Annotated in this window: 48 protein-coding genes and 1 tRNA gene; 19 read left to right on the top strand and 30 right to left on the bottom strand. The window is 46.0% G+C overall.

All coding sequences use genetic code 11. The features are described from left to right. Positions 1-54 precede the first annotated feature (54 nt). Entirely contained in the window at positions 55-831 is a 777-nt protein-coding gene (locus tag QUA02_RS25175; protein ID WP_333031767.1) for an extracellular solute-binding protein, read from the bottom strand. 131 nt (positions 832-962) lie between these two features. Between QUA02_RS25175 and QUA02_RS25170 the strand changes: the two genes are divergently transcribed. Then, on the top strand, positions 963-1178 hold the full coding sequence (locus tag QUA02_RS25170) for an ATP-binding cassette domain-containing protein (protein WP_333031766.1): 216 nt from the start codon (positions 963-965) through the stop codon (positions 1176-1178). A 446-nt stretch (positions 1179-1624) separates the two neighbouring features. Here QUA02_RS25170 and QUA02_RS25165 read toward each other — a convergent pair whose 3' ends face one another. After that, positions 1625-2497 (bottom strand): alpha/beta fold hydrolase, encoded by an 873-nt coding sequence (locus QUA02_RS25165; RefSeq protein WP_333031765.1) that lies wholly within the window; start codon positions 2495-2497, stop codon positions 1625-1627. A gap of 399 nt (positions 2498-2896) precedes the next feature. On the opposite strand from QUA02_RS25165, the gene QUA02_RS25160 reads away from it, so the two are divergent. Continuing rightward, positions 2897-3391 (top strand): GAF domain-containing protein, encoded by a 495-nt coding sequence (locus tag QUA02_RS25160; protein ID WP_333031764.1) that lies wholly within the window; start codon positions 2897-2899, stop codon positions 3389-3391. A gap of 91 nt (positions 3392-3482) precedes the next feature. On the opposite strand, the gene QUA02_RS25155 is transcribed toward QUA02_RS25160, so the two are convergent. The 3 genes from QUA02_RS25155 to QUA02_RS25145 form a co-directional block, all read right to left on the bottom strand. After that, a complete protein-coding gene (locus QUA02_RS25155) occupies positions 3483-3860 on the bottom strand; it encodes a helix-turn-helix domain-containing protein (protein ID WP_333031763.1) in 378 nt (125 codons plus the stop codon). Between the two features lie 18 nt (positions 3861-3878). Continuing rightward, the gene (locus QUA02_RS25150; RefSeq protein ID WP_333031762.1) at positions 3879-4172 is read right to left on the bottom strand and encodes a type II toxin-antitoxin system HigB family toxin; all 294 of its coding nucleotides are present in this window, start codon (positions 4170-4172) and stop codon (positions 3879-3881) included. A gap of 118 nt (positions 4173-4290) precedes the next feature. Then, positions 4291-4452 (bottom strand): element excision factor XisI family protein, encoded by a 162-nt coding sequence (locus QUA02_RS25145; protein ID WP_333031761.1) that lies wholly within the window; start codon positions 4450-4452, stop codon positions 4291-4293. 255 nt (positions 4453-4707) lie between these two features. Here QUA02_RS25145 and QUA02_RS25140 point away from each other — a divergent pair, with 255 nt between their 5' ends. Both QUA02_RS25140 and QUA02_RS25135 read left to right on the top strand, forming a co-directional pair. Further along, on the top strand, positions 4708-4926 hold the full coding sequence (locus tag QUA02_RS25140) for a hypothetical protein (RefSeq protein WP_333031760.1): 219 nt from the start codon (positions 4708-4710) through the stop codon (positions 4924-4926). Beyond that, entirely contained in the window at positions 4919-5338 is a 420-nt protein-coding gene (locus QUA02_RS25135; protein WP_333031759.1) for a pepsin/retropepsin-like aspartic protease family protein, read from the top strand. Before QUA02_RS25140 ends, QUA02_RS25135 begins: the two co-directional genes overlap by 8 nt. Before the next feature lie 58 nt (positions 5339-5396). Here the strand turns inward: QUA02_RS25135 and QUA02_RS25130 are convergent, their stop codons facing one another. The 7 genes from QUA02_RS25130 to QUA02_RS25100 all read right to left on the bottom strand — a co-directional run bounded on the left by QUA02_RS25130 (position 5397) and on the right by QUA02_RS25100 (position 12610). Next, positions 5397-5765, bottom strand: a complete 369-nt coding sequence (locus QUA02_RS25130) for a hypothetical protein (protein ID WP_333031758.1) — start codon at positions 5763-5765, stop codon at positions 5397-5399. An 82-nt stretch (positions 5766-5847) separates the two neighbouring features. Next, positions 5848-6669 carry a hypothetical protein gene (locus QUA02_RS25125; protein ID WP_333031757.1) on the bottom strand — a complete coding sequence of 274 codons (822 nt, stop codon included), beginning with the start codon at positions 6667-6669 and terminating at the stop codon, positions 5848-5850. Positions 6670-7018: 349 nt separating this feature from the next. After that, a complete protein-coding gene (gene uvrA / locus QUA02_RS25120; protein ID WP_333031756.1) occupies positions 7019-9979 on the bottom strand; it encodes an excinuclease ABC subunit UvrA in 2961 nt (986 codons plus the stop codon). Between the two features lie 73 nt (positions 9980-10052). After that, positions 10053-10496, bottom strand: coding sequence for a retroviral-like aspartic protease family protein (locus QUA02_RS25115; protein WP_333031755.1), 444 nt, complete (start codon positions 10494-10496; stop codon positions 10053-10055). 30 nt (positions 10497-10526) lie between these two features. Beyond that, on the bottom strand, positions 10527-10970 hold the full coding sequence (locus QUA02_RS25110; RefSeq protein WP_333031754.1) for an aspartyl protease: 444 nt from the start codon (positions 10968-10970) through the stop codon (positions 10527-10529). 121 nt (positions 10971-11091) lie between these two features. Next, on the bottom strand, positions 11092-11724 hold the full coding sequence (locus QUA02_RS25105; protein WP_333031753.1) for a 7-carboxy-7-deazaguanine synthase QueE: 633 nt from the start codon (positions 11722-11724) through the stop codon (positions 11092-11094). A gap of 187 nt (positions 11725-11911) precedes the next feature. Next, positions 11912-12610: a class I SAM-dependent methyltransferase gene (locus tag QUA02_RS25100; RefSeq protein WP_333031752.1), complete on the bottom strand. Its 699-nt coding sequence runs from the start codon at positions 12608-12610 to the stop codon at positions 11912-11914. A gap of 957 nt (positions 12611-13567) precedes the next feature. On the opposite strand from QUA02_RS25100, the gene QUA02_RS25095 reads away from it, so the two are divergent. Then, positions 13568-14338 carry a hypothetical protein gene (locus tag QUA02_RS25095; RefSeq protein WP_333031751.1) on the top strand — a complete coding sequence of 257 codons (771 nt, stop codon included), beginning with the start codon at positions 13568-13570 and terminating at the stop codon, positions 14336-14338. Positions 14339-14572: 234 nt separating this feature from the next. Here the strand turns inward: QUA02_RS25095 and QUA02_RS25090 are convergent, their stop codons facing one another. Continuing rightward, positions 14573-14728 carry a hypothetical protein gene (locus tag QUA02_RS25090; protein WP_333031750.1) on the bottom strand — a complete coding sequence of 52 codons (156 nt, stop codon included), beginning with the start codon at positions 14726-14728 and terminating at the stop codon, positions 14573-14575. Positions 14729-14782: 54 nt separating this feature from the next. Between QUA02_RS25090 and QUA02_RS25085 the strand changes: the two genes are divergently transcribed. Beyond that, the gene (locus QUA02_RS25085) at positions 14783-15229 is read left to right on the top strand and encodes a hypothetical protein (RefSeq protein ID WP_333031749.1); all 447 of its coding nucleotides are present in this window, start codon (positions 14783-14785) and stop codon (positions 15227-15229) included. Positions 15230-15408: 179 nt separating this feature from the next. Here QUA02_RS25085 and QUA02_RS25080 read toward each other — a convergent pair whose 3' ends face one another. Genes QUA02_RS25080 through QUA02_RS25070 form a run of 3 tightly spaced genes read right to left on the bottom strand, consistent with a single transcriptional unit; the run spans position 15409 to position 17279 of the window. Then, positions 15409-15963, bottom strand: a complete 555-nt coding sequence (locus QUA02_RS25080) for a cyclic nucleotide-binding domain-containing protein (RefSeq protein ID WP_333031748.1) — start codon at positions 15961-15963, stop codon at positions 15409-15411. Positions 15964-15989: 26 nt separating this feature from the next. After that, positions 15990-16286 (bottom strand): hypothetical protein, encoded by a 297-nt coding sequence (locus QUA02_RS25075; protein WP_333031747.1) that lies wholly within the window; start codon positions 16284-16286, stop codon positions 15990-15992. 9 nt (positions 16287-16295) lie between these two features. After that, on the bottom strand, positions 16296-17279 hold the full coding sequence (locus tag QUA02_RS25070; protein WP_333031746.1) for a DUF1517 domain-containing protein: 984 nt from the start codon (positions 17277-17279) through the stop codon (positions 16296-16298). A gap of 300 nt (positions 17280-17579) precedes the next feature. On the opposite strand from QUA02_RS25070, the gene hemB reads away from it, so the two are divergent. Then, complete coding sequence (gene hemB / locus QUA02_RS25065) at positions 17580-18563, top strand: porphobilinogen synthase (protein ID WP_333031745.1); 984 nt, start codon at positions 17580-17582, stop codon at positions 18561-18563. A gap of 872 nt (positions 18564-19435) precedes the next feature. Beyond that, positions 19436-19924 (top strand): GNAT family N-acetyltransferase, encoded by a 489-nt coding sequence (locus QUA02_RS25060; protein WP_333031744.1) that lies wholly within the window; start codon positions 19436-19438, stop codon positions 19922-19924. Between the two features lie 272 nt (positions 19925-20196). Here QUA02_RS25060 and QUA02_RS25055 read toward each other — a convergent pair whose 3' ends face one another. The 6 genes from QUA02_RS25055 to QUA02_RS25030 all read right to left on the bottom strand — a co-directional run bounded on the left by QUA02_RS25055 (position 20197) and on the right by QUA02_RS25030 (position 24841). Further along, entirely contained in the window at positions 20197-21132 is a 936-nt protein-coding gene (locus QUA02_RS25055) for a sensor histidine kinase (RefSeq protein ID WP_333031743.1), read from the bottom strand. A gap of 25 nt (positions 21133-21157) precedes the next feature. Continuing rightward, positions 21158-21751, bottom strand: a complete 594-nt coding sequence (locus QUA02_RS25050; RefSeq protein ID WP_333031742.1) for an L-threonylcarbamoyladenylate synthase — start codon at positions 21749-21751, stop codon at positions 21158-21160. Positions 21752-21818: 67 nt separating this feature from the next. Then, positions 21819-22799: a N5-glutamine methyltransferase family protein gene (locus QUA02_RS25045; RefSeq protein ID WP_333031741.1), complete on the bottom strand. Its 981-nt coding sequence runs from the start codon at positions 22797-22799 to the stop codon at positions 21819-21821. A gap of 161 nt (positions 22800-22960) precedes the next feature. After that, a complete protein-coding gene (locus QUA02_RS25040) occupies positions 22961-23812 on the bottom strand; it encodes a Tic22 family protein (protein ID WP_333031740.1) in 852 nt (283 codons plus the stop codon). 153 nt (positions 23813-23965) lie between these two features. Then, positions 23966-24039: transfer RNA gene (locus QUA02_RS25035), tRNA-Pro, on the bottom strand. A 247-nt stretch (positions 24040-24286) separates the two neighbouring features. Further along, a complete protein-coding gene (locus QUA02_RS25030) occupies positions 24287-24841 on the bottom strand; it encodes a GNAT family N-acetyltransferase (protein ID WP_333031768.1) in 555 nt (184 codons plus the stop codon). A gap of 509 nt (positions 24842-25350) precedes the next feature. On the opposite strand from QUA02_RS25030, the gene QUA02_RS25025 reads away from it, so the two are divergent. From QUA02_RS25025 to QUA02_RS24980, 10 genes are all read left to right on the top strand, one after another. Then, entirely contained in the window at positions 25351-26076 is a 726-nt protein-coding gene (locus tag QUA02_RS25025; RefSeq protein WP_332983869.1) for a hypothetical protein, read from the top strand. Between the two features lie 552 nt (positions 26077-26628). Then, the gene (locus QUA02_RS25020) at positions 26629-26910 is read left to right on the top strand and encodes a DUF4347 domain-containing protein (RefSeq protein WP_333031739.1); all 282 of its coding nucleotides are present in this window, start codon (positions 26629-26631) and stop codon (positions 26908-26910) included. Further along, positions 26879-27115 (top strand): hypothetical protein, encoded by a 237-nt coding sequence (locus tag QUA02_RS25015; protein ID WP_333031769.1) that lies wholly within the window; start codon positions 26879-26881, stop codon positions 27113-27115. The genes QUA02_RS25020 and QUA02_RS25015 overlap by 32 nt, the downstream gene beginning before the upstream one ends. Before the next feature lie 242 nt (positions 27116-27357). After that, on the top strand, positions 27358-28221 hold the full coding sequence (locus tag QUA02_RS25010; RefSeq protein WP_333031738.1) for an alpha/beta fold hydrolase: 864 nt from the start codon (positions 27358-27360) through the stop codon (positions 28219-28221). 190 nt (positions 28222-28411) lie between these two features. Continuing rightward, on the top strand, positions 28412-29554 hold the full coding sequence (gene hrcA, locus QUA02_RS25005; protein ID WP_445305206.1) for a heat-inducible transcriptional repressor HrcA: 1143 nt from the start codon (positions 28412-28414) through the stop codon (positions 29552-29554). Next, complete coding sequence (locus QUA02_RS25000) at positions 29544-29813, top strand: hypothetical protein (protein ID WP_333031736.1); 270 nt, start codon at positions 29544-29546, stop codon at positions 29811-29813. Before hrcA ends, QUA02_RS25000 begins: the two co-directional genes overlap by 11 nt. A 244-nt stretch (positions 29814-30057) precedes the next feature. After that, positions 30058-31665 carry a methionine--tRNA ligase gene (gene metG, locus QUA02_RS24995; RefSeq protein WP_333031735.1) on the top strand — a complete coding sequence of 536 codons (1608 nt, stop codon included), beginning with the start codon at positions 30058-30060 and terminating at the stop codon, positions 31663-31665. A gap of 89 nt (positions 31666-31754) precedes the next feature. Beyond that, on the top strand, positions 31755-32360 hold the full coding sequence (locus QUA02_RS24990; RefSeq protein ID WP_096831201.1) for a LabA-like NYN domain-containing protein: 606 nt from the start codon (positions 31755-31757) through the stop codon (positions 32358-32360). Positions 32361-32548: 188 nt separating this feature from the next. Continuing rightward, the gene (gene lptC, locus QUA02_RS24985) at positions 32549-33745 is read left to right on the top strand and encodes an LPS export ABC transporter periplasmic protein LptC (RefSeq protein WP_333031734.1); all 1197 of its coding nucleotides are present in this window, start codon (positions 32549-32551) and stop codon (positions 33743-33745) included. 359 nt (positions 33746-34104) lie between these two features. Further along, positions 34105-34452 (top strand): PDDEXK family nuclease, encoded by a 348-nt coding sequence (locus QUA02_RS24980; protein ID WP_333031733.1) that lies wholly within the window; start codon positions 34105-34107, stop codon positions 34450-34452. Between the two features lie 122 nt (positions 34453-34574). Here QUA02_RS24980 and QUA02_RS24975 read toward each other — a convergent pair whose 3' ends face one another. The 7 genes from QUA02_RS24975 to QUA02_RS24945 all read right to left on the bottom strand — a co-directional run bounded on the left by QUA02_RS24975 (position 34575) and on the right by QUA02_RS24945 (position 39810). After that, positions 34575-35183 (bottom strand): Uma2 family endonuclease, encoded by a 609-nt coding sequence (locus QUA02_RS24975; protein ID WP_333031732.1) that lies wholly within the window; start codon positions 35181-35183, stop codon positions 34575-34577. An 18-nt stretch (positions 35184-35201) separates the two neighbouring features. After that, positions 35202-35810 carry a Uma2 family endonuclease gene (locus QUA02_RS24970; protein WP_333031731.1) on the bottom strand — a complete coding sequence of 203 codons (609 nt, stop codon included), beginning with the start codon at positions 35808-35810 and terminating at the stop codon, positions 35202-35204. 18 nt (positions 35811-35828) lie between these two features. Then, positions 35829-36437 carry a Uma2 family endonuclease gene (locus QUA02_RS24965; protein WP_333031730.1) on the bottom strand — a complete coding sequence of 203 codons (609 nt, stop codon included), beginning with the start codon at positions 36435-36437 and terminating at the stop codon, positions 35829-35831. 168 nt (positions 36438-36605) lie between these two features. After that, a complete protein-coding gene (gene ffh, locus QUA02_RS24960; protein ID WP_333031729.1) occupies positions 36606-38054 on the bottom strand; it encodes a signal recognition particle protein in 1449 nt (482 codons plus the stop codon). A gap of 312 nt (positions 38055-38366) precedes the next feature. Then, positions 38367-38591 carry a hypothetical protein gene (locus tag QUA02_RS24955; protein ID WP_333031728.1) on the bottom strand — a complete coding sequence of 75 codons (225 nt, stop codon included), beginning with the start codon at positions 38589-38591 and terminating at the stop codon, positions 38367-38369. A gap of 82 nt (positions 38592-38673) precedes the next feature. Further along, positions 38674-38892 (bottom strand): hypothetical protein, encoded by a 219-nt coding sequence (locus QUA02_RS24950; RefSeq protein WP_333031727.1) that lies wholly within the window; start codon positions 38890-38892, stop codon positions 38674-38676. A gap of 69 nt (positions 38893-38961) precedes the next feature. After that, on the bottom strand, positions 38962-39810 hold the full coding sequence (locus tag QUA02_RS24945) for a helix-turn-helix domain-containing protein (protein ID WP_333031726.1): 849 nt from the start codon (positions 39808-39810) through the stop codon (positions 38962-38964). Between the two features lie 709 nt (positions 39811-40519). On the opposite strand from QUA02_RS24945, the gene QUA02_RS24940 reads away from it, so the two are divergent. Beyond that, a complete protein-coding gene (locus QUA02_RS24940; protein WP_333031725.1) occupies positions 40520-41299 on the top strand; it encodes a Tat pathway signal protein in 780 nt (259 codons plus the stop codon). 139 nt (positions 41300-41438) lie between these two features. On the opposite strand, the gene QUA02_RS24935 is transcribed toward QUA02_RS24940, so the two are convergent. Next, positions 41439-42805: tetratricopeptide repeat protein (locus QUA02_RS24935; protein WP_333031724.1), on the bottom strand; the 1367-nt coding region annotated here is incomplete at its 5' end.

The following is a 42805-nucleotide window of genomic DNA, read 5'->3' as shown; positions in this document are numbered from 1 at the left end:
TATTTGCCCAAATGGAATTATCGAGCCGTACCCCAACCTGAGTAATTCATTAAGTTATTTATTTTTCATTCCTAAGTCGCTGGCTTCCCGCGCATCTTTCGTTAGGGTGGGAATTTTTTTATAGATTTTTCCCACAAAATCAAGGGCTTGTTCAGACTCTCCTCCTTCTTGGGTGACTGACCCCCACAGGCCTAAAAATTGCCAAACACCAATACCAGAGGTTTGAGGATTCGCTGTAATGACATTTACATCTTCTTTGGCTAAATCTGCCCAAGTTTTAATATCTTTGGGGTTGCCTTCTCGGGTGACAATTGCCGCTACCGATTGACTAACTACTCCCCTTCTAGGAACTCTGTCTTGCCAGCCAGAATTAATTAAACCAGCTTCTTCGATGCGAACGACATCCAATGGGAGGGCAAGATGCACTACATCGGCTTCTTGTTTGCCGGCAATGATCTCGTCGGTTTGCGCTAAAGACCCGCCATAACTGCGTTCAAAAATGACGTTTTGGTTGTGTTCTTTCTGCCACTTTTCAACAAATTTAGGGACGATTTGGTCGTGGGCCGCTTTCGTCACTGAGAAGGAAACTAGGTTGAGCTTGATATCGCCTTGATTAGCCCTACTCGTTCCAGAGCAAGCAGCAATTGATATACTTAGAATTACACTTAGTAAAAACAAGACGATGTACGCTTTTCCTGAGCGTCCTAGATGCTGAGCTCTTTTGAGAAATTGCCCTGAAAATCGCAGCAATTGGGAACTGGCTGCGATCGCAAATTTTAGAGACTGAACGATCGAAGTCACTGAATTTTGCCAAACTTGTTGTTGATTCACCGATACTTTTTCTTTAACTACGGTATTTTTATCGAGATTTCGTAGTTACTTTGAGGAGTATAGAGTCATCAAATTAGAGTCTTCAGTTTTCTTAATATTTTCTTAATAATTGCTTTTAACCTAGCGCTACCATGACAAAGAGTCCAAACTCACACCCGCCCGCCGCGGCCGCTAAACACTTAGAACTGACTAACTTAAGTGACTCCCGCATTGGCGATGCCCAGAAAACAGTGATTATTGCCTCTGGAAGTGGGTGCGGTAAAAGTACGCTGTTGCGGATTATTGCTGGCTTGGAATATCCGACGGTGGGGGAAGTATTTATTGACCCGAATGTCCCATCGCCGTAGAAGTGTTTGAAGGCAATATCAATGATGCTTCAACCTTAAGTCCACTGCTGGAAAAAGTTGGCCAAAAGAGTTAGACAAAATTGTCACGCTTGACAACCGCTCGAATCGTCCACTTCGAGGAGCTGAAAAAATTGGGGTGAGAGTGGGAAAGGTCATCAATCGCTATCAGGTAGCAAAGCATTTTCATCTGTTGATTACCGACAACAGCTTCTGCTACGAACGAAACAGCGAGAAGATTGAGATGGAAGCGCATTTAGATGAAATTTATGTGCATTCGTACCTCGGTCTGTGCTTCTGGGTTAGATGAGAGAGAAACAGTGAAGGCGTATCAGAGTATATTCGATCGGACGCACCTTGCACCATCTCCGGTAGGGTGCGTCAGAAACAAAAACTTTCGAGTTGATGCAAAAAATTCGACTGACGCACCTTACACTATTTGTATCAATTCAAACAGCTTTGCTTGCCAAAAAATCTCTCATGTACCGATTCACTAACTGCGGCTGTTCCTGCTGCACCCAGTGACTGCAATTGGGAATGTAATGAATCTGAAAATCCCGCACGTAATCTGCGGTTCCATAGGTTAACTCTTTGCCGAGGGCGGCATCATTTTCTCCCCAAATCATCAGTGTGGGAACTTGCAGCACGCTCCAATTCGGGCGATCGAGAAATCCGCTAGCCATATTGCGGTAATAATTGATAGTAGCAGTTAGAGCGCCCCGTTTGGCAGCCGCATCTTTGTAAGCTTCGATATCTGAGGGGGTAAAAGTGTTTTTGTCAACTGCCATACCTTCCAAAGCTGCAGAAATTGCCTGATAGTCGCCCAACTGAATTAACAACTCCGGCAAAACAGGCAACTGAAATAAAAAGATGTACCAACTTTTCAGCAATTGTTGGGGAGTGCGTAACCCTTCAGCAAACTTTGCCGGATGCGGTAGATTCATCACAATTAATTTATCCAGCATTTGGGGATAAGCATAAGCAAAATTCCAGGCGATCGCGCCTCCCCAGTCGTGACCAACTAAGACGCAACTTTCGTATCCCAAACCCTGAATAATTCCCTTGACATCTTGCACAAACTCTGCCATCACGTAAGCAGATTGATCGTGAGGTTTGTCGCTGTCGTTGTAACCCCTGAGATCCACAGCGACAACTTTATAATCTGATGCAAATTCCGGGATTTGATGCCGCCAAGAATACCAGAATTCAGGAAACCCGTGCAGCATCAGCATCAGCGGCCCAGAACCTTGAGTGACATAGTGCAGTTTGATGCCGTTCGTAGCGATAAATTCGTGTTTCCAAGCAGCTTCTAGCACAGACATATTTGATGCTTCCTCTAGCTATCGAGATAGCCTAGCAGTTCCTTTCTTTAAGAAAAACCAACTTTAGGCATATCTAGCAATTCTCCCAGCACTTGTAAACTCTTCCTTTTCTCTTCCTTTGTGGAACAGGCCTCCCGCCTGTGGTTCTTCTCGAAAGCGGTTCGTAAAAAAAAGCCGTAGCTTGCGGGGCGGGACGCTATAGCCTGTTTCCCAAAAAGATTGCTATCTCTGTCAAAATAATAGTATAATGTTGCTGGCATCCAGACAACTGTTAAGCCAAAAATTACTCATTTTCGAGCGCGCGAAAATCCCGAAGCGCAGCAATTTTAGGTGTTGTGAGGGTGCAATTTAAATAATTCAGAGCTGGCGAGTGTACGAAGAATTAAAGGAGTTAATATCATGTCTGGCGATCGCCTGCAAAAAATTGTTGACAGCTTGACAAATCGTCTCAAGCGTGATGTATTAGTAGAAAAATCCCTATACGACATTCGAGAAGTTTTGCAGAGCGATCGCGCGGTACTGTATTATTTCTACAGGCAGTGGCAGGGTCAAGTTACTTGCGAGATGTTGAGTGCGATCGAACTATCAATTTTAGGTTCCACCGGGCCTGACGAGTGTTTTAACGGCGAATACGCTGCTTTGTACGAAGCGGGTAGAGTCAGAGCAATTGCAGATATTGAACTAGAACCAATTCACGAATGTCACCGAGAGTTTCTCCGCAGCCTGAAAGTTCGCGCTAATTTAGCCGTGCCAATTTTAACAAAAAAAGGACTTTGGGGGCTGTTAATTGCTCATCAGTGCAGCGGGCCCCGCACTTGGTCGCGATCGGACATTGAATTTATGCAGCAACAAGCACAAAATATGGCAATGTCTCCCACAATTCAAGATAGTTAATCTTTCATCCAAAATCCTGCTTTGTGACTGTTCGGGTGCATTGTCTGTGCGATCGAAAATTACCAACCAACCAAAATATGATGTTCTATTGTTAGGTGGAGGTTTGTAACGACTCATAGGGCTGGATGAGAATCTCAGCGGGAATTCCTAACTCTTGATTCAGCTTCCGAATCATTTCCAGAGTCAAGGATCGTTTGCGAGATAATATCTCAGAAACTTTAACTCGACTGCCAATACATTGTTCCAAATCGCTACCAGACCATCCGCGAGCCTCCATGTAGTATTGAATGGCTGCAATGGGATCGGGTATTGCGATCGGAAAGTGTGCCTTCTCGTAAGCTTCTACTAGGGTACTGAGCACATCTAGGCGATCGGACTCAGGTGTATTAGGAGCTGCATTAAACAGCAACTCAACCTCTCGAAGGGCTTCCTGATAGTCAGTTTGGGTTCTAATTGGACGTATTTCCATATATCGATCTTTGTTTATTTAAATCGTTTCTGCATCTACCTTGTCATACTCGGCATGAGTGCCAATAAAGCGGATAAAAATAATGCCGATGTCATAACGAATGGCAACAATCAGCCGATAGGAATTGCCTTTGATGTTAAACACAACACGATTATTCGCAATGATGCTGGCATTACGATGAGCGGACTTAACATCGACTGGACTCGGCCAATCGGCGTGAGACGCTTCGTAGTACCAATTTTTTAGTGCTTCTGAGGCATCTGGATGAGTTTCCCAGAAGTTTCGCAAGGTGCTGCGGGACAAAATACGCATAGAACTTTGTGACTGGAACTCCCGCCGAAACACGAGACAATTGAAATATCGGTTCTGCCATTCTCATAGGGCAAAGAATAACGTCCTATCTCATCATTTTATCACAGAATCTTTGTCTCTAGGAATAGTTGGTGGCAAGGAGTTTTCGGATGCTGGGGGAGCGAAACCCAAGAATGATATCTTGAGGAGACACGCCACGTTGAATCAGTTCTCGATCGATATAGATTTCGGTACTGTTGTGTTGAATCCAGATTTGATTTTCGATGATATCGAGCTGCATGGCACAGCCATAGATGCGATATTCGTCGCGCCATTCGTTCGTTGTGCATAACGAGGTATCGATCGCGGGCGAAATCGAATATTAGCTGAGCATTTGCGTCATTTTTAGAAAAGTATTCGAGAAAGTCACAAACAATTTTGCGGTATTCGTTTAGTCTATCCATTGGTCGATCGCCTCACGAGTTGGATTGTAAATAAGCAGATGTAAACTTAATGCCCTACAATATACACATCTATAACTTATCCTAAAAGCCTTATGCCTTTTACTGAACTTGTTCCTCTTCTTAAAGAATTATCTCACGCCGAGAAGCTATTGCTACTCCATTTCCTGGTAGCTGAATTGCTGAACGAATCGGGTCTGGTACCATTGAGCGATGGAGGAACACCCGATAGTCAAGGGTTGCATGATTCTTTTGAGGCTGCTTCTGTACTAGCAAGAGCGTTGGCAGAAGAGAAGGTTGCAACGCATGGTTGAGCGAGTGAGATTTGCCTTCACGGAGGTCGATCCAAGTCTTGGTGCATTAAGTACGCTTCCTTACCTGCCAATAGTTCTAACGTATCAAAATCAATCTCTGAGGGTATCGGGTTTATTAGACACAGGCTCTAGCGTAAACGTATTACCTTATGAGATAGGTTTAAGGTTGGGTGCTGTTTGGGAACGACAGAGGCTTTCAGTGCCGTTGGGGGGAAATTTGTCTAAGTTTGAAGCAAGAGCGGTGGTGATGACAGCAAATATCGAGCAATTTCCGCCTGTGGATTTGGCTTTTGCTTGGACACAAGATCGAAATGCTCCATTGATTTTGGGACACATGAATTTCTTTCTAGCTTTTGATGTATGCTTTTATCGCTCTGAGTTAGCATTTGAAGTTAGCCCCAAAAGAGCCTGACCAAAAGATTCAGAAGTTCAAAATGAAAGCTGCGATTAAAGATGATTTATCGCTATCGCTAATTATTCTTCACTTCCTCCCAGCCTTTGATTGCTCCAGTAATAAACGCTCCTGCTGGATTATCGATAGCTTTTTCAAGTGCTGCTAGACTACCTTCTTTAACAGCATTTATAATTTTTTGTTTCATTGTTGGGTTGGTCTCAATGTGTTTAACCACTTCCGTTGCCACTACCATATTTCTTGCGGGTATATCGCTAGGATAACTTGTTTCGAGCTGTTTGAGTAATGCTTGAATTTCGCTTGCTGCTTGTACTAAGCTTTGAGGCTGTCCTGCGACGTAGTAATTTCCCTGAATGTAACTACCTTGAATATGTCTGTTGAAATTACCGCCACCTGTGTTAACAGTCCAATTTTCATTGTTACTCATCTTGATATCTCCTTAAGTTGTTATTACAATTGAAATTTTAAACCTGATGATTGATTAGTGAGCTACAGCCGCACACTTCTATCTACCAATTACTAAATCTTGCTTCGTCTATCTTCTCTTTCGCTTCATCGATTGCCCAGTCTTTGCCAGAACAACATTTACCACTTTCATTACACAGAGGGCCATTTATCTTGTAATACCACCAAAAATCATCTTTGTCTGATTCCAGATAAATTGTATGTCTTTCATAGTTAATGTTTTCTCCATGATTTTCTTCTTCATAGCCTGTTGTTTGATTGAATGAATGGTTTCTAATTAAAAGTCTCACAAATGTTTCATAAACTTCACTGTCAGCAGCATTTTCGTCAATATGAAACTTACCTTTAACGTAGGGCTTCTTTCGAGTCTCTTTGGCTAACTCTTCAGCCATTTGAGTTACTGCTTGCTCTGTACTATATCCTTGACTTTTCATCTCATTCAGAATAGCTCGAAAATCATCAAGAATGGAAGTAATATCTTTGCTCATATCTACACGATTGTCCTGTATGTTTATATAATCACCTTGTATGTAATTGCCTTCAACTACTCGATTATAGTTTCCGCCACCTGTTTTGATGTCATGATTTATAGTTGAATTATTTTTATCTTCCAAATCGTATGATTTCTGATTATCTTTAACACCTCCTTTTCGCTTTAAATATAGATAAATACCAAGTGCAAGGATTATCATGCCTATAATAATACCAAACGTATATTGGTTCTCAACTACTAATTTAAAAACTAATTCACCAATTTTAACAATTAATGATGCAGCTAAAATTAGGCATATACCCTTTTGAGTATTAGACAGCTTATATTTGAAGTGATGAAAAAGTTTTACTGAAATTTTTCTTAGATAGCTCATACTACCGAAATAGTATTTGTAATTTTAGTAACTAATCAATTATACTAATTTCCCCTAGAAATAGATGTAGTATAAATCATTGCTTGTCTGTGATTAATATCACTGATGTCAATCACTAAGCGTGCTGTGCAACGTAAAAACAAGGTCTTGCCATCACCATATCACCTTCCCCATGTTCAATAAATCAACCGTTCCCTCAGTTAGATACAATATCTCAGCAATTTCCTGATTATTTTTGCATTCACCAATCAGTCTTAATACCTCTCATTCGCGCTTACTCAACTTAGAGCGATAACTTCAACTAAAGGCGTGGCACTCTCTTGCGGGAATCCCACGCAATAATTTACTATTAACTAACAGCTACAGCCTCCCCCAAAGGATGCTGCTGTAAAACAGCTTGCAAATACTTCCCAGTATAAGACCTCTGATTTGCCGCCACATCCTCCGGCGTCCCCGCCACAATAATCTCGCCGCCCTTATCTCCCCCTTCCGGGCCCAAATCGATCGCCCAATCGCAGCACCGAATCACATCCAAATTGTGTTCGATGACCAAAATTGAATTCCCCTTATCCACCAATCTTTGCAGCACATTTAACAAATGGTGAACGTCGTAAAACGACAAACCAGTTGTCGGTTCATCGATCAAATAAAGCGTCTTCCCAGTAGCGCGGCGCGACAGTTCCGTTGCCAGTTTCACCCGCTGCGCTTCCCCTCCCGAAAGCGTCGGTGCGGGCTGTCCCAACTGAATGTAACCCAAACCGACATCTACCAAAGTTTGCAGTCGGGCGCCCGCCCTGGGAATATTTTTAAACATCTCCAAAGATTCCTCTACGGTCATGTTCAAAACATCAGAAATCGACTTGCCTTTGTACTTAACTTGCAGCGTTTCCCGGTTGTACCGTGCACCCTTGCAAACCTCACACTGCACGTAAACATCCGGCAGAAAATTCATCGAAATCACGTTCACGCCTTGGCCGCCGCAAGCTTCGCACCTTCCCCCTTTCACATTAAAAGAAAACTGCCCCGCTTTGTAACCTCTGGCCTTCGCTTCAATGCTTTCGGAAAACAAATCGCGAATCACGTCAAAGACTCCCGTGTAAGTAGCGGGATTAGAACGCGGAGTGCGGCCGATGGGAGATTGGTCAATTACAATTACCTTATCAATCACATCCTCTAGAGAGCGTTCGCCTTTAGTTTTGAGGGCGTCCATATCGGGTGGTAAAGGCACTTTTTTTGTGATATAGTGTTGCAGCGACGGGTAGAGCAATTCATTGATTAAAGTTGATTTTCCCGAACCGGAAACCCCCGTCACGCAGACGAGTTTTCCCAGCGGAATTTCCACATCAATATTTTTTAAATTGTTGCGCCTCGCATTTGTGATTGAAAGAGCTTTGCCGTTGCCTTTTCTCCTTTCATTAGGGGTTTCAATTACTCGCTTTCCCGACAAATAAGCACCGGTCAAAGATTCCTCTGCCGTTAGCAAATTTTCTAAACTTCCTTGCGATATAATTTTACCACCATGAACGCCGGCACCGGGCCCGATATCGACAATGTGGTCGGCCGCTCGCATGGTTTCTTCATCGTGTTCTACGACAATCAAAGTATTGCCTAAATCGCGCAATTTTGTTAAGGTTTGCAGCAGGCGAAAATTGTCTCTTTGGTGCAGTCCGATGCTCGGTTCGTCCAAAACGTAGAGCACTCCTGTCAAACCAGAACCGATTTGAGTCGCCAGCCGAATTCGCTGGGCTTCTCCGCCAGAAAGCGTCATTGCTGCGCGGTCTAAAGTCAGGTAATCTAACCCGACATCGAGCAAAAATTGCAGCCTTGCTTTGATTTCTCTCAGGGCTAAATCGGATATTTGGAATTGCCGATCGCTCAATCCCAAATTATTTACTCGTTCGCGGCATTCGCGAATCGAAATACTGGTTAAATCCACAATGCCGTACTGTCCCAACCGCACAGAAAGCGCCTCGGGTTTCAAGCGTTTGCCGTGACAAACCTCGCAAGAGCGATCGACCCGATACTGTTCCAACTTCTGCTTGATCAAATCGGAACCAGTATCGTCGTACTGGCGCTGCAACATGGAAATTACGCCATTAAAATCTCTCCTCAAATCAGTGCTGCCGTCGCGCTTTTTACTTTCTGCGGTGCGCTTTTGCTCATTGCCGTACAAAATTACCCGCTGGTGTTCGGGCTTTAATCGATACCAAGGAGTGTCGATATCAAACCCGCAAGTATCAGCAATACTGCAAAGCAAAGAGAGATAATAGGAATTGTCTTTGTCTGACCAAGGCGCGATCGCACAATAAAGAGGCGCTTTCTCGTCGGGAACTACTAACTCCGGCGCAAAAGTCCGCAAACTCCCCAAACCGTGGCAGTTTTGGCACGCGCCGTAGGGCGAATTAAAAGAAAATAACCTGGGTGAAAGTTCTTCCATTACCGCGCCGTGTTCGGGACAAGCAAAGTTTTCGGAAAATACCATCGGCCCCTGTGGTTCGGAATTTTCATCCGCCGGTAACTCTTCAATTATTGCAATTCCCTCTGAATGGCGCAAACAAGTTGCCAGAGAATCAACTAAACGTTCTTCTAAACCGGGTTTTTTAATTAACCGATCGACAACTATCTCGATATTGTGCGTATGATTTTTATCTAATTCGATATTTTCCGAAAGTTCTAAAATTTCTCCGTTAACTTTGACGCGAATAAATCCTTCCGCAGCTAAACTCGACAATAATTTGCGGTGAGTGCCTTTTTTTCCCCGCACAACTGGTGCCAGAAGGTGAAAGCGAGTGCCGTCGGGAAGTGCCATGACTCGATCGCACATTTCATCAATTGTCTGCGGCGCAATGCAGCGATCGCAAATCGGACAGTGCGGTTCGCCAGCTCTGCCGTAGAGCAATCTGAGATAATCGTAAATTTCTGTAACAGTGCCGACAGTCGATCGCGGGTTGTGAGAAGTTGACTTTTGGTCGATCGAAATAGCCGGACTCAAGCCTTCGATCGCGTCCACATCGGGTTTGTCCAACTGTCCCAAAAACTGGCGCGCGTAGGCGCTGAGAGACTCCACGTAGCGGCGCTGTCCCTCGGCAAAAATTGTATCGAAAGCGAGGGAAGACTTACCAGAACCGGAGACACCCGTAAAAACTATCAGTCGATCGCGCGGCAGTTCCAGATCGATATTTTTCAGGTTGTGCTGTCTCGCACCGCGAACCCGAATCGTATTTTGGTTGTTGGAGTTAGAATTCGTCACATTATGCCCGTTGCGGGATGCACTTGGCTGGCTGTTTGAGGTTTCGGCGCGTTGGGACATGGGAGTAGTGCAAAACAGTGCTTAACCATCTTAGCGCTGCAGATCGAATTGCTGGCATCCAAACTCAAGAATATCAAAGAATTGTCAAATAAGTTTCCGTCGGCCCGTCGGGCAAAACCTTCAAACTTTGATGCTTCAAATCCACTTCAATTCCCAGCGCTTCCATCGGAATCACGCCCAAAAGTGGAGTTTTCCCCTCTGGCAATTCCAAACACTCAAAAGTCCCTTCGCGCCCGCACAGAGAAATCGAAGCATCTCGAAAAATCCTCGCTTCACTAATGCCCGTGGCTGTTTCCACAACCACTTGCTTGAGAATTATCAAACCCAGTCTAGCAATGACATCTTTCGGCAAACATAAAGTTGTCGCGCCCGTATCCACTAAAACATTTTCTAGCGTTACAGACCTGATTTGCTCAATTGGAATCATGCCCCGTTCGGCATCAGCCCGATCTATCCGATTTTCGATCGCTAACGTTGTTGTAACTTTTCCCATTGGGGTTTCCGTAGTTGACTGCATAATTTTACTTACCCTCAATTGATATTAACCTTAAAGAATTGTCAAATAGGTTTCCGTCGGCCCGTCGGGCAAAACTTTCAATCTTTGATTTCTCAAATCCACTTCAATTCCCAGCGCTTCCATCGGAATCTTGCCCAAAAGCGCAGTTTTACCTTCTGGGAGTTCCAGACACTCAAAAGTGCCTTCGCGCCCGCACAGAGAGATCGAGGCATCTTGAAAAATCCTCGCCTCACTAATGCCCGTGGCAGTTTCCACAGCCACTTGCTTGAGAATTCTCAAACCAAGTCTAGCAATAACATCTTTCGGCAAACATAAAGTTGTCGCACCCCTATTCACTAAAACCTTTTCCATAGTGACAGACCTGACTTGCTCAATTGGAATCAGACCGTCTTCGGCTTTCCCTTCATCCAGCCGATTCGTAATTACTAGGGTTGTGATAACTTTTCCCATTAGGGTTTCCGTAGTTGTTTCCATTACGTTCAGATTATCATAAACTGCTGCTTTAATTTTAGCACATAGTTCCACAGATTATAGGACGATGCACTCCCCACTTTACACCGCCCACCTGACGAATAGCTCTGCCTAAACAATCAAATTATTGCACGCCTATAAACTTGTGAATTTGCAAAGATAACTTGTAACTAGGATTTTGTTTCAGTAGTTCCATAATAAGGGAAATGCCTAAATCTTTCGAGTTCCATTCCGGTTGCAAAAAAACCGGAATATTCACATTACTTGCCAAATGCTTGTGATAAAATTCAACTTCTTCGCCAGTGCTAACCACCAATTTAATTTCATTAGCTCTAGTCCAAAATATCTTTTGCACCGGATATTTAGGATTGACGTGTTCTTTAGGAGAAAGAGTAATCCAAGCTAGCGGGGAAACATCCTGCCAGCAAGCGCCGGAAGTTTCAATACTCACCTGCTTGTCAGCAGCTAACAAAGCTTCAACTAACTCAGGCAAATTCTGGTGGATGAAAGGTTCGCCGCCAGTAATTACCACTCTCGGAGACTGCAATTGAGCTAGCAATTGTGCGATCGACTGCGGCACAGACGGCAAACCTTGGCCCCCATTTGCGTAACCCGTGTCGCACCAAGGACACCGCACAGGGCAACCGGCCAATCTAATAAAATCTACTAAAGTCCCCGTCCAGTAACCTTCGCCTTGAACGGTACACTGAAAAGTTTCGTGAATCGGTAATTTTACCTGCAAATTTGAACCCAGCATTTGCGCCTCTAATTAACTAAAAAATACATCATTCTGTAGGTGCGCATTGCGAACCTTACTCTATACTTTTGAGTTTACACGATCCGCAATGCGCACCTTACTCTTTATATAAAACTGATTGGTATATTCTTGAATAATTAGCAGTTTGTGGCAATTTAAAAATGAACCACAAACCGCAAATAACTCTTTAATTATTCTGTTCGGGTTCCATCATAGTAGCCCAGCGACGTTTCAATGCCAAAGTCAGCCCGTCACCAATGGGGACAACACTGAGAGTAACTCTGGGATCGTTGCGTAACTTGTCGTTAAAAGTACGAATGGCGGTGGTACTTTCGTCTTGTACTTGAGGATCGGCAACTCGTCCAGACCACAGAACATTGTCAATTACAACTAAACCGCCATTGCGTACAAGTTGCAGCGATCGCTCAAAATAAGCCTCATAATTTTCTTTATCGGCGTCGATGAAGGCAAAATCAAAGGTTCCTGCTTGTCCTTCAGCTATTAACTTGTCGAGAGTATTTATTGCTGGGCCCAAGTGCAAAGAAATCTTGTTGGCGACACCCGCAGCTTCCCAATAGCGTCGCGCGATCGCAGTATATTCCTCGCTGACATCGCAAGCAATAATCTGACCGTTTGAAGGCAGCGCTAAAGCTACGCACAGCGAGCTATAACCAGTAAAAACGCCAATTTCTATGGTTTTGGTCGCTCCCATAAGCTGCACCAGCATCTCCATAAACTGACCTTGTTCGGGAGCAATCTGCATCGTACCCATAGGATGCTTAGCAGTTTCTTCCCGTAGTGAAGCGAGAATATCTGGCTCCCGCAGAGAAATAGATAACAGATAATCGTAAAGTTGATTTTCTAGGCCAAGAGTTGAGTTCGGCATCGGTTTGTCCTTCCTGCTGACTTTTTATTTGAGATTGTAGACGCGCAGTTAATGGAAATCGGAGACTGTAGAGTTAAATTTGGCACCTATTTTGCTGTGGATGATGACAGGTTGCAGTAGCAGTGTCTCGGTTATGGAGAGGCAACTTGCAAAACGCGCGATCTAGTTCCAAACCAGTTTATCTCAGCCACAGGTTATTTAGCAGCTCTGGAAAAGAAAAATCGATAGAGGGGAGCGTTTTGAGATGGCGGCGTTCCTAGCACTAGCACCGTGTAACGCCGTTAGTGATACCAGTTCAAAAGATGAATGCAACTGTGGACAAGCTGCAAACCCATACATAATCTGCCATTGCTCATCTCAAATCTCAAATCTCAAATGCTATGAGTTGGGTAGAATGTGACTTCATCCCGATCGCTAAGTAGATGAACTGCGAAAAGCATAAGTAGTCAAAAGCGAGTGAAATGAAGCAATCGCAGAGGTTGTGATTAATTTACATTTTGTTACATTGTCAAGTTTTTGCGTGTCGCTCTACTTAATTTTCAATGACTAATTATTGAGAAGTTACGCACTCTCAAAAAACAAACCGTTTCATTTAACTCTTATTGATGGGTTAAAGCCGGTGTATTTTCCTGGAACAAAGCAGGGGCCTGGAAACCCTGGTGTCGCGGAATATAACTAATCACTAATAAACTGGGTTTAATAGGACGATTGCTTAACTGTCACAGCTTATTCCTGCACACCTAAACAACCTACCCACAATCAGCACAACATTCCACGATTTAGGTATAGCAAGTATTTGTGGGAAAGTTTTAGGTTTGTATCAACCCTTTATCCGCACTATTACTCATAACGAATAAACTGGGTTTAATAGGACGATTACTTAACTGTCACAGTTTATTCCTCCATACCTAAACAACCTACCCACAATCAAAACAACATTCTACCAAGGCGATCGCTATGTATTACACTTTTGCGGGTTTCGGTGCGGGCACGGGTCTATTTTTATTGTTAGTTTTTGCCATTCTGCAATGGCTGCACGTCTCCGCCGGCAGTTTTATTGATTGGGTAATTGCCATTGCTATTTTTGAATGGCTGTTGCTGATAGTTACAGTTCCCTGGAATATCCATTTTGAAGCTAAAGAAGTTTTAGCGCAAGCCGCAGAATCTACTAAAAAAAACATTGCTGTAGATCCCGAACAACTCAAATATGTTACTGCATTAGTTAGCCGATCGCTCTTTGTGGCGATCGCACTTCACCTGTTTAGTGCGATCGCACTTTACGCCCTAGCCGCCGCCGGAATTAGTGCTATTGGCTATCTCAGTTCCGGTGCTGCACTGCTTTTAACTGTACTGCGTCCAGCTATCCGAGGTTATCAGTATTTAGCCCAGCGGCTGACAAGTATCCGCCGCCAATTTTTGCACCCCCGCGAAGATATTGTCGAACTCCGCAGCCGCTTTGCAGAATTAGAATCTACAGTTAGAGATTTGAGCAATCAATTAAGTTCAGACAATCCGAATTCGTGGGTGGCTGTCCAAAATCGGGAGCAACAGGCCATCAAAATACAATTAACTAATTTATCCGCATCTCTGCAATCTTTGCAAGCGACAAATCAGGCAGAACACACTAAACTCAGAAGAGATGCAGAAAGTGCGATCGCCCAACTCACCGATGACGGACAATTTCTCAACCACGTCCGCGAAATCATCCGCTTCTATAAAGAAGCATAAAGTCAGTTGACAGTTGACTGTTGACAGTTGACTGTTGACAGTTGACTGTTGTCATTAGTTACCAATGCCCGATGCCCGATGCCCGATGCCCAATTCCCAATTCCCTAGCTTTAGATAGATGTCAAATACTCGCAGACTGTGAAATCTGCAATGAAGAGAGAATTTTATCAGTCTTGAGGAAGGCTCAATAAATGTATTTTTCATATAGCAACCGCCCTGACGGTTAGCACGTTCTTAATTCCTGAAACCCTTGCCGAAGATTGCTTCTTCCTTTTCTCCTAGATAACTAAAACCTTTTTGCTTCTTCCTTGTTCCTTCAACATCTGCTATAAAAGCAAGTTCTCGAAAACTATAACCAAAGATAGTTTGTGAATGAGCTAGCTTGGCCATAATATTTAAACATAACCCAAACATCTTTTTGAAAAGAGAACTCAGGAAAAAATCATGACTAATCGCCAACCAACACCGTCCGAAGAAGAAATTAGCAAATCAACAGCCGCCGACGAACAAATCGAAGCTAATATGGAAGCCCCCCACTACGACAGGGGCATTACTCCTGCGGAGACAGCAGCGCGGCAAGAACGCGAAGGCGCTAACTTCATGCACACAACCACCGAAGGGAAGCAGAAAAGTGCAAAAACTGATGACCAAACCGATGACGAAAGCATTCACACCACAGATGGTTATACAGTAGACAAAGAAGGTCTGGTTAACAATTACGCGATCGAACCCGAAATGTACATCAACGAACCGGGCGATTTGAGAGCAAAAGAGGAAGCCGAAGCCGCCGAACGCGCTCGAATTCTCGCAGAAGTCAAAGATAAAAAAGGCGAGGAAGGAAAACTGACAACGGAAGCAGACACCCGCGGCAAAGGGCCAGGAATTATCTAGGTTGTCTGGTTGGTAGTTGGCGGTCAGCGCGGGAGGTTGCAACTGCAAAGCAAAGGGGGGGTTTTTCTAGTTCCGGCAGTTGTCGATCGATATTCCCGGTAAAACCCGCCCCTATTTTGCTTTCGGCTTCTGTTTTGAGAGTTGACAGTTTACATCAGTGGCGATCGCCTTAAAATTAATCAAGCCCTAACATTTTCCATCAGCCAATTGAACTTAGCCTGAGCAAGCGCCAAATTTTCCAGGACGTTCGGATTAATATCCTCCCGATCTAATTCCCGTTGCTCCAATTCAATATTACGGCCGTATTCTATATGTCTGATCGTACCGCGCATCCTGTCTGCCAGACACAGCGAAATTCCATAATAAAACCGGGAAGCAAAGCCCATATCGTGTTGAAGTTTGATTACTAACTGTCGCCTAGGAATTGCCAGCAAGTGAGTTTCTTCCATCGCCTTCACCGTTGCCAAAGGAGGGCGAGTGTCAATGAAAGAAACTTCTCCCACAAGTTCTCCGCTGGCTATTTTAGCGAGTTCTTTAGTCTGCTCAGCCTCGATTAAAACGCTCAAACTACCCTTCAAAACAATGTATAGCGCATCGATCTGTCTCCCTTCATGGATCAAAATCGCGCCCGGATCGAGAACTTCCTTTTTGCCTTTTTGGACGATCCAGTCAATATCGTCGTTATTTAACTGGCTCAAAATAAAAAGTGCTTTTTTTCTGCTGCTGTCGGCCATAAGTTTAGCTCCCGATCGCTTCTTATTTATATAAAATTTAGAGGGCGCGCGGTTACAGCTTCTTCCGAAGCAGTCAGTCCTCGCTCAAAACAGTTTTTTTTATCCTGCCTAACTTGTTCGCAAAACGCTTCTAGGGCAGGTTTTGCCAGTAGCAGATGAATCAGACTGAATAATGATCTCTCAATACTAGCATTTGTTGAACAATCTTTTTTAACTCGATCGGCATCCACAAAATCCTGGGAAATGCCCGTCTCAAAAATAATCGGGTTCGCCCGCACAGCTTTGCTGCGGGATGGGCGCGGCAGACCATGCTCCGCGCCCACTCTTGCTCGCTAAATCGATCGCAAATCAGGATAGCCGGCCAACATATCGTCAGCACTCAGAGTGTCCCCGTTCGCTTGAGGAGTCCACAGGACCTCAACCGCCAGCAACTGCTCGCTCGATACTCCCCCAATCTGGCGCAAAGCTTGGCGCAAATCTTCAGAGTTTTTCACTGCTGGCAATTGCAATTTGCCTTGAGTACCGACAATCACCGTCACCACAATAAATTCCCCGGGTTCTGAATTCAAATCAGAACCAACCAGCGCGCCGTTTTCCTGCAAACCTGGCAGGATATTGCTGCTCCCTGCTTGCCGGAGCTGGTTGTTATAATTCGAGAGCGTCTCTTCAGTAAATTTACTGCGTTCTGCCAAAGAAAGTTGATTAAACTTAGCTTCGGCTGCTTCCAAGCGAGTTTGCACAGATTCAGCACCCGCGTAAACCCAGTATTCAGGATGCCGCAGCAGCGCCAGAGTCGATTCTTGCACCACTTGAGCGCGACCGGTCGCTGTATCGGTATCCGCTTTTCGCGCTAGGGAGTCGAGTTCGGCTTGCAAACCGCGGGCCTCTGCTAGCAAACCAACTTGCAAGCGGGCGACAGATACGGTGGTAGTGGGGGCGCTGTTGCCCAGTTCGTCAGTTGTGCCCCCGGCGCGCCGGAAGCTTTGGACGAGGAAATTAGCGATCGAAATAAAAATCAAAATCGAGAACAGGCCGCCAAACCCGCCTCCAAAGCCAAAAAACGGCAGCAAGAAGGGGAAACCGAAGCCGCCTCCAAAGCCGCCGCCCGGGTAGTAACCCCCTCCAGACGGCGCGTAAGTGCGACTAGGAGACGAGTAACTGCGCGCCGGAGCTCTAAAAGAGCCGCCGCCGATGCGTCCTCCGCTGCGGGCCGCCAGAGCTCCGTCAGCGTTACCGAGGGCTAGCGTCAGTACCAGACCGATCGCAAATAGTGATTTCAAAAGCGGTTTGATCTTTGAAATTAGTTGCTTGTACATAAGACCGTTACTATTCGATACATTTATAATTTACAGTCTATCCTCGCTTCTGGGCAGCCTGGTTGCAGGTGTGAAGCCAGCGAGATATCCGTACCAACCGATCCCAGCACCGTTAGGACTCAGTCTGGGAAAGGGAAAGACTAGAAAGGACTGGCTTTCCTGACTAGGAACAACGGACATCCAGACTTTCACAGAACTTTACTTAAGTACAGGGCGATCGGCCAACAATAAGCTTTAGACTTTTAAAGAAACGCCGCGAGTCCTAGAAAGCAGGGCTTTATCTACCGTAAAAAAAACATTATGTTTCCCACTCACCGCCCCCGCCGCCTCCGCAACCATCCCCAACTCCGCCGGATGGTACGCGAAAATATCTTGACAACCAGCGATTTAATTTACCCTCTATTTGCCGTACCGGGGGAAGCTTTTGCCAAAGAAGTTAAATCGATGCCCGGAGTCTACCAGCTATCGGTAGACAAAATAGTAGAAGAAGCAAAAGAAGTTTACGACCTCGGCATTCCCGCGATTATTTTATTCGGCATTCCCGCAGATAAAGACACAGATGCTACAGGTGCTTGGCACGACTGCGGCATCGTCCAAAAAGCGACGGAAGCAGTTAAAAAAGCCGTACCAAATTTAATCGTCATGGTCGATACTTGTCTGTGCGAATATACCAGTCACGGTCACTGCGGCTATTTGGAAGTCGGAGATTTGAGCGGCCGCGTCTTGAACGATCCGACACTAGAATTGCTGAAGAAAACCGCAGTTGCTCAAGCTAAAGCCGGTGCAGATATTATCGCACCTTCGGGAATGATGGACGGTTTTGTCGGAGCAATTCGCGAAGGATTGGACAGTGCTGGATTTGAAGATATTCCCATCATGTCTTACGCGGCAAAATACGCCTCAGCTTATTATGGCCCGTTCCGGGATGCGGCCGATTCTGCTCCGCAATTTGGCGATCGGCGCACCTATCAAATGGACCCGGGAAACGGCCGGGAAGCACTCAAAGAAATTGCTCTCGACATTGCCGAAGGCGCAGATATGCTAATGGTTAAACCCGCTTTAGCTTACATGGACATTATTTGGCGCGTGAAGGAAGCAACTAATCTGCCTGTTGCTGCTTACAACGTTTCTGGAGAATATGCGATGGTGAAAGCCGCCGCCCTCAACGGTTGGATTGATGAAGAAAGAGTGGTGATGGAAACCTTGACAGGATTCAAGCGTGCTGGTTGTGATTTGATTTTGACTTATCATGCCAAAGACGCCGCCCGCTGGCTGCAAAGCTGAGCCATTCCATTTTCTAGGACTTACGCACGATTGTTGAGAAACCGGGTTTTTTATCAAAAGACGGGTTTTAGACCGCAGATTCGGTAAAAAACCCGGTTTCTGGGGCCCGATGCGTCAGTCCTGTTTAGATTAAAGAATTGACTCCACCGCACAATCTTCGCGTGCTCTGGTGGAGTCAACACGTCTGTCGATCGAGGATTTTTGAGCCATTACGCACCCTACAAGCGCTCGCTTACGCATCTAGACGTTCAGAAACCGGGTTTTTACCGTTTCGGTGGGCTGTAACTGACATCTTGCACCATTCTCAATTACTTGTTTAGGAACAGGCTTTCCGGCCTGTTCCACAAGAGATCAATTTTCTCGCTTCACAGGCCGGAGAGCCTGTTCTTGACAATGGTGCAACATCTCAGCTTTAACGAAGTATGTTCGACAAAAAACCCGGTTTCTCTGTAGGCAAACTCCCAAACCATACAAAATCAGTCATTCCCAATTCCCAATTCCCAATTCTCAAATTCCAAATGGCATGATATCGTTTCCGGTGGCATCGGAATCATATATTTAGATGATTTTAGCGCTCACGTCGTCCCCGCTCGCTGCGTGGATCGCGAGCGGGGACGACGTGAGCGCTACATAATTGCGATGCTACCCGATTTGATATGAGTTATAAGTTGGGAATTTTGAGTCAAAGAATTTTTTGCAAAATTTACAAAAAAGTATTAATAATTACCGAAATTAGTTAGAGAATATGTATGAATAAAAATAGTTTTGTAAATCGGGAATTCAATCATTGATTGTTTCCAAGCAAAATCAACTATACCCAGTCAGACAGTAAAAGTAACACACTTTAGATACAACTTGAAGGCAGATTGAGCATGACATCAACGACTAGAGATTCCAGTCACATTCAATTTTGTATAGATCGCGATCGCGCCGACATCGTAAAGATCCAAGAACTATTTAAAGCTGCCGCCTTTTGGGCGAGGGAACGCAAGATAGAAGATTGGGAAATTGCGATCGCCAACAGCGAACCAGTTGTTACAGTTTGGGACGGCGATCGGGCGATCGGCTTTGCCAGGGCCACCTCAGACGGCATCTATCGAGCCACCATCTGGGATGTCGCCATTCACCCGGATTACCAAGGTGCAGGACTCGGCCGCAAATTAGTGCAAACCGTCTTGAGTCACCATCGAATGTGCCGAGTAGAGCGAGTTTACCTGATGACAACTTACAAACAAAGCTTCTACGAGCGCATCGGTTTTCAGCACAATGCCAGCACCACAATGGTACTTGAAAATCAGCTTCTAGAAGAGAATCTCGAATTAGAAATTAGCAACGGCGAATTGCTAACTGCTAATTGTTAAATAAGCACAAAATTTGCACCGAAATCTATATGTAGGGTGCTCTTCGGCGCACCTTACTACCTATCAATTACCCACAATCAGGACACGGCAGTGCCGTTTCCCTACAATTAATCGAGCGATAGTTACATCTCTTGCGAGCATGATGGCAAGAGAGTCCTCGCCCGTGCTATGATTATTTTGGGGTAGGGAAACGGCACTGTCGTCTCCTCGGTTTCTCGCGCAACCGGAATTGATATTAATCCGTTACAAAGTCCGTTGCCGAACTTCCTTCATTACAAAGTTGCCAAAGGAATAGAACACTGAGTCCGGTTAAAATTGCACTCTTCGGACTCAGAAGGCACAGCCAGAACCTCCAACTTTCCGTTCATCAAACTTAAAAGAGTCTGATTCATCAATAACCTCATTCCAGAAGACACCTGAGAATTATCGCTGCTCTTAGTAGCATCACACTCCAAATCGTGCTTCAGCAAATCCCAAGACTCGCTCCAAGCACTAACTGAACGCTGATCGTCCACCCAAATGTGAACGTATCCAGATGCCGGCGAAGAATGTGCCGAAACAGAAATACTCCCCTCCTCCATCTGAGCAACAGCAGTATCGACCAAATTGACTAAAACTTGCCTAAACCTCGGCAAATCTGCCAATACATAAATCCCCGGATCGGGCGGCAATATCTCCAAACGAATGCCGCGATTAGCAGCTTGCAAGTAAGTTAAATCATCAACCTCGTCAAAAACCTTAGCTAACTGAATCGGCTCAATATCCATACTGTCAGTGCCGTGCTCAGTTTTAGCAACAGAGATAATTTCATCTATCAATTTCACCAGCTTGAGTGCCGCAACGTGAGCTTGCTCGACAAACTCTCGTTCCTCAGCAGGATCGTCGCACAAATCCGAGAGAATTAATTGCAGCGTACCAATCATAGTGCTCAGGGGCGATCGCAACTCGTGAGAAGTTCGAGCCAAAAAACCCGCCTTAAATTGACTCATCTCCGATGCCATCTGATAAGCCAATTGAGTTTGCTTAAGTTGCTCGGAAAGGGTATCAAACTCCTCTAAGTAATTCTCTTGAGGAGTGGGCGGCACATGGGGCGCCGGTTCTGGCTGTTGCGAGCTTTTTTGCCGCGGGCGCCAAATCAAACTGCTTCCCAAACCCAGTCCCAGTCCCATACCTAAATATATAAAGTCGCTCCAGCCGATCGGCGCCATATTGATTTGCCTTGGAGTTTAGCTTTTAGCATTCTAACTCGATCGCGCCTTGTCGCAATATTTCCCAATTGCTGTCCGTCCATTTAGCCACAGTCGAAGGCAAACTCGAAGCTGTTGCTGCTGTTGCTAATTCCGAAGGAACTAATGTCAAGACTTGGGGAAACTCAGCCTCAATTTCTGCCACCGACTCCAGAGGCGGCTGGCCGGATAAATTAGCACTGGTAGTAGCCAAAGGGCCTGTCTGCTCTAGAATCTTCAGGGCAAGGGGAAAGTTAGGCACTCGTACTCCGATTGTAGCCCGATCGAGCGAATTCATGGCGACCGGCACTTTTGCCGAAGCCGGCAGCACCAAAGTTAACGCCCCCGGCCAATAGCGCCCGGCCACTTGCTGCCACAATTTTAACTCTGCTGGACTCCCCTGCACGTAGGGCCACAAAGCCTCTGCTGATGCTGCCATCAAAATTAGCGGTTTGTCTTGGCTGCGCCGTTTAGCTGCAAAAATCAACTCGGCTCGATCGGGCAGCGCAGCCAAAGCGGGTACAGTATCTGTAGGAAAACTGACGATACGATCTCCTGAAATTGCCCCTTGAACTAGGGCATTTATCGAAACTTGTGTCATGCCATTTGAGATTTGAGATTTGAGATTTGAGATTTTAAATTTGAGAATTGCGGCGTATTCTTGAAATCTAAAGACGGTAGGCTAAAGCAAAGCGATCGATTCCTGCTAAATCAGAAAATATCTGAACTTGACCGTAACTCCCGTGACTTTGCAGCATATCAGCTACCGCCGTTTCTTGTCCCGCCATCATCTCAACCAGCCAAACTCCCCCCGATTCTAAATAATCGGGAGCCGTTTCTACCAAATGCCGGATGCAATCTAACCCGTCCAAACCGCCGTCTAAGGCCAGATGAGGTTCGTGCTTCAAAACTTCCGGTTGCAGAGTCAGCACCGTGCTGCTGGGAATGTAAGGGGGGTTAGACACCATGCCGCTGACTTGACCTTTGAGAAATTCTAGCGGTTCCCACCACGAACCTTGATAAAAATTAACTCGCGATTCAAAGCCCAAATTCTCAGCATTCAGTCGAGCAACTGCCAAAGCTTCCGAACAGCAATCTACAGCATGAATCGTCGCATTTGTCAACGCACAAGCCAAGCCGATCGCGATCGCCCCGCTGCCGGTTCCCAAATCCACCCAATGCGATTTGGCAAATTCTCCCCCGCGAAGCTGGGAGAAGTTTAAATCTTCTCCCCCCCTTAGTAAGGGGGGGTTGGGGGGGGTAGATTTTTGATTGATATTTTCTGCTTCTAAACGGCTTTTAACAGCTTCCACAGCCAAATCGATCAGCAATTCCGTTTCAGGACGAGGAATTAGCACCGCCGGCGTTACTGTTAGGGAAAAATCCCGCCAATGTGCAACTCCCGTTAAATACTGCACCGGCACTCGTTCCTGCAAGCGGCGCTGCCACAATTGAGCAATTTCAGATAAAGACAACTTTAATTCAATTTTTGGCAAATCTTTAAACGACTCCAAACGCAGAGCCAACCTATCTAAACCTGCCAGCTCTTGCAGCAGCCAGTCGAGTTCTGCTAGGGGAATGTCATAATCGATCGCAAGAGCCTTAGCTTGATTCACCCATTGCCAAAGCTCTAAACCAGAAACAAACATAAAACTTTTTGGTAATTGGTAATTGGTAATTGGTAATTGGTAATTGATAATTGGTAATTGGTAATTGGTAATTGGTAATTGGTAATTGGTAGGTTGAGTCGAGAAACCCAACCTACTAACTGATGACTGCTGACCGATCGCTGATGACTGATGACTAACTATTAGCGAGCCGGTCGAGGTTGACTCGGAGCTGGCGCCGGAGAGGCTGGAGCCGATCGAGCTGGAGCCGGAGCAACCTGTGGATTTTGGTTTCCAGCACCGGCAGGTTGGAGCGATCGCACAAATTCCAGCGACTCCCGCGACGGAATCAAAATCATTTGGGTCAAAAACGGGTCGTTCTCAGTGCGCAAAGCTTCCAAAACGCTCTCCAAGTTCACCACCTCAATCTTAATTGTGGCAGTCACGTTCGGCTGCTGCTGCTTAAAACGATCGACCATTCCCTGCAAATCCTCCTTGTTAAAAAACAAGGGAATCACCTCTTGCTGACCCCGCTGAATCGTCAAATAACCATTTTCCGCGCCGCCTCTTGCCAAAAACAGAGGTACACCGTTGAACTCGTTAACTTGTTGACCAGTCTGCTGAAGTACAGTTTTAGCCGACTGCACCTGCACCGGAGCCGGAACGAAAGCAAATTGCACTTCCTCCGGCTTGCCTTTATTTGCTTGAGTGATCTGATAAATTTCCCCCAGCGACACCGGCATCACGCGCACCGACGCCGCCAACTGAGGATTTTTGGTTTTCAGTTGATCCACAAAAGCTTGAGCATCTTTCTGGCTGATGAAAATTCCCGCCACGGAAGCATTACCAGTTTGACCCTGACCCTGCTTGGGAACAGAAGCGATCAGGGGCGCACCCTGAGCGTCTGTAATCGTAAATACCGGCACCGCGCGCAATTTTTCCAAAATTTGCGGCTCGGGCAGTGCCAGTGCAGACATCTTGCCAATTGGCGAGGGGCCCAGCAGAGTGCTGCCCACAATTCCCAATATTGCGCCTAAACGAACTAATGATTTCATGTTTTTTCCATCAGGAGCGATCCTGAAACACATTAACGCAAAGACTCGCGCTTTCACACGATCGGCAAAAACTGCCTCAATTTGTTTTCACTTTGACAAAGTGTAAACACCAGAGGCAGTTTCTGTCTGAATCTATTATTTAACATTGTGCGATCGGGATGACAGGATTTGAACCTGCGACATCCTGCTCCCAAAGCAGGCGCGCTACCAAGCTGCGCTACATCCCGTTGTGATAGTTAGCTATCTTCTAACCATTAACTCACAAAATCGCTGGCTTGTCAAGCTTTTTTTAATTTTAGCTCTCGATGCAGCTACGCCAAAGTTGTCTTCAGGTTGTGCGGTTCGATCGTACTTGCTTTCGCTGCGGGGATACATCAAGAGCGTAACTGACCGCAGCGCACAGGCCGAGGAGGTGTTTGGCAGCGTGAATATTGCATTTCCTCAACAAATCAACGCCCCCGCCGCACCTATAAGCTAATCTGGATACCAAAACATACCTTTAATCCCCTCCGGATCGGACATAAAGCCCAAATTTCGATAAAAATCCACCACCTGAGGGTCAGCAAATAAGGTAATGTTGCTGATATCTTCACTGCGGAGTTTTTTAATGATGTATTTCATCAGTGCCTTACCCATGCCTTTACCCTGGTAGTCAGGATGAACTACCACATCCCAAAGCGTGGCATTAAAAGCATGGTCTGAAGTCGCTCTGGCGAAACCGACCAGCCGTCGCTGGCTGCCCCGCATCTCCCACATAGAGACGACTAGGAAGCTGTGCACAATAGCTTTTTTGACTTTACGCAGGGGACGGCGGGACCAACCCACTGCATTACAGAGTTCTTCGAGTTCGTAGAGGTCAATGTCCCGATCGCAACTGAAAAAGATGCGAGCGTTGCCGAGGACGGAGGGTTTGCGAAACGTTGGGGAAAGCGGATCGCCTAACCCAACAGCCACATCTTCCTCAAATTCCGCTGTTTGGGGTACAGAGGCAGACTCAGAACTACTAAATAAGTTTTTCCAAAAACCCATGCAGGCGCGGTTAAGGTAGTAGAAGTTGGACGACGTGAAAGAGAACCCGACAGATAAACCCACTCCGATCGGCGTGGGATGAATTGCCGATAGACTCTTGAGCAACAGTTTACGGTACACTCATCTTACGCCGAAAACAGCGATTTGTGGTTCAACATTGAGTCGGCGCTTTTTTGATTCTCGTCAAGTTTGGTAGAACTGTTCTGCTGGGCTGTGTCGGGACTACCCGCTCTTAAGGTAAAATTTGTTGCTGAACCAGGACAGAGGCATTTTTGAAATTCCTTCTTTTGAGTGCTGGCGCGATCGGCGGAACTTTACGGTTGGTGGGAAATACCACTCTTAATGGCGCAACCGTCACATTCTCATGATATGTTCCAAGACAGATTAGACCTCTGGTTTGAGTTCGGAGGCGGGCACAATTTAAGTCGAATCGTCAAGTCTAAAATCCCATTGCCATAAGGCATGGGAGAGTAAATACCTAGTATATCTCCCGCACCTTCCCCTCAATTATGGCTTCGGGTTTAAAACCATCTACACTAGAACTCCTCAAGCGCTTTAACCGAGCGTTTCCGCAGTTTTACGAGCAATTTGTCAGCAGCGAAATTCAACTGCAAAACCTCAAATTAGCTTATCAGCTCTATAAAACCAGACAAGCAGTCATCGAAATCAGACCCGAAGGCAACAAAAGTGCCCTGCATTTTGCTTACCGGAACCAGTCTTTTCTACTGAGCGATATTTTTGGAGTGCTCGCGGCCTACGGACTGACAATTCACAGTCTGAGTCTGTACGGTCAAATTTACCCGCCGATGCTGGTATTTATCAAATTGGTAGTATCTCGCGGTGGCAAGGTACTGGCAGATAAAACAGCAGAAAACGTCTGTAGGGCGGTTCGAGAGGCCTTGGCGGGGCATTTTGAGGTTGAAGAGATGTTGGCGGTGGAATTTAATTTAGACGCGGGTTTGGAGGATGTGGCAACTGAATTCTACGTCGATCCGGTTTTCCACTTGCCAGCTCTGCTGATTGAAGCCGATAATCAGCCTGGACTTTTTTACAAAGTTATGTATGCCATCTGGCAAGAGGATTTGTTGGTGGTAAATGCTAATTTGCTGGTTTGGCGGGGGCGAACTCGCCTGATTTTGTACTTGTTAGGGCCTAATGAAAGTTTAATTCCCGAGTATCTGGGGCAGAAAATCGCTGAGGGGGTGCGACAAAGATTGCTGGGCGAGCGATTTTAGCCCACATTCCGCACCCTGGGGTGTCATATCGTTTCCGGTTGCATCGGAATTATATATTGGGATCGTGTCAGTGCGAGCGTCCCGCTCGCACGCTCGTAATTCCGATGCCGACGGATTTGATATCACACAGCATAATTACGCAGAAAACTCTATTTTTAAAGTAATAAATTATGGCTTTAAAAAGTTTTTTATCCGTCAAAATACGGTCTAAAAGTAGAATTTATAGCTTTATTGCTGCATAAAAATAGATAAAAACCGATGGTGAAAGTAGAGGGTGCGGAATGTGGGTTTTAGGGCAATAATTGTGAATTTTGGGCTGACTTTTACCAACTTACAGCAGATTCCACGCTTATGAAGTACACCCGCCTATCGTTCGATCCCCGTAGGGACAAGGCGAAAGCCTTTGTCCCTACACTTCATAAACCTGGAATAGGCTGTAAGAGAATCAAATCAGTCAAAAAAATATTGATTTTTTTGACTGTAAGTTGCCAAAGGAAAGGCTTATAGTGAAATGAAATCGCCCTACAAATATTACAGAAAAAAACGTAACTTATGATGAAAGTTACCTCAACGAGCATTTTAACTCACAAAAAGATTGGTTCTGTTCGAGTTAAACCGCCTCAAAAACCCCCTTTTGAACTCCTCGTAATCGATAGTTATGTCAAGAATTCTGCTTCCCTGATCGATGCCCTAAAGCCAGAGATTTCCGTCGCCTTCCTTAACAGTAACGAAGATGGAGTCCAACAACTAACCGAAAGTAGGAAACCCCGAACTTGGGGGAACTTGGAATCTAGATGTCATTTTGGGAAAAATCCGCAGCAAATTTCCTTTTAATCGAGCCAAATTAGCTGCCTATCCAGGAGTATTGGCTACCTACAATGTCGCTGCTGGTGATGTCACGGGGTTAAAAAATGCGATCGCCTCCGCCAATTCTATCGCCGTAGACGACTTCATCGAACTAACATCAGGAACCTACACCCTCACCACTAGAATAGTTAAGAGCTGCGGTGCAAAAAGAGTTAGAAAAGCTAAGGAATGAAGTCCTTGCTTCTTTGACGGGATGGAAGTTTATTTTAGACGCCGTATTGGTAGCAGGACTTTAGGAAACTGGTATAAGTCCCTACAATTAATCGGGGTAGTCCAAGGGCAAGGCGCCGTGTCCGACCTATCATGTCGCTCGTGCAAGCGGAATTGATATGAGTCGATAAAAGTGATTGATGACCAAAATGCGTTAATTGCGATCGATCGCAACATCAACCCTTCTTGAATTATGATAAGACTATGGCAACCATTGACATCCTAGGGGTTCGGCACGCCTACGATTTGACGGCGCCCAGAACAACTCCCCACGTTTTAGTATTTGTCCACGGCTGGCTGTTGAGCCGTCACTACTGGCAACCTGCGATCGCACGTTTGGCAGACAATTATCAATGTCTAACTTACGATTTGCGCGGGTTTGGCGATTCGCTCGCCCATGATGACACCGACGGGCATTCCGAACCGTTGAATTCCTCCTACACTCCTGCTGCTTACGCTCGTGATTTGGCAATTTTATTAGAAAAACTCGATATTTCCAGTGCTTGGCTGGTAGGACATTCTCTCGGCGGTACGATCGCTCTTTGGGGAGCCAGCCAATTGTCCGATCGCATTAAAGGTGTCCTCTGTGTTAATGCCGGGGGTGGCATCTATCTTAAGGAAGAATTCGATCGGTTTCGAGCGGTGGGCAAACAGCTAGTCAAACTGCGCCCCCTCTGGCTGTCTCATTTGCCGTTAGCAGATTTCGTGTTTGCCCGCGATTCTGTGGCAGGCTCGATCGGCCGCTCCTGGGGACGGCAGCGCTTGAGAGATTTCGTGGCGGCTCATCCAGAGGCAGCTTTGGGGGCTTTGTTGGACTCCACCACAGAAGCCCAGATTCACCTCTTGCCACAAATAGTGTCCCAACTCAAGCAGCCTGTTTATTTTATTGCCGGCACTAAAGACAAAATTATGGAACCAAAATACGTGCTGCATTTGGCTAGCTTTCACTGGATGTTTCAAGGTTGCGGCGAGAATGTCCTTCAGCTTGATTGCGGTCATTTGGCAATGGTGGAACAGCCGGATGCAGTGGCTAGTTACCTGCAAAATATTCTGAAAGAACATGATTAGAGGGCATGGGGCATGGGGCATGGGGCATTAGAACTTACCAATAACCCATAACCAATAACCAATAACAACTGACTTCTTGCTTAACCTAAAATCTGTTATCTTAAATAGATAAGTCTGCCCGATCGCCCTTTTGGGACAGACGTTTCGATTAATATAGTGGCTTTCAACTCTAAATTCTAATTGTACTTAAATATCTGTGCGCGTTAACCTCACCGATCGGCAACAACACATCCTTTGGGCAACGGTTCGCCACTACATAGCTACAGCGGAACCCGTTGGCTCAAAAGCTTTGGCTGACGAATTCAACCTCAGCGTCAGCCCAGCTACAATTCGCAATGCGATGGGGACTCTTGAAAAAGCTGGACTGCTCTATCAGCCCCACACCTCAGCCGGACGAGTCCCCTCTGACTCCGGCTACAGAATTTATGTAGACCAGTTGATTCAGCCGTCTGATACGCTGGCCCGCAAGGTGGAACAGGTACTAGACCAGCTCAATTGGTCGGACGGTCGCATGGACGCGGCACTTCGCGGCGCGTCTCAAATCCTGGCAACTATCAGCGGTTACATTGCCATGATTACCATACCGCAAACCACTATGGCTTGCTTGCGCCACTTGCAACTGGTGCAGCTAGAGCCGGGAAAGGTGATGCTGATCGTGGTGACGGATGCCTACGAAACTCAGTCGGTGTTGGTGCAGTTGCCGAAGGGTGCAGAAGGTAATTGGCCTGATGTGGAAATCGTCGATCGCCAATTGCAGATTTTGTCGAATTTTTTGAACAGCAAGTTGCGGGGACACTCGCTCTCGGAACTCTCGGCTCTAGACTGGAGCGAGTTAGACCGGGACTTTGAACTGTACGCTGAGTGGATGGAAACCATGCTGGCTGCTTTGAGCAGCCGCCAAAGCAATCCAACCTACACGCGGATTCTGATCGGCGGTTTGGCAGAAGCGCTGCGCTTGCCAGAGTTTTCGCAGTTGCAGCAAGTTCAAACCCTGGTGCAACTGCTCGAACAAGAGCAGGAACTGCTTTGGCCTTTGATTTTTGAATCGCCTGAGTTGGACACGCCAGGGAAGCGGGTAACGGTGCGTATTGGCTCGGAAAATTCCTTAGAACCAATTCGCGGCTGTACTCTGATTTCTTCGACTTACCGCCGGGGATCGGTGCCGGTGGGTAGTGTTGGGGTTTTGGGGCCGACGCGGATGGTTTACGAAAATGCGATCGCGGTGGTGGAAGCTGCGGCAGATTATTTGTCGGAAGCTATTGGCGGAAATCGAGTTAGTTTTCCTGATGGCGATCGAGGTCGATCGGATAATCCCTTGTTAGATGCACCCTAATTCGATCGCCCCAAGCTTAACTGGTTTGGGGTTTTATTGTCTGCGGACGCACTCGCAACATGAAGAAACCGGGTTTGTTGACAAAAAACCTACGCTTTTAGGCTGTGGCTGGGGCAATAAACTAAAGCGATGCCGCTTCACCAGAGATTTTCGTAACAAAACCCGGTTTCTGCCGAAAGAAGCGGATCGGAAACTGGCAGGAGTTGCGGGCGATCGACCCTCCAGGCGCGAGGAGAGCGATCGTGCCAGCCAGAAGTGAATAGAGGACGCGGGGAGCTCTCTTGGCAGAAGAAGGTCCAAATATTAAGACATTTTTGAGAGTTCGTCAAAAATATCTAAAAAAGATTAGTGTTGATATGAAAGCGATATTTCTTTTGGGAATAGCCCGGGTTAGACCATTGCAAATAACTTGCAGTAAATTTGGCTTGATTGCCACTCCATAAAAAATTTAAGCGCTGAGTTAAGATCGAAACTAAATTTAGGGAATTTTCTTTTAGCATTCAATGAAATCGACCGATAAAACTAAAAATACCTTTGCGATAACAACGCCTCTGTATTATGTAAACGATTTACCTCACGTTGGCAGCGCTTACACGACTATGGCTGCGGATGCCCTAGCCAGATTTGAGCGGCTGCGGGGCAAATCTGTTTTGCTGGTTACGGGGACGGACGAACACGGGCAGAAAATTCAACGCACGGCCGAGAGTTTGGGACGATCGCCCCAAGCTCACTGCGACCTAGTTGTTCCGGGGTTTAAGTCGCTTTGGGAGCAACTCGACATCCAGTACGATCGCTTCATCCGCACAACTTCGCGGCGCCACGAGTACATTGTCAAAGAATTTTTCCAGCGCGTCTGGAACTCCGGCGACATCTACTTGAACCAGCAACAAGGCTGGTACTGCGTCTCCTGCGAAGAATTCAAAGAAGAACGGGATTTGCTACCGGGTAATCGCTGTGCCGTCCATACCAGCAAGGAAGTTGAGTGGCGCGACGAGGAAAACTACTTTTTTCGCCTGTCGCGGTATCAGGACCAACTGCTTGCCTTGTACGCAGAACGTCCCGACTTCATCGCGCCGGAAAGCCGGCGCAACGAAGTGCTGAGTTTCGTCAATTCGGGACTGCAAGACTTTTCGATTTCTCGGGTGAATCTGGCATGGGGCCTGCCGATACCGGTTGACCCCAGTCACACCATTTACGTCTGGTTTGACGCTTTGCTGGGATACGTCACAGCCTTGCTAGATCCTGACAGCGACCCGATGTTAGAGAATGCTTTATCTAAATGGTGGCCGATCGACCTGCACTTGATCGGCAAAGATATTCTCCGCTTCCATGCAGTTTACTGGCCGGCAATGCTGATGTCAGCGGGTCTATCGGTGCCGGGGCGCGTCTTCGCACACGGGTTTTTGACCAAAGACGGCAAAAAAATGGGGAAAACGGAGGGAAATACTTTAAACCCAGTCGAATTGGTCAATAAATACGGCGCTGACGCAGTGCGCTACTATTTCCTCAAAGAAATTGAGTTCGGAGAGGACGGCGATTTTAACGAAACTCGGTTTATCAATATATTGAATGCTGAGCTAGCAAATGATTTGGGAAATTTGCTTAACCGCACTTTAAACATGGCTCGGAAATATTGCGGCGGCTGCGTTCCAAATGTGTCGGGCGAAAACATTTCCGGCGACAACCTTCTCAAGGGTATGAGCTTGGATTTGGGCGATCGAGTAGCGGGTTTTTACGAAGAGTTGGCTTTTAGCAAGGCTTGCGAAGCCGTGCTGGCATTAGTTCGAGCCGGGAACAAGTTTATTGACGTGCAAGCACCGTGGAGTTTGTACAAGCAAGGACAGCTCGAAAGTGTCCAACAAGTGCTATATTCTGTTCTGGAATCTGTTAGACTAGCATCTTACCTTTTATCGCCGATTATTCCCAATATCAGCAACGCTATCTATCAGCAGCTAGGTTTTTCAATTGACTTTAACGATCGGGTTACAGTTAACAGTTTAGCGAATTTTGCAGCTCATGCTGCCTGGGGCGCTTTGCCGGCAAACCAAACTCTGGGGGAACCCCAACCAGTGTTTAAACGACTCGAACTGCTGGAAACAGTAGCGTCATAGTTGGCAGCCAGCGATCGGGTGCTATGACAGATTACGAATTAGCACTTATTTCATTACCAATCTTTCATAAAAATTGAGGCATAACAATCATGTTGAATAGAATAGAAAGCAACGATCTTTTTACGCCGGAACAGGTTCTAGAAAATCGGGGTCGAGTAGCCATTTTTATTGATGGGTCTAACCTTTTTTACGCGGCTTTGCAGTTGGGAATTGAGATTGATTACACTAAGCTGCTGTGCCGTTTAACTGCGGGTTCGCGGCTGCTGCGCTCTTTTTTCTACACGGGTGTCGATCGCACTAACGAGAAACAGCAGGGGTTTTTGCTGTGGATGCGCCGCAACGGCTACCGGGTGATTTCTAAGGATTTGGTACAGTTGCCGGACGGTTCTAAGAAGGCGAATTTGGATGTAGAAATTGCTGTGGATATGATGGCTTTGGTCGGGTCTTACGACACGGCGGTTTTGGTGAGCGGTGACGGCGATTTGGCTTATGCTGTGGATGCTGTGAGCTATCGCGGCGTGCGGGTTGAGGTGGTGAGTTTGCGATCGATGACGAGCGACAGTTTGATTAATGTAGCCGATCGCTATATCGATTTGGAAATGATTAAGGATGACATCCAAAAAACATCGCGCCCTAATTATGCTTACCGCCCATTGTCGGGTCTGAGCTTGATGGACGAACACGACGACAGATAAGGATTTGGTAATCGGTAATATGGAATGCGGGATGGAATGGGTAATAGGTAAGGGGTGGAATCATTAAAAATTAGAAGTTAAAAATTTAGATAAAGTATAACACATTTTTAATTTTTGATTTAGTGTTTTTAATTAGCCAACTACCAATTACAAATTACAAATTACAAATTACAAATTATTGATTACCAATGATTAATCTCAAATTCCAAATTCCCAATTTCAAATCCCCAAAATTAAGGCTGCTATTTTTATCAGCATTGATTTTGGGGATTGGTGCTTGTGCGGCGGCCGAAGGCCCTCCAAAGAACAAATTAGCTGAGGATATCAAAACTGCTCAGAACTCAAACAGCACTTTAACTTTGAACAAAGTAACCCTAGAACAAGCAAACGAAAAGGGGGAGACGTTCTGGAAAGTAAACTCGCAAAATGCAGTTTACAGCAAAGACCAAAAGATAGTTAACGTTCTGAAACCAGTGGGCAAATTGTTTCAGGACGGCAAAGAAATTTACGACATTCAGGGAGAAACTGGGCAAGTTTTTCAGGAAGGAAATCAGGTTTTTCTCAAAGGTAACATAGTCGCTACAGACCTGAAAAATGGATTGGTATTGCGGGGAAATGAGTTGGAGTGGCGACCGAAGGAAGATGTGTTAGTTGTCCGCAACAATTTGACGGGAGAGAACAAACAGGTGACTGCTTCAGCGAAGGAAGCGCGGGTTTTCAGTAGGGCTAAGAGGATGGAGTTATTCGGGTCTGTGGTAGCGAATGTTAAAGATCCGGTTTTGCAATTGCGAACTGAGCACTTAGTGTGGTTTCTGGATCAACAAAAGGTAAACAGCGACAAACCGACTCAAATTGACAAATACAAAGATAAAACAGTAACAGACAGCGGTTTTGCCGATCGAGTAGATGTAGACTTAAAAACCAAGATTGCGACGCTGACGCAAAACGCTCAGTTGATGCCATCAGACCCGCCGCTGCAAATAGAAAGCAGTTTGATGAGTTGGAATTTTCCGGCGCAATCTGTGATATCGCCCGGGCCTGTGAAGGTTTTGCACCGCGTGGAAAAGGTGACGATGACTGGGGATACGGGACGGGGAGATTTAGATAAAAAAATATTTTATTTGACGGGAAATGTGGTAGGAATCGGGGAAAAACGTCAATCTCAATTAAATACCGATCGCGTAACGTGGTATTTAACTAACCAGACTTTCGACGCCGAAGGAAATGTGGTTTACAAGCAACTAAATCCGGTGTTTAATTTGACTGGGCCGAGGGCGGCGGGAGAGTTGAAAAATCAAACTGTGATTGTCAAAGGCGACGGTGGCGGCGGCCAAGTTGTTACGGAGTTTGTACCGGATGAGAACAAGGGAATTTTGGGAAAGTAGATAGGTTTTCCCGTATCTAAATTGTATTTTTCGGGCGGGCGGGAGGCCAACCCCACAAGAATTCGATCGAACTTGACTTTAAAATTTAGATGGGCCTTAGCTTCGGATTGCAAAAATTCGGTTTTTGGATTTTTTACCGCTGATGCGGGCAGATGGATGCTGATGAACGCAGATATAATGAAGATTAGATTGAGTAAGGAGCGGTTGGGATGACAGCAACTTGAGAAAAGTTAGAAAAGCTCGATGAACCTATCTTAATTGACGAAATGAGCTGGAGAGAGTTTAAGGCTGTTGAATAGTTGCTCTCGCGTCCGGGGGTGAGGCTGTCGTTTTTAGATGGGGTATTGGAGATTAGACGTATGCCGGGAAGAAAGCATGAAACTGCGAAACAGCGGATTTCAACGCTGGTGGATTTGTATTTGGAATACGCAGGAATTGATTTTACTCCAACGGGTTCGGTGACGCTGGAAAGTGAAACTGGAAGGGTGAAGCGAGAAGCGGATTTGTCTTACGAATTGGGAGCTAACCGAGAACGTCCCGATTTAGCGGTGGAAGTGGTGGTGACTAGCGGTGGTATTGACAAGTTGGAAGCTTGCAAACGCCTGGAAATTCCTGAAGGTTTTGGGAAAATGGTAGGCTGGGTTTGTATTCGTTGGGGGCTGATGGATATGCAGAGGTCGATCGATCTTTTGTTCTACCAGATTTAGATATTGTACTGTTGGCGAGGTGTATCAATATTGAAAATCACCTTCAGGCAATGCGCGAATTTAGAGAAGCGATTCAAGGTTCTTAGAAGCCTGTTTTGAGAAAAATCAAAATTAGAAGCTGTTCAGCGCCAAACTCGCCTTAAATTCAACACAAATCCCGGCAATACATATTCGCCAGATAACTCGGTTGGATCGATCGATATTTCTACTTCTGCCTGCTGTCTGTATATCTCTACCCGCCGATTTTGGGGGTCAATTAACCAGCCCAATCTCGCGCCGTTGTCCATGTATTCCCGCATCTTCGCTTGCAGAGTGGAGAGACTATCCGATGCCGATCGCAACTCTACTAGAAAGTCGGGACACAGGGGAACAAAGCCTTTTCTTTCTTTTGCAGTTAATGCTTCCCAGCGAGCTCGACTCACCCAGGAAGCGTCGGGAGAACGGCGGGCACCGTTGGGAAGGATGAATCCGGTAGAAGAGTCAAAACCTTCTCCTAAATCTTCGTTTGCTTCACACCAATTGCCGAATTGTCCGCTGATACTGAGGTTGCGGCTGCCTGATTCTCCTCCTGTGGGTGGATTCACTATTAATTCTCCTTCTGCGGTTCTCTCTAATCTCAAGTCGGGATTTGCCAATGCTAGGGCCTCGAATTGCTCGCAACTTACAAGCAGGGCGATCGCATTTGGCAATTCTATAGATATGGTTTCTGTTTCAATAAATGTTTGTACCATAGGAACCTCGCAGGAAATTTAACGCCAAACTCGCCTTAAATTCAACACAAATCCCGGCAATACATCCTCCCCAGATAACTCGGTTGGATCGATTAATATTTCTACTTCATTTTGCTGTCTGTAAATCTCTACCCGCCGATTTTGCGGGTCAATCAACCAACCCAATCTAGCACCATTTTCCCTATATTCTCGCATCTTCTCTTGGAGGGTTGAGAGAGAATCCGAGGCCGATCGCAATTCTACTACAAAGTCGGGACACAGGGGAACGAAGCCTTTTCGTTGTTTTGGTGTCAAGGCTTCCCAGCGAACTCGACTCACCCAGGAAGCGTCGGGAGAACGGCGAGCACCATTGGGGAGGATGAATCCAGTAGAAGAGTCAAAACCTTCTCCTAAATCCTCGTGTACTTCGCACCAGCGATCGACTTGCCCGCTGATACTGAGGTTGCGGCTGCCTGATTCTCCTCCTGTGGGTGGATTCACTATTAATTCTCCTTCTGCGGTTCTCTCTAATCTCAAGTCGGGATTTGCCAATGCTAGGGCCTCGAATTGCTCGCTACTGACAAGAAGCCCGATCGCATTTGGCAATTCTATAGATATGGTTTCTGTTTCAATAAATGTTTGTACCATAGGAACCTCGCAGGAAATTTAACGCCAAACTCGCCTTAAATTCAACACAAATCCCGGCAATACATCCTCCCCAGATAACTCGGTTGGATCGATTAATATTTCTACTTCATTTTGCTGTCTGTAAATCTCTACCCGCCGATTTTGCGGGTCAATCAACCAACCCAATCTAGCACCATTTTCCCTATATTCTCGCATCTTCTCTTGGAGGGTTGAGAGAGAATCCGAGGCCGATCGCAATTCTACTACAAAGTCGGGACACAGGGGAACAAAGCCTTTTCGCTGTTTTGGTGTCAAGGCTTCGAGGCGTTCTCGACTCACCCAGGAAGCGTCGGGAGAACGGTTAGCACCGTTAGGAAGGATGAATCCTCCCGAAGAGTCAAAACCCGATCCTAAATCCTCGTTGTCATCGCACCAGCGAGCAAGTTGCCCGGTAATGTTGAAATTCCTTTCGCTGGATTCTCCTCCTGTGGGTGGATTCACTATTAATTCTCCTTGTGATGTTCTTTCTAATCTCAAGTCGGGATTTGCCAATGCTAGGGCCTCGAATTGCTCGCTACTTACAAGCAGGGCGATCGCATTTGGCAATTCTATAGATATGGTTTCTGGTTGAGTAATTGTTTGTACCATATTTAATTACAGGCTTTTTTAGGTAGAAACTGGCAACAATAAAAGAGTTAAATACGGTATTGTGTATGGTGCGTCGCTGCGAGATTTTCGAGCTTCCAAGGAGATTGTCCATCGCGACGCACCCTACGGTATCTACAGGTTTTTGACTTGCAATATGGCTGATGCTTTTTACAACTGTCCGAAACCTTTTTTAGGCTTATCTTTTTTCTTTTTCTTCTTCTGCTGGCCACCCATATAGCCGCGGGAACCGGGCTGCATTCCCGGGCCGCCCATTCCCGGCATTCCGGGCATTCCGGGCAATCCTCCCATGCCGGCGAAGTTGCCTTGACTCATTTGCTGCATCATTGTACGCATTTTCTGGAAATCGCTGACGAGCTTAGTTACGTCGTTTTCAGCGTAGCCTGCGCCTTTGCCGATGCGGCGGCGGCGGGATGGAGAACTTGCTAAAAGTTCGGGGTTGCGGCGTTCTTCAACTGTCATCGAATTGATCATGGCTTCGGTGCGTTTTAGCTGCACTTCTCCCTGCCGCATTTGTTCGTCTGAGAGTTTGTTCATCCCCGGAATCATTTTCATGATGCCGCCGAGGGAACCCATATTTTTTAGCAGTCTGGTTTGTTTGAGAAAGTCGGTAAAGTCAAACTTTGCCGTGAGCATTTTCTCTTGCATTTTCTCGGCATCGGCGATGTCAAATTCTTCTTGCGCTCTTTCTACTAGCGTCAAGACATCGCCCATGCCGAGTATTCTCGATGCCATGCGATCGGGATAAAATGGTTGCAAAGCTTCCACTTTTTCGCCGACTCCGACAAATTTAATCGGCGCGCCGGATATCTGCCGCACTGAGAGGGCTGCACCGCCGCGGCTGTCGCCGTCTAATTTGGTTAAGATTGCGCCGGTTATGCCGATTTCTTCGTGAAAGGTGCGGGTTAAATTTGCTGCTTCTTGGCCGGTCATGGCATCAACAACTAACAGCGTTTCGTGGGGTTGTACTGTTTGTTTGATCCGGCCCAATTCTGCCATCATGTCTCGGTCGATTTGCAGGCGGCCTGCTGTATCGACGATGATGGTATCGATGCCGATTTGTTTGCCGTGTTCGATGCCTTGGCGGGCAATTTCTACGGGGTCAGTATCAGTGCCTAGTTCAAATACGGGTACGTCGATTTGTTTGCCGAGAGTCAGCAATTGGTCGATCGCGGCTGGTCGATAAATGTCGGTTGCCACTAGCAGTGCGGTACGATTTTGTTTGCGGAGGTGCAGCGCTAGTTTGGCGGTAGCGGTGGTTTTCCCGGTTCCTTGCAAACCTGCCATCAGGATCACTGTGGGCCCGGATTCGGCGGTGGCGAGGGGTACGTTGGTTTCCCCCATGACACGCACGAGTTCGTCGTGGACGATTTTAATGAATTGTTGGTCGGGACGGACGCCTGAAACGACTTCTGCGCCTTGTGCTTTGGCGGCGACCTCTCCGATGAAGTTTTTGACGACTTGGAGGTTGACATCGGCTTCCAGGAGGGCGCGGCGGACTTCTTTGAGCGCGTCTTGGATGTTGGACTCGGAGATTTTATTTTGTCCGCGCAGTTTTTTCCAGGTGGATTCGAGTCGATCGGCAAGGGCTTCAAACATAGGGCATTGTAGGCTAGTCAGTCTTTTTAATTTTAGGCTAAATGCGGGTGTTTGGATTAATGTTTTGCTAATTTTTCAAAAATCCTTTCAGGGCGGGCTAGAAGCCCACCCCACAAGCAAATTCATATATTGTGGAACAGGCATCTTGCCTGTTCTTAAAAATGCTGCCAGGTGTGAGTTGTTACGGGCGGCTAGAAGCCTACCCCACAAGCAAATTCATATATTGTGGAACAGGCATCTTGCCTGTTCTTAAAAATGCTGCCACAAAATTCATATATTGTGGAACAGGCATCTTGCCTGTTCTTAAAAATATTACAAGGTGTGAGTTTTCACGTATTCTGCGATCGCCCGTTGGAGCGTGAAGAGGGTGCGATCGCCCTTTTGGACTTTTTCGATCAATAACCTCCGTCTCAAGGATTCGACGGCTTTCAGGAATTCGGAAGGGGATAATTCGAGAAGGGCTGGCTTTTTGGATATTTCGACTGGTTGGTTTTGATTTGCGAACCAGGACATTACTTGTTTTTCGGAGTCTGACAAACGCTGAAAATGTTGGTGCAATAAATATTCTAAGTCTCCTAAAACTAGGCTATCATAGGATAAAAAATCTGAAACATTGCCGTTAAAATAAGTCTTGAATTGCAGCGGCTGCTGTATTCAACCACAAGGGATTGCCTCGGTAAATGTCTATCAATTCTGACCATTTTTCAGATTCGGATAGACCTTTTTCTGTGAATATTTCTCGCGCTGGTTCGCCTAAACCATTGAGTTGCAATGTTTGACAATTTTTCGGGTGGCTTTCTAATGCTGCAATTTCTCGGGGTTTTTCCCAACTAATCAAAACTATGCAACTGTTATGGCATGATTCTATTATTTGTTTGAAGAAAGTGCCATAGTTTTCATAGCCGGGTTAGTAGTTTCCTGCTAGTTGTTGGCTGCTGAAGATTGTTTGCACGTCATCGAGTACGATCAGACAGCGGTGCGATCGCAAATAGTCTATTACCCCCCCCAACCCCCCCTTGCTAAGGGGGGGAGACGGAGACGGAGGCTTAATCTCTTCGCCCCCCCTTGATAAGGGGGGGTTGGGGGGGTTAGATGGTTGCTGCTGCGAGAGGAATTTAATTAAGTCGGTTTGGAGTGTTTGGAGGGGTGGCGCGTCGCGGAGGCTTCGCCAGATTATACAGTCGAATTCATATTGAATGTGTTGGATTAGTTGGAGGGCGATCGCACTTTTGCCACTTCCGCTTAATCCTAAGATGCTGAGGAGACGGGTGCGGTTTTCCAAAATCCATTGTTTGAGGGTGGAAAGTTCGGATGTGCGATCGAAAAATGTCGAGATTTCGGGTGCGTCGCCTAAGTCGATGCGGGGCTGTTTTGCTGTTGGTTGGGGGTTTTGGGGTGTTTTGGGCGATCGCACTTTTTCACGACAAATGTTAAGCTTATTATTAACTGTTATACTCTCGCCTGTTATATTTTCAACAATTGCTGATTGATAATTATAAATTTTACCCTTCTCTAATACAGCCCTAAAATTAGTTTTAGTAATATCTTTTTTCAATTCTTTAGAAAGTATTTTCCAAAGTTGCGATCCGACATTTCTGACATGACTTGGACTTGAGTAAACTTCTTGAGCAATTTGCGTGTAAGTTATGTCTTGTAAAGTTCCCCGCAAAATAGCTTCTTGCACGTAATCTAAATGCTTTCCCGTCTTAGCAAAAATTAGCTCATCTGCCAGCGTCAAAACTTCGGCAATATCCATAGATTAGGGAGAAGCTGGAGTTTACGCGATTCATTATACCTGACATTTCGTACACTTGTGACATTTTTGATGTTGTCATCTATCTAAAGTCAGGATTTTTCCTACACAGCTCATCCTTTATATTAATTGATTAAGGTATTAGAAGGATATTTTTATGAAGCGAGTCCGGTGGCTCAGCGGTTTGTTCCTCGCTGGGATGTTATGTGTGATGTTAGGGACTATCGGCGCACAAGTGGCCCAGGCCCAGCGCCCAATCCATATACTCGACCTGAAATGTCTTGTTACAGGGGGTAAGGTTGACAATTATGGCAGACTACAAAATTTTTCCAGGGAAGGTAGCGATATTTCCATAGGCAGACAAATATACACCAGTATTATGAGGGTACGCGAGGCCGGTTGGACTTGTAAACTTCCAGGCGGTCGTGCTTCTCTTCGATTAGAGTATGGAGTTAGCGATCGGGATCAGGAGCGGGTTTCACCACCCAAAATAGATGTTTACGTAGATGGAAATCAAGTAGCTTCCCAGGTGGGGAAACCTGGGAGAATCAATACAATGCTGGTAGATGTTAGTAATGGTAAAAATCTATCGATTGATATCTCCTGTTCCACAGCACAAAATTGTATGAACAACCCTTACTTTTCTCAGCCATTTCACTTCTTCAAATTTAATCTAGAGCCGGGGGCAAGCTCTCCAGGGAGTAGATAAATTATGAGTATTAGCCGCCGTCAATTTAATCGGATCGTCATCTGGGGTGGCGCTTCTTTTGCTGCTTCCGCAACATCCGGCATCTTTTTCCCCAAACCTGCTGAGGCTTATTCCCTAGAATTTCCGATTAGTGCTTTATCAGCCGATCGCGTTTTTAACGGTATTCAAAAATATTGTGGAGCACAGCCCATCCCCGGTGTTCTATCACCGATCGTACAAGGCAATACTAATGTTAGCAATAAAATAGAACCAGCAGCCGCCAACGCTATTCGCACGGCAGATAAAGAATTTGTCAACCGCAATTTTACCAGCAAAAGAACCGAATTAGCCGTAACTGGCAGCGGTTCTAATTTTGCATCAGATACGAGTCGGCTGTGGGGGCGGCAAAGACAGGATCAAGTCGGCCCAAATGTTGGCTTTGGCTTTGTGCAAAAGTGGGAAGATCAATACAGCGATGCCAAAATTTCTGGGCCGACAATGTGCGCTATTCATAACGCTCAACAAGTCTTAGCCGATCAAAGACTTACACCTCCAGAAATTGCGGCTTCTGTCTTACCAACTCGATCGCGATTGGATGATTGGGGCTCTTGGGGAGGGGATGCGGATGCGTCTGCTGGGAGGAATCCCGGTGCTGTTTTTGCTCAATACGATACAGCCGCCGGTACGGTGACATCTCGCTATGATTTAGTTGAACCGGGGCCGAGAGGTTTTGGGCGTGTTGAGTATACTATTGAAGCAGAAGATCAGCCTCGGCGGGTGATTTTGGTGACGGTAAGGTTTTAGTAATACAGATATTCGGTAGGGACACAGCACTGCTGTGTCCTCTTTCTGTATTTCTGCGAATACGGACACGGCAGTGCCGTTTCCCTACGGCGAATACGGACACGGCAGTGCCGTTTCCCTACAAATATTCTGTATCAAATCAATTTGACCTTTGCAATTGACCAATCAAATCTAATGCTTTTTGAGCATCTGCCGCCATTCCTTGAGCTCTAAATAAATTAGCAGCTTGTTGCAAATCTGCGATCGCCCCTTTTGTATCTCCCATTCTCACTAACGTAATTCCTCGGTTAGCAAAAGCCTTTGCATAACTGGGATTGAGTTGAATTGCTTGAGTGTAATCAGCTAAGGCAGAGCGATCGTTATTGATGCGAAACAGCGCTAATCCTCTGTTAAAATAAGTGTTGGCGCGACCGGGATTGATTTGCAGGGCTTGATTGAAATCGTCGATCGCCCCTTTTTGATCGCCCAAGTCCGAAAGTGCTAATCCTCGGTTGTTGTAAGCTGCTGCAAAGTTTCGATCCAGGCGGATGACTTGAGTATAATCTGCGATCGCCCCCGGTTTATCTCCCATTGCCGACAAAACCAGCCCCCGATTGTAGTAAGCGTCAACATAACCGGCATTTAGGGCGATCGCTCTGCTATAATCAGCGATACTCTTGGGCATTTGTCTCAAATCGGAATAAGCGAGGGCTCGATAGAAATAAGCTTCCGCGTAATCAGATTGAGTTTGAATCGCTTGGTTAAAATCGGCAACAGCACCTGACAAATCTCCCTTATCAAACCGAGTTAAACCTCGAACGTAATAAGTCTTAGCATCTTGCGGATTGTTCAGTTTCAGAGGTGCAGTAGCTGTTGGAGAGGTATTAATTAAAAGTGCCGATCGATTTAACCCAGCTTCCGATAATTTAGCTATAAAAGTGTTGATAGGAATTGCAGAATTAAATCCTGTTTTAGTATCTGCTAAACCTGTGACAACTTTTCTGCTGGGATCTATGACACGATCGTAATCCCGATCGCCTTCTCCGTGAATCCCAACAACACGCCCTTCTGTATCAAATACAGCCCCGCCGCTCATCCCCCCTTTCGTAACAACATTGTAGCGCAAATTATACCCTTGGGGATGACTTGAAATCCGGCTGGTAACGAAGCCAGGTACAAACTCAAAATTGCGCTCTTTTTGGTAGTTTCTGCTTTCTGGAATACCTGGATAACCAGACACAAAAATTGAGACCCCAGCAATCGTTTGTTGCGAATCTCCTAAAGTTACTACTGGATAAGAATCTGTACTGTTAAATGTTACGACTGCTAAATCCGGCTCGTTCTCGCTTTTTTGCAATCGCTTAAAACTGGTTACTGGATAGTTTTTTCCCGTATGACTGCGAATCGTATAGGTAACTTTAGAACCCACATTCCGCAGATATTCAAGCAGAAGGAAAGGAAGATAGATTCGGAAATACAAAACTCCCAAACGATTGCACGGCAATCGTTTGGGAGTTTTTAGTGTAT

Origin of the sequence: Microcoleus pseudofavosus SVA1_A4, assembly GCF_036700565.1 — a bacterium.
Taxonomy (GTDB): domain Bacteria; phylum Cyanobacteriota; class Cyanobacteriia; order Cyanobacteriales; family Microcoleaceae; genus Microcoleus.
Note: the sequence above shows the minus strand (reverse complement) of the source record. Positions and strands in the feature narration are given on the sequence as shown.

Bases quoted from the DNA above. Each gene is read 5' to 3' on its own strand.
- QUA02_RS25045 (WP_333031741.1), bottom strand. From the start codon at position 22,799: ATGTTTGTTTCTGGTTTAGAGCTTTGGCAATGGGTGAATCAAGCTAAG.
- QUA02_RS25025 (WP_332983869.1), top strand. From the start codon at position 25,351: ATGGCTTCGGGTTTAAAACCATCTACACTAGAACTCCTCAAGCGCTTT.
- QUA02_RS25145 (WP_333031761.1), bottom strand. From the start codon at position 4,452: ATGCAGCTCGATATCATCGAAAATCAAATCTGGATTCAACACAACAGT.
- QUA02_RS25160 (WP_333031764.1), top strand. From the start codon at position 2,897: ATGTCTGGCGATCGCCTGCAAAAAATTGTTGACAGCTTGACAAATCGT.
- QUA02_RS25165 (WP_333031765.1), bottom strand. From the start codon at position 2,497: ATGTCTGTGCTAGAAGCTGCTTGGAAACACGAATTTATCGCTACGAAC.
- QUA02_RS25040 (WP_333031740.1), bottom strand. From the start codon at position 23,812: ATGAAATCATTAGTTCGTTTAGGCGCAATATTGGGAATTGTGGGCAGC.
- QUA02_RS25055 (WP_333031743.1), bottom strand. From the start codon at position 21,132: ATGGCGCCGATCGGCTGGAGCGACTTTATATATTTAGGTATGGGACTG.
- QUA02_RS25105 (WP_333031753.1), bottom strand. From the start codon at position 11,724: ATGCTGGGTTCAAATTTGCAGGTAAAATTACCGATTCACGAAACTTTT.
- QUA02_RS25000 (WP_333031736.1), top strand. From the start codon at position 29,544: ATGCACCCTAATTCGATCGCCCCAAGCTTAACTGGTTTGGGGTTTTAT.
- QUA02_RS24970 (WP_333031731.1), bottom strand. From the start codon at position 35,810: ATGGTACAAACATTTATTGAAACAGAAACCATATCTATAGAATTGCCA.
- QUA02_RS25150 (WP_333031762.1), bottom strand. From the start codon at position 4,172: ATGCGTATTTTGTCCCGCAGCACCTTGCGAAACTTCTGGGAAACTCAT.
- QUA02_RS25110 (WP_333031754.1), bottom strand. From the start codon at position 10,970: ATGGAAACAACTACGGAAACCCTAATGGGAAAAGTTATCACAACCCTA.
- QUA02_RS25030 (WP_333031768.1), bottom strand. From the start codon at position 24,841: ATGGGTTTTTGGAAAAACTTATTTAGTAGTTCTGAGTCTGCCTCTGTA.
- QUA02_RS25095 (WP_333031751.1), top strand. From the start codon at position 13,568: ATGTATTACACTTTTGCGGGTTTCGGTGCGGGCACGGGTCTATTTTTA.
- uvrA (WP_333031756.1), bottom strand. From the start codon at position 9,979: ATGTCCCAACGCGCCGAAACCTCAAACAGCCAGCCAAGTGCATCCCGC.
- QUA02_RS25020 (WP_333031739.1), top strand. From the start codon at position 26,629: ATGATGAAAGTTACCTCAACGAGCATTTTAACTCACAAAAAGATTGGT.
- QUA02_RS25100 (WP_333031752.1), bottom strand. From the start codon at position 12,610: ATGCCGAACTCAACTCTTGGCCTAGAAAATCAACTTTACGATTATCTG.
- ffh (WP_333031729.1), bottom strand. From the start codon at position 38,054: ATGTTTGAAGCCCTTGCCGATCGACTCGAATCCACCTGGAAAAAACTG.
- QUA02_RS25130 (WP_333031758.1), bottom strand. From the start codon at position 5,765: ATGAGTAACAATGAAAATTGGACTGTTAACACAGGTGGCGGTAATTTC.
- QUA02_RS25140 (WP_333031760.1), top strand. From the start codon at position 4,708: ATGCCTTTTACTGAACTTGTTCCTCTTCTTAAAGAATTATCTCACGCC.
- QUA02_RS25170 (WP_333031766.1), top strand. From the start codon at position 963: ATGACAAAGAGTCCAAACTCACACCCGCCCGCCGCGGCCGCTAAACAC.
- QUA02_RS25115 (WP_333031755.1), bottom strand. From the start codon at position 10,496: ATGCAGTCAACTACGGAAACCCCAATGGGAAAAGTTACAACAACGTTA.
- QUA02_RS25085 (WP_333031749.1), top strand. From the start codon at position 14,783: ATGACTAATCGCCAACCAACACCGTCCGAAGAAGAAATTAGCAAATCA.
- QUA02_RS25125 (WP_333031757.1), bottom strand. From the start codon at position 6,669: ATGAGCTATCTAAGAAAAATTTCAGTAAAACTTTTTCATCACTTCAAA.
- QUA02_RS25135 (WP_333031759.1), top strand. From the start codon at position 4,919: ATGGTTGAGCGAGTGAGATTTGCCTTCACGGAGGTCGATCCAAGTCTT.
- QUA02_RS25010 (WP_333031738.1), top strand. From the start codon at position 27,358: ATGGCAACCATTGACATCCTAGGGGTTCGGCACGCCTACGATTTGACG.
- hemB (WP_333031745.1), top strand. From the start codon at position 17,580: ATGTTTCCCACTCACCGCCCCCGCCGCCTCCGCAACCATCCCCAACTC.
- QUA02_RS24990 (WP_096831201.1), top strand. From the start codon at position 31,755: ATGTTGAATAGAATAGAAAGCAACGATCTTTTTACGCCGGAACAGGTT.
- QUA02_RS24965 (WP_333031730.1), bottom strand. From the start codon at position 36,437: ATGGTACAAACAATTACTCAACCAGAAACCATATCTATAGAATTGCCA.
- QUA02_RS25155 (WP_333031763.1), bottom strand. From the start codon at position 3,860: ATGGAAATACGTCCAATTAGAACCCAAACTGACTATCAGGAAGCCCTT.
- QUA02_RS25070 (WP_333031746.1), bottom strand. From the start codon at position 17,279: ATGTACAAGCAACTAATTTCAAAGATCAAACCGCTTTTGAAATCACTA.
- QUA02_RS24940 (WP_333031725.1), top strand. From the start codon at position 40,520: ATGAGTATTAGCCGCCGTCAATTTAATCGGATCGTCATCTGGGGTGGC.
- QUA02_RS25080 (WP_333031748.1), bottom strand. From the start codon at position 15,963: ATGGCCGACAGCAGCAGAAAAAAAGCACTTTTTATTTTGAGCCAGTTA.
- metG (WP_333031735.1), top strand. From the start codon at position 30,058: ATGAAATCGACCGATAAAACTAAAAATACCTTTGCGATAACAACGCCT.
- QUA02_RS25050 (WP_333031742.1), bottom strand. From the start codon at position 21,751: ATGACACAAGTTTCGATAAATGCCCTAGTTCAAGGGGCAATTTCAGGA.
- lptC (WP_333031734.1), top strand. From the start codon at position 32,549: ATGATTAATCTCAAATTCCAAATTCCCAATTTCAAATCCCCAAAATTA.
- QUA02_RS25090 (WP_333031750.1), bottom strand. From the start codon at position 14,728: ATGGCCAAGCTAGCTCATTCACAAACTATCTTTGGTTATAGTTTTCGA.
- QUA02_RS24980 (WP_333031733.1), top strand. From the start codon at position 34,105: ATGCCGGGAAGAAAGCATGAAACTGCGAAACAGCGGATTTCAACGCTG.
- QUA02_RS24945 (WP_333031726.1), bottom strand. From the start codon at position 39,810: ATGGATATTGCCGAAGTTTTGACGCTGGCAGATGAGCTAATTTTTGCT.
- QUA02_RS25060 (WP_333031744.1), top strand. From the start codon at position 19,436: ATGACATCAACGACTAGAGATTCCAGTCACATTCAATTTTGTATAGAT.
- QUA02_RS24975 (WP_333031732.1), bottom strand. From the start codon at position 35,183: ATGGTACAAACATTTATTGAAACAGAAACCATATCTATAGAATTGCCA.